At 66.4% G+C, this 57,361-nt stretch carries 47 protein-coding genes and 2 riboswitches (2 of these 49 cut by a window edge); of the genes, 17 read left to right on the top strand and 30 right to left on the bottom strand.

What is annotated here, in order from left to right:
- From groL to ACZ5BH_RS03800, 3 genes are all read right to left on the bottom strand, one after another.
- Positions 1-778 carry the 5' portion of a chaperonin GroEL gene (gene groL / locus ACZ5BH_RS03790; protein WP_464890583.1) on the bottom strand. 863 nt of this gene lie to the left of the window's left edge, so only the first 778 of its 1,641 coding nucleotides appear in the window; the start codon lies at positions 776-778; its stop codon lies beyond the left edge, outside the window.
- Between the two features lie 39 nt (positions 779-817).
- Positions 818-1,108, bottom strand: a complete 291-nt coding sequence (gene groES / locus ACZ5BH_RS03795; protein ID WP_464890584.1) for a co-chaperone GroES — start codon at positions 1,106-1,108, stop codon at positions 818-820.
- A 239-nt stretch (positions 1,109-1,347) separates the two neighbouring features.
- On the bottom strand, positions 1,348-1,806 hold the full coding sequence (locus tag ACZ5BH_RS03800; protein ID WP_464890585.1) for an FxsA family protein: 459 nt from the start codon (positions 1,804-1,806) through the stop codon (positions 1,348-1,350).
- A gap of 75 nt (positions 1,807-1,881) precedes the next feature.
- On the opposite strand from ACZ5BH_RS03800, the gene cutA reads away from it, so the two are divergent.
- Genes cutA through ACZ5BH_RS03815 form a run of 3 tightly spaced genes read left to right on the top strand, consistent with a single transcriptional unit; the run spans position 1,882 to position 5,059 of the window.
- Complete coding sequence (gene cutA / locus ACZ5BH_RS03805; protein WP_464890586.1) at positions 1,882-2,214, top strand: divalent-cation tolerance protein CutA; 333 nt, start codon at positions 1,882-1,884, stop codon at positions 2,212-2,214.
- Positions 2,211-4,502, top strand: coding sequence for a protein-disulfide reductase DsbD (dsbD, locus tag ACZ5BH_RS03810; protein WP_464890587.1), 2,292 nt, complete (start codon positions 2,211-2,213; stop codon positions 4,500-4,502). Before cutA ends, dsbD begins: the two co-directional genes overlap by 4 nt.
- Positions 4,502-5,059 (top strand): peroxiredoxin family protein, encoded by a 558-nt coding sequence (locus tag ACZ5BH_RS03815; RefSeq protein WP_464890588.1) that lies wholly within the window; start codon positions 4,502-4,504, stop codon positions 5,057-5,059. Before dsbD ends, ACZ5BH_RS03815 begins: the two co-directional genes overlap by 1 nt.
- Positions 5,060-5,301: 242 nt before the next feature.
- Here the strand turns inward: ACZ5BH_RS03815 and djlA are convergent, their stop codons facing one another.
- Complete coding sequence (gene djlA / locus ACZ5BH_RS03820; protein WP_464890589.1) at positions 5,302-6,111, bottom strand: co-chaperone DjlA; 810 nt, start codon at positions 6,109-6,111, stop codon at positions 5,302-5,304.
- 220 nt (positions 6,112-6,331) lie between these two features.
- Positions 6,332-8,587, bottom strand: a complete 2,256-nt coding sequence (locus tag ACZ5BH_RS03825) for a heavy metal translocating P-type ATPase (RefSeq protein WP_464890590.1) — start codon at positions 8,585-8,587, stop codon at positions 6,332-6,334.
- 173 nt (positions 8,588-8,760) lie between these two features.
- Between ACZ5BH_RS03825 and ACZ5BH_RS03830 the strand changes: the two genes are divergently transcribed.
- From ACZ5BH_RS03830 to ACZ5BH_RS03840, 3 genes are all read left to right on the top strand, one after another.
- Positions 8,761-9,609: an HDOD domain-containing protein gene (locus tag ACZ5BH_RS03830; RefSeq protein WP_464890591.1), complete on the top strand. Its 849-nt coding sequence runs from the start codon at positions 8,761-8,763 to the stop codon at positions 9,607-9,609.
- Positions 9,610-9,681: 72 nt separating this feature from the next.
- Complete coding sequence (locus tag ACZ5BH_RS03835; protein ID WP_464890592.1) at positions 9,682-10,419, top strand: sulfite exporter TauE/SafE family protein; 738 nt, start codon at positions 9,682-9,684, stop codon at positions 10,417-10,419.
- Positions 10,403-11,371 carry a sigma-54 interaction domain-containing protein gene (locus ACZ5BH_RS03840; protein ID WP_464890593.1) on the top strand — a complete coding sequence of 323 codons (969 nt, stop codon included), beginning with the start codon at positions 10,403-10,405 and terminating at the stop codon, positions 11,369-11,371. Before ACZ5BH_RS03835 ends, ACZ5BH_RS03840 begins: the two co-directional genes overlap by 17 nt.
- A 43-nt stretch (positions 11,372-11,414) precedes the next feature.
- Here ACZ5BH_RS03840 and ACZ5BH_RS03845 read toward each other — a convergent pair whose 3' ends face one another.
- Together ACZ5BH_RS03845 and ACZ5BH_RS03850 are read right to left on the bottom strand one after the other, a co-directional pair.
- The gene (locus tag ACZ5BH_RS03845; RefSeq protein WP_464890594.1) at positions 11,415-12,665 is read right to left on the bottom strand and encodes a hypothetical protein; all 1,251 of its coding nucleotides are present in this window, start codon (positions 12,663-12,665) and stop codon (positions 11,415-11,417) included.
- A gap of 304 nt (positions 12,666-12,969) precedes the next feature.
- Entirely contained in the window at positions 12,970-15,021 is a 2,052-nt protein-coding gene (locus ACZ5BH_RS03850; RefSeq protein ID WP_464890595.1) for a TonB-dependent copper receptor, read from the bottom strand.
- A gap of 244 nt (positions 15,022-15,265) precedes the next feature.
- On the opposite strand from ACZ5BH_RS03850, the gene ACZ5BH_RS03855 reads away from it, so the two are divergent.
- On the top strand, positions 15,266-15,934 hold the full coding sequence (locus ACZ5BH_RS03855) for a TonB family protein (protein WP_464890596.1): 669 nt from the start codon (positions 15,266-15,268) through the stop codon (positions 15,932-15,934).
- Between the two features lie 69 nt (positions 15,935-16,003).
- Here the strand turns inward: ACZ5BH_RS03855 and ACZ5BH_RS03860 are convergent, their stop codons facing one another.
- From ACZ5BH_RS03860 to ACZ5BH_RS03875, 4 genes are all read right to left on the bottom strand, one after another.
- A complete protein-coding gene (locus ACZ5BH_RS03860; protein ID WP_464890597.1) occupies positions 16,004-16,390 on the bottom strand; it encodes a DUF302 domain-containing protein in 387 nt (128 codons plus the stop codon).
- A 34-nt stretch (positions 16,391-16,424) separates the two neighbouring features.
- Positions 16,425-16,886 (bottom strand): c-type cytochrome, encoded by a 462-nt coding sequence (locus tag ACZ5BH_RS03865; protein ID WP_464890598.1) that lies wholly within the window; start codon positions 16,884-16,886, stop codon positions 16,425-16,427.
- A 10-nt stretch (positions 16,887-16,896) separates the two neighbouring features.
- Positions 16,897-17,475: a Tll0287-like domain-containing protein gene (locus ACZ5BH_RS03870; RefSeq protein WP_464890599.1), complete on the bottom strand. Its 579-nt coding sequence runs from the start codon at positions 17,473-17,475 to the stop codon at positions 16,897-16,899.
- A gap of 122 nt (positions 17,476-17,597) precedes the next feature.
- Positions 17,598-18,518, bottom strand: coding sequence for a LysR family transcriptional regulator (locus tag ACZ5BH_RS03875; protein WP_464890600.1), 921 nt, complete (start codon positions 18,516-18,518; stop codon positions 17,598-17,600).
- 185 nt (positions 18,519-18,703) lie between these two features.
- On the opposite strand from ACZ5BH_RS03875, the gene ACZ5BH_RS03880 reads away from it, so the two are divergent.
- Positions 18,704-20,083, top strand: coding sequence for a ribulose-bisphosphate carboxylase (locus ACZ5BH_RS03880; protein WP_464891190.1), 1,380 nt, complete (start codon positions 18,704-18,706; stop codon positions 20,081-20,083).
- A gap of 67 nt (positions 20,084-20,150) precedes the next feature.
- Here ACZ5BH_RS03880 and ACZ5BH_RS03885 read toward each other — a convergent pair whose 3' ends face one another.
- Positions 20,151-20,342 (bottom strand): hypothetical protein, encoded by a 192-nt coding sequence (locus ACZ5BH_RS03885; RefSeq protein ID WP_464890601.1) that lies wholly within the window; start codon positions 20,340-20,342, stop codon positions 20,151-20,153.
- 191 nt (positions 20,343-20,533) lie between these two features.
- Between ACZ5BH_RS03885 and ACZ5BH_RS03890 the strand changes: the two genes are divergently transcribed.
- On the top strand, positions 20,534-21,343 hold the full coding sequence (locus ACZ5BH_RS03890; protein ID WP_464890602.1) for an AAA family ATPase: 810 nt from the start codon (positions 20,534-20,536) through the stop codon (positions 21,341-21,343).
- Between the two features lie 131 nt (positions 21,344-21,474).
- Positions 21,475-23,724, top strand: a complete 2,250-nt coding sequence (locus tag ACZ5BH_RS03895) for a nitric oxide reductase activation protein NorD (RefSeq protein WP_464890603.1) — start codon at positions 21,475-21,477, stop codon at positions 23,722-23,724.
- Between the two features lie 99 nt (positions 23,725-23,823).
- Here ACZ5BH_RS03895 and ACZ5BH_RS03900 read toward each other — a convergent pair whose 3' ends face one another.
- The 10 genes from ACZ5BH_RS03900 to ACZ5BH_RS03945 form a co-directional block, all read right to left on the bottom strand.
- A complete protein-coding gene (locus ACZ5BH_RS03900; RefSeq protein WP_464890604.1) occupies positions 23,824-25,752 on the bottom strand; it encodes a cytochrome b/b6 domain-containing protein in 1,929 nt (642 codons plus the stop codon).
- 135 nt (positions 25,753-25,887) lie between these two features.
- Positions 25,888-27,348 carry a multiheme c-type cytochrome gene (locus ACZ5BH_RS03905; protein WP_464890605.1) on the bottom strand — a complete coding sequence of 487 codons (1,461 nt, stop codon included), beginning with the start codon at positions 27,346-27,348 and terminating at the stop codon, positions 25,888-25,890.
- 226 nt (positions 27,349-27,574) lie between these two features.
- Complete coding sequence (locus ACZ5BH_RS03910; RefSeq protein WP_464890606.1) at positions 27,575-28,309, bottom strand: tetratricopeptide repeat protein; 735 nt, start codon at positions 28,307-28,309, stop codon at positions 27,575-27,577.
- A 191-nt stretch (positions 28,310-28,500) separates the two neighbouring features.
- Positions 28,501-28,764 (bottom strand): hypothetical protein, encoded by a 264-nt coding sequence (locus ACZ5BH_RS03915; protein WP_464890607.1) that lies wholly within the window; start codon positions 28,762-28,764, stop codon positions 28,501-28,503.
- 146 nt (positions 28,765-28,910) lie between these two features.
- Positions 28,911-29,987 (bottom strand): class II fructose-bisphosphate aldolase, encoded by a 1,077-nt coding sequence (fba, locus tag ACZ5BH_RS03920; protein WP_464890608.1) that lies wholly within the window; start codon positions 29,985-29,987, stop codon positions 28,911-28,913.
- 65 nt (positions 29,988-30,052) lie between these two features.
- Positions 30,053-31,516 carry a pyruvate kinase gene (gene pyk, locus ACZ5BH_RS03925; protein WP_464890609.1) on the bottom strand — a complete coding sequence of 488 codons (1,464 nt, stop codon included), beginning with the start codon at positions 31,514-31,516 and terminating at the stop codon, positions 30,053-30,055.
- Between the two features lie 57 nt (positions 31,517-31,573).
- Positions 31,574-32,755, bottom strand: coding sequence for a phosphoglycerate kinase (locus ACZ5BH_RS03930; RefSeq protein ID WP_464890610.1), 1,182 nt, complete (start codon positions 32,753-32,755; stop codon positions 31,574-31,576).
- 140 nt (positions 32,756-32,895) lie between these two features.
- A complete protein-coding gene (gene gap, locus ACZ5BH_RS03935) occupies positions 32,896-33,897 on the bottom strand; it encodes a type I glyceraldehyde-3-phosphate dehydrogenase (RefSeq protein WP_464890611.1) in 1,002 nt (333 codons plus the stop codon).
- 39 nt (positions 33,898-33,936) lie between these two features.
- Positions 33,937-35,931 (bottom strand): transketolase, encoded by a 1,995-nt coding sequence (gene tkt / locus ACZ5BH_RS03940; RefSeq protein WP_464890612.1) that lies wholly within the window; start codon positions 35,929-35,931, stop codon positions 33,937-33,939.
- Between the two features lie 351 nt (positions 35,932-36,282).
- Positions 36,283-36,837, bottom strand: a complete 555-nt coding sequence (locus ACZ5BH_RS03945) for a thioredoxin family protein (protein WP_464890613.1) — start codon at positions 36,835-36,837, stop codon at positions 36,283-36,285.
- Between the two features lie 146 nt (positions 36,838-36,983).
- On the opposite strand from ACZ5BH_RS03945, the gene ACZ5BH_RS03950 reads away from it, so the two are divergent.
- The 6 genes from ACZ5BH_RS03950 to ACZ5BH_RS03975 all read left to right on the top strand — a co-directional run bounded on the left by ACZ5BH_RS03950 (position 36,984) and on the right by ACZ5BH_RS03975 (position 44,374).
- Positions 36,984-37,784, top strand: coding sequence for a phosphate/phosphite/phosphonate ABC transporter substrate-binding protein (locus ACZ5BH_RS03950; protein WP_464890614.1), 801 nt, complete (start codon positions 36,984-36,986; stop codon positions 37,782-37,784).
- 37 nt (positions 37,785-37,821) lie between these two features.
- Positions 37,822-37,901, top strand: a riboswitch (SAM riboswitch).
- 63 nt (positions 37,902-37,964) lie between these two features.
- The gene (gene metK / locus ACZ5BH_RS03955; RefSeq protein WP_464890615.1) at positions 37,965-39,122 is read left to right on the top strand and encodes a methionine adenosyltransferase; all 1,158 of its coding nucleotides are present in this window, start codon (positions 37,965-37,967) and stop codon (positions 39,120-39,122) included.
- 247 nt (positions 39,123-39,369) lie between these two features.
- Positions 39,370-39,451: riboswitch (S-adenosyl-L-homocysteine riboswitch) on the top strand.
- Positions 39,452-39,476: 25 nt separating this feature from the next.
- A complete protein-coding gene (gene ahcY, locus ACZ5BH_RS03960; RefSeq protein WP_464890616.1) occupies positions 39,477-40,898 on the top strand; it encodes an adenosylhomocysteinase in 1,422 nt (473 codons plus the stop codon).
- Between the two features lie 218 nt (positions 40,899-41,116).
- On the top strand, positions 41,117-41,971 hold the full coding sequence (gene metF / locus ACZ5BH_RS03965; protein ID WP_464890617.1) for a methylenetetrahydrofolate reductase [NAD(P)H]: 855 nt from the start codon (positions 41,117-41,119) through the stop codon (positions 41,969-41,971).
- A 247-nt stretch (positions 41,972-42,218) separates the two neighbouring features.
- Positions 42,219-43,565, top strand: a complete 1,347-nt coding sequence (locus ACZ5BH_RS03970) for an adenosylmethionine--8-amino-7-oxononanoate transaminase (protein WP_464890618.1) — start codon at positions 42,219-42,221, stop codon at positions 43,563-43,565.
- Between the two features lie 71 nt (positions 43,566-43,636).
- Positions 43,637-44,374 (top strand): 16S rRNA (uracil(1498)-N(3))-methyltransferase, encoded by a 738-nt coding sequence (locus tag ACZ5BH_RS03975; protein WP_464890619.1) that lies wholly within the window; start codon positions 43,637-43,639, stop codon positions 44,372-44,374.
- 164 nt (positions 44,375-44,538) lie between these two features.
- On the opposite strand, the gene ACZ5BH_RS03980 is transcribed toward ACZ5BH_RS03975, so the two are convergent.
- From ACZ5BH_RS03980 to pilG, 8 genes are all read right to left on the bottom strand, one after another.
- Complete coding sequence (locus tag ACZ5BH_RS03980; RefSeq protein WP_464890620.1) at positions 44,539-45,042, bottom strand: chemotaxis protein CheW; 504 nt, start codon at positions 45,040-45,042, stop codon at positions 44,539-44,541.
- Positions 45,043-45,082: 40 nt separating this feature from the next.
- A complete protein-coding gene (locus tag ACZ5BH_RS03985; protein ID WP_464890621.1) occupies positions 45,083-46,084 on the bottom strand; it encodes a chemotaxis protein CheB in 1,002 nt (333 codons plus the stop codon).
- Positions 46,085-46,142: 58 nt separating this feature from the next.
- Positions 46,143-52,244, bottom strand: coding sequence for a hybrid sensor histidine kinase/response regulator (locus tag ACZ5BH_RS03990; RefSeq protein ID WP_464890622.1), 6,102 nt, complete (start codon positions 52,242-52,244; stop codon positions 46,143-46,145).
- The gene (locus ACZ5BH_RS03995; RefSeq protein ID WP_464890623.1) at positions 52,241-53,077 is read right to left on the bottom strand and encodes a CheR family methyltransferase; all 837 of its coding nucleotides are present in this window, start codon (positions 53,075-53,077) and stop codon (positions 52,241-52,243) included. The genes ACZ5BH_RS03990 and ACZ5BH_RS03995 overlap by 4 nt, the downstream gene beginning before the upstream one ends.
- A gap of 96 nt (positions 53,078-53,173) precedes the next feature.
- Positions 53,174-55,186 (bottom strand): methyl-accepting chemotaxis protein, encoded by a 2,013-nt coding sequence (locus ACZ5BH_RS04000; RefSeq protein WP_464890624.1) that lies wholly within the window; start codon positions 55,184-55,186, stop codon positions 53,174-53,176.
- Between the two features lie 135 nt (positions 55,187-55,321).
- Positions 55,322-55,861: a chemotaxis protein CheW gene (locus ACZ5BH_RS04005; RefSeq protein WP_464890625.1), complete on the bottom strand. Its 540-nt coding sequence runs from the start codon at positions 55,859-55,861 to the stop codon at positions 55,322-55,324.
- Between the two features lie 11 nt (positions 55,862-55,872).
- On the bottom strand, positions 55,873-56,238 hold the full coding sequence (locus ACZ5BH_RS04010; RefSeq protein ID WP_464890626.1) for a response regulator: 366 nt from the start codon (positions 56,236-56,238) through the stop codon (positions 55,873-55,875).
- 45 nt (positions 56,239-56,283) lie between these two features.
- On the bottom strand, positions 56,284-56,679 hold the full coding sequence (pilG, locus tag ACZ5BH_RS04015) for a twitching motility response regulator PilG (RefSeq protein ID WP_464890627.1): 396 nt from the start codon (positions 56,677-56,679) through the stop codon (positions 56,284-56,286).
- A 393-nt stretch (positions 56,680-57,072) separates the two neighbouring features.
- On the opposite strand from pilG, the gene gshA reads away from it, so the two are divergent.
- Positions 57,073-57,361 carry the 5' portion of a glutamate--cysteine ligase gene (gshA, locus tag ACZ5BH_RS04020; RefSeq protein ID WP_464890628.1) on the top strand. It continues 1,007 nt past the right edge of the window, so the window shows 289 of its 1,296 coding nt (coding positions 1-289); its start codon is at positions 57,073-57,075; its stop codon lies off the right edge, out of view.

Consider the following 57,361-nt stretch of genomic DNA (forward strand, 5'->3'; position numbering starts at 1 on the left):
CCAGGGCTTCGCCTTCCACGTCCTCGGCGATGATCAGCAGGGGCTTGCCGGCCTTGGCCACGGCTTCCAGCACAGGCAGCAGATCCCGGATGTTGGAGATCTTCTTGTCATGCAGCAGGATGAAGGGATCTTCCAGCTCGGCGGTCATGTTCTGCTGGTTGTTGACGAAGTAGGGCGAGAGATAGCCACGGTCGAACTGCATGCCCTCGACCACGTCCAGCTCGTTGATGAGGCCGGAGCCTTCTTCCACGGTGATCACGCCTTCCTTGCCCACCTTGCTCATGGCCTCGGCGATGATGTCGCCGATCTCCTTGTCGGAGTTGGCGGAGATGGAGCCCACCTGGGCGATGGCCTTGTCGTCGGCGCAGGGCTTGGAGATCTTCTTCAGCTCCTCGACGGCGGCAGTCACGGCCTTGTCGATGCCGCGCTTGAGATCCATCGGATTCATGCCGGCGGCCACGGCCTTCATGCCCTCGGTGAGGATGGACTGGGCCAGCACGGTGGCGGTGGTGGTGCCGTCACCGGCCACGTCGGAGGTCTGGGAGGAGACTTCCTTGACCATCTGGGCGCCCATGTTCTCGAACTTGTCGGCCAGTTCGATCTCCTTGGCCACGGACACGCCGTCCTTGGTGATGGTGGGCGCGCCGAAGCTCTTGTCGAGCACCACGTTGCGGCCCTTGGGACCCAGGGTCACCTTCACCGCGTTGGCCAGGATGTTGACGCCGGCCAGCATCTTGTGGCGGGCTTCATCGCTGAAACGGACTTCTTTTGCACTCATGTTCGTGATTCCTCTGTATTCCGGTTGAATGGGTTACGTTCAGTCTTCGATGACACCCATGATGTCTTCTTCGCGCATGACCAGGAGCTCCTCGCCATCCACCTTGACCTCGGTGCCGGCATACTTGCCGTACAGCACCTTGTCACCGACCTTGACGTCGAGGGGACGCAGCTCGCCGTTCTCCAGCAGCTTGCCGTTGCCCACGGCAATCACTTCGCCCTGGATCGGCTTCTCCGCGGCGGTGTCGGGGATGACGATGCCACCGGCGGTGGTGTGCTCTTCCTCCATGCGACGAACGATCACGCGATCATGCAAGGGACGGATCTTCATGTTTTGCTTCTCCTGATAGGGTCTTTTCGGTTGGTTTCCATGACGGGCCGGCGTCGCGGGACGCCGGCGGAATCGGGTGCGAGCGCCGTTGTTAGCACTCGGCTTTGGTGAGTGCCAATGATAGCGGCGCTTTTCGCCCTGTCAAGCTGCCGCAGTGAATGGGGAGAGGGGCAACGGATTTCAAGCCCGCTGCGGCCGACAACGGCCAGAAAAAGCGCAAGATGTTGTTTTACAAAAAATTATTTTTCCTCATCGCGGCCGATCACTTCACCTTCGATGGTGCGCGGGCCCTGCTCGCCGGGTGGCGGACCGCCCCGGCCCGGCGGGAAGCCGGCGTTCAGCAGCCCCTTGCGGATCAGCCATTTCGCCATCTGCCGCCGCAGGGGCGGCACGAGCAGCAGGAAGCCGAAGGCGTCGGTGACGAACCCCGGCGTGAGGAGCAGCGCACCGGCCACCAGCAGCATCAGGCCCTCCAGCAGTTCCATGGCCGGCAGGCGACCCTGTTCGAGGCTGGCCTGGACCCGCTGCAGGGTGGTCAGCCCCTGGGCCCGCAGCAGGGCGGCGCCGAGCACGGCGGTGAAGACCACGAAGAACACGGTCCAGCCGGCCCCGATCACCCTGCCCACCTGGATCAGGAACCAGATCTCGACCAGCGGCACGAGCAGGAACAGCAGCAACAGGGCGCGGAAGACGGGCATGGCAGGATGCAGCGGTGGGGAAGGAAGATACCATTATACCTTTTCGCCTACCGGTGGTGCTGCTATCTTTCCCGCATGCCCGCCCCTGCTGCCCAGCTCGTGCTCTCCACCTGCCCGGACCGGGACACGGCCGAGCGGCTGGCCCGGCTGCTGGTGGAGCGCCGCCTGGCCGCCTGCGTCAACATCGTCCCCGGCCTTGTCTCCGTCTACCGCTGGCAGGGCGAGATCCACCGCGATGCCGAATGCCTGCTGCTAATCAAGACCGATACCGAACGTTACCCGGCCCTGGAGACGGCCCTGCGGGCGGCACATCCCTATGAACTTCCGGAGATCGTCGCGGTCACGATCTCCAATGGCTCGACCGACTATCTGCGCTGGATCACCACCGAACTGGAAGCGTCCCCATGACCAATCCCACAAGTATAAGAAGGTTTCTGCTGTTCCTGCTGCTCTCCCTGCCGCTGCTGGCCCAGGCCCGCCATGGCAACGACGAGGAGTTGTTGCCTCCCGATGAGGCCTTTCCCTTCACCGTCCAGGTGGCGGGCGACACCCTGAAGCTGGAATGGAACACCCACCAGGGCTATTACCTCTACAAGGACAAGATCCGGCTCTCCAGCGAGACGCCCGGGGTGCGCATCGCGCCCCCGGACCTGCCGCCCGGCGAAGTGAAGGACGACGAGTTCTTCGGCCGGCTCGAGGTCTATCACAAACCGATCCGGGCCACGGCGAAAATCGTGCACGAGGATCCTTCGGTGCGGGCCTTCACCCTCACCGCCCGCTACCAGGGCTGCGCCGATGTGGGCGTGTGCTACCCCCCCATCACCAAGACCATCATGCTCGACCTGCCGGCCGCGGACAGCGCGAGCGCCGCGGCCCGGCTCGGCGCCCTGAACCGCACGCTCGGCGCCGCGCCGGCCGCGGCCGACCCCAATGAACCGCTGGATCCCGACCAGGCCTTCGTCTTCACCCTCGAGGTGGCCGACGGCAACACCCTCAAGGCCCACTGGTCCATCGCCCCCGACTACTACCTGTACCGGGACAAGATCGCTTTCCGCAGCGCCGATCCGAACGTGCGGATCGGCAATGTGCAATTGCCGCCGGGAGAGAAGAAGCAGGACGAGTTCTTCGGCGAGATCGAGGTCTATCACGGCGAGGTGGACGTGCCGGTGCCGCTGATCCGCAGCCGCGGCGAAGCGCAGGACGTGAGCATCGAAGTCCGCTATCAGGGCTGCGCCGAGAAGCTGGGGATCTGTTATCCCCCCATCAAGAAACAGTTCCTGCTCTCCCTGCCGGCCAGCGGCAAGACCGCGGCCGTCCTGCCACCGGACGAAGCCGCCCCTCTGGCCCCGGAACACCCCATCGCGGTCAGTGAACAGGATCGCATCGCCCAGTCGCTGCAAAGCGGCAAGACCTGGCTGGTGATCCTCTCCTTCTTCGGTTTCGGCCTGCTGCTGGCCTTCACGCCCTGCGTGTTCCCGATGATCCCGATCCTCTCGAGCATCATCGTCGGCCAGGGCGAAGGCATCACCACCCGCCGGGCCTTCACCATGTCGCTGGTCTACGTGCTGGCCATGGCCCTCACCTACACCGCCGCCGGGGTAATCGCCGGCATGGTGGGCGAGAACGTGCAGGCGGCCTTCCAGAATCCGTGGGTGCTGGGTGGCTTCGCCGCCGTGTTCGTGGCCCTGTCGCTGTCCATGTTCGGCTTCTACGATCTGCAGGTGCCGGCGGCCCTGCAGAGCAAGATCACCGAGGTGAGCAACAAGCAGAAGGGCGGCACCCTCACCGGCGTGGCCGTCATGGGCTTCCTCTCGGCCCTCATCGTCGGCCCCTGCGTGGCCGCGCCGCTGGCCGGCGCGCTCATCTACATCAGCCAGACCGGCGACGCGGTGCTCGGCGGCATCGCCCTGTTCGCACTGAGCATGGGCATGGGCGCCCCGCTCATCGCCATCGGCACCTCTGCCGGCAAGCTGCTGCCCAAGGCCGGCCCGTGGATGGACGCCATCAAGGCCGTGTTCGGCGTACTGCTGCTGGCGGTGGCCATCTGGATGCTCGAACGCATCCTGCCGGTGGCCGTGATCATGTTCCTGTGGGGCACCCTGCTCATCGTCTCGGCCGTGTACCTCAAGGCCCTAGATCCGGTGGATCCCCAGGGCAGCGGCTGGCAGAAGCTGTGGAAGGGGCTGGGCGTGATCCTGTTGATCCTCGGCACCTTCGAGATGATCGGCGCCTTTGCCGGCACGAAGGACTACATGCGCCCGCTGCACGGCATTGCCGGCGGCGGCGCCATGGTGGCCGGCCTGCCCGCCCAGCAACAGGAGCTGCACTTCAAGCGCATCAAGAGCGTGGCCGATCTGGAAGGGGAGCTGAAGCAGGCGTCGGCCCAGGGCAAAATGGTGATGCTCGACTTCTACGCCGACTGGTGCATCTACTGCAAGGACTTCGAGAAATACGTGTTCACCGATCCCCGGGTGATCGCGGCCCTGAAGGACGTGGTGCTGCTGCAGGCCGACGTGACCGACAACGACGAGGTGGACAAGGCCCTGCTCAAGCGGGTCAAGGTCACCGCGCCGCCGGCCATCCTGTTCTTCGACACCAAAGGCCGCGAGCTGCGTGAATATCGCCTCGTGGGCGCCATGAACGCCGACGACTTCCTGGCGCACCTGAACAAGGTCCTGCCGGCCGGGCGCAAGTGATGGACAAACGCGCCCTCCTCGGCCTGCTGCTGATCGCCATCGGCGCCGGTGGCGGCATCCTCTACCAGCAATGGCAAAACCGCCAGCCCCCGGCCACGGCCGCCGGTCCGCACGTGGCCCCGGCGGAACGCCCCACCGGCAGTGAACGCCGGCCCGACTTCCGCCTGCCCGACGTGGAAGGGCAGATGCACGCCATCGACGAATGGAACGGCAAGGTGATCGTGCTCAACTTCTGGGCCACCTGGTGCCCGCCCTGCGTGCGCGAAATCCCCGCCCTGCAGCACCTCTATGAAACCTACCGGGATCGTGGCCTGGTGGTGGTGGGCGTGGCCCTCGACACCCCCCAGCAGGTCATCGACTTCATCGATCCCCAGGGCGTCGAATATCCCGTGCTCATCGCCGATCAGGATGGCCCCGCCCTCACCCAGCGCTACGGCAACCGCCTCACCGTCCTGCCCTACACTGTCGTCATCGACCGCCAGGGCAACATCGTCTACCGCCACCGCACGGAGATCACCTTCGAGCAGGCGAAGGAAGTGATCGAGCCGCTGTTGTGATGCTGTTTTTTCGGGCTGCGCTGGAAATTACGCAGAGGACGCAAAGACGCAGAGGGCGCGGAGAGGGTTGCTTTTGTGCTGAAGCGGCACAGAGCGGCAGCCTCATGCGAGGACGTAAATGGCAGGCTGGGCTCGATATGCCCCTTGGTCATTGGCCCGACAGGATCGTCTCTCCCCGCATTGGAAACGAATAACTCCGCGCCCTCTGCGTCTCTGCGCCCTCTGCGTTCCTTCCACCGAATTTACGCGTCCTGCCGCGCCTTGCGGATCAGCTCGTAGGCGGCCTTGATCTCCTGGGTCTTTTCCGTGGCCATCTTGATCATCTCCTCCGGCAACCCCTTCGCCACCAGCTTGTCGGGGTGGTGCTGGTTCATGAGGCGGCGGTATGCCTTCTTGATCTCGGCATCGGAGGCGGACTCGTCCACGCCGAGCAGAGCATAGGCCTCGCGCAGGCGATCGGCGCGGGGCGCGGCTTCGGGGCCCTCGGCGCCGCCGGCGAAGAACTCGCGCTGGGCGCGAACCATGGCCGCCAGTCGCTCGTAAACCGCGCTCGGGAAACCCAGGCCGTCGGCCACCCGGCGCAGCAGGCGATCCTCGTCGGGATGGAGGGTGCCGTCGGCCCAGGCGGCGTGCAGCAGGATTTCCAGGAACATGCGCTGCAGGTTGGTGCGCCGGCGGCTCTCCTGACGGAACTGGGCCACCACCGCGTCCAGATCGAAATCGGGCTGCTTGCCGGCATTGAAGAGATCGATAGCCACCCGTTTCTGGGCCTCGTCCAGCGCCATCTGCTGCATGACGCTGCGGGCCATGGCGATCTCGTCCTCGCTGACCCGGCCGTCGGCCTTGGCCAGCGCCCCCATCACCGAGAACAGGCTGGTGAAGAAGGCCGCCTGCACCCGCTCCTGTCCGCCCGGCGCCCCGAGCCGCTCCAAGCCCGCGCCCTCCAGTCCCCGATCGAACTGGTGCCCGATGGCCGCCCCGAACAGCGCCCCCAGCGGCCCGCCCAGCATGAAGCCGAAGGCACCGCCGACGAGTTTGCCCCACCAGGACATGTCAGGGACGAGGGGCGGGGGACGAGGGACGAGGGAGAATGGCGCGAATCAGCAAATCGGTTTTGGCAAACATGATGTCTTTACCTTGTTCTGGCAAGCGTTTCCGGAAAGATCACCTCTATCTTACCTCGTCCCTCGTCCCGCGTCCCTCGTCACTGTTTCGCGAGCCAGAACCACCAGACGATGAACCCGATGAGCAGCACCCCAATCAGATTGACGATCATGCTTCATTCTCCGGTTGCGAGCGGAACCTCGGGGAGCGAAACCAGCGCAGGCGGTTGGCATTGCTGACCACGGTGACCGAGGAGGCGGCCATGGCGGCGCCGGCGAGGATGGGGCTCAGGAGCATGCCGGTCACCGGGTACAGGGCACCGGCGGCGACGGGGATGCCGATCACGTTGTAGATGAAGGCGCCGAACAGGTTCTGCTTGATGTTGCGCACGGTGGCGCGGGACAGGTCGATGGCGTCGGCCACGCCGTGCAGGGAGCCGCCCATGAGGGTGATGTCGGCACTTTCGATGGCGATGTCGGTGCCGGTGCCGATGGCGATGCCCACATCGGCGCGCGCCAGGGCCGGGGCGTCGTTGATGCCGTCGCCGACCATGGCCACCACTTCGCCGCGGGCCTGCAGTTCGGCCACGGCGCGATCCTTCTCGTCGGGATGAACGTCGGCGATCACCGCGTCGATGCCCACCTGGCGGGCCACGGCCTCGGCGGTGGGCCGGGCATCGCCGGTGAGCATCACCACCTTCAGGCCCAGGCGGTGCAGGCGGGCGATGGCCTCTTTCGAGTCGGGCTTGACGGGATCGGCCACGGCCACGAGGCCGCACAGTTCGCCGTCCACGGCCAGGTACATGGGGGTACGCGCCTCGGCGGCCAGCGCTGCGGCCCGTTCGCGCAGCGGGGTGACGTCCACGCCCCGTGCGGCCATCAGGGCGGCGTTGCCGAAGGCCACCTGCCGTCCCTCGACCTCGCCCGTGACGCCGCGCCCGGCATGGGCGGCGAAGTTTTCCACCGCGGGCACCTCGATGCCGCGGCGCGTGGCCTCGGCGGTGATGGCCGCGGCCAGGGGATGTTCGGAGACGGCCTCGAGCGCCGCGGCGTCGCGCAGCAGGGCGTCCGGATCGCCCGCTTCCCGGGGCAGCAAATCGGTGACCCGGGGACGGCCCTCGGTAACGGTGCCGGTCTTGTCCAGCACCACCGTGTTCAGGCGGCCGATCTGCTGCAGAGCGTCGCCGTTGCGGATCAGGATCCCCATCTCGGCAGCGCGGCCCACCCCGACCATGATGGAGATGGGCGTGGCCAGTCCCAGGGCACAGGGACAGGCAATGATCAGCACGGTCATGGCCGCGGTCACCGCATAACCGAGACCGAGTTGCGGTGCCAGGTTGTACCAGGCCAGGAAGGCCACCACGGCCACGATCATCACGCTGGGCACGAACACCCCGGCCACCTTGTCCACCAGCCGGGCGATGGCCGGCTTGCTGGCCTGGGCCTTGCGCACCATCTCGATGATCTGCGCCAGCACCGTGTCGGCGCCGATCCGGGTGGACTTGAAGAGAAAACTGCCGGGGCCGTTGATGGTGCCGGCCACCACTTCGTCGCCCGGCCCCTTGGCCACCGGCAGGGGCTCGCCGGTGAGCATCGATTCGTCGATGCTGGAGGTCCCTTCGAGAATCACCCCGTCCACCGGAATCCGCTCGCCGGGCCGCACCCGCACGGTCTCGTCCAGCCCCACCTGTTCGATGGGCACGTCCTGCTCCCGGCCGTCGCGCACCACCCGGGCGGTGCGCGGCTGCAGCCCGACCAGCTTGCGGATGGCCTCGGAGGTGCGGCCGCGGGCCCGCAGCTCCATGGCCGAGCCGAAGTTGATGAAGGCAATGATGATGGCCGCCGCCTCGAAATAGGCATGGCGGGCCAGCGAGGGCACCGCCGCCGGCCACAGCAGCACGGCCATGGAGTAGAGCCAGGCCGAGCCGGTGCCCAGGGCGATGAGGGTGTCCATGTTGGCGTCGTGATGGCGGAAGGCCTTCCAGGCGCCGGTGAAGAAATGGCCACCGGCCTGGATCAGCACCGCGAGGGTGGCCAGGCCCACGACCAACCAGAATCCCCGCCCCGTCTCGATGGAAGGCAGCCAGCCCAGCAGGCCGGCCACGAACAGGGGAAAGCCCACCGCGGCGGCCACCGCCGCCTGGCGCAGCAGCCGGCGGGTATGGGCCCGCTCGGCGGCCTCCCGTTCACGCCCGTCGTCGATGCCGCGCAGTTCGGCGGCGTCGTAGCCGGCGTCGCGCACGGCCTTCACCAGCGCCTGCGCCGCCACCTCGCCACGGATCACCGCCGTGTGCTCGGCGAAGTTGACGCTGGCCGAAGCCACGCCCGGCACCGTCTGCAGGGCCTTTTCCACCGAGGCCACGCAGCCGGCACAGCTCATCCCGGCGATGGAGAGCCGGATTTCGTTTTGCACCTTCTGATCCATGTTTCGAGATTTCCCCTGCAGGATGCTGAAAATTCTGGTAATTGTAAAAAATTGTGACGCCGTACCGGTTTCCAGGCTGCACCGCCGCCGCCCGGGGAATATACTGAAAACCCATGGACCACCATGCACTTCCGGAGGTTCCCGCGGCCTCCGCATGAACAGGGAAGAAACCCATGCCCCCAGCCCCCCGCGATCTCGTCCACGAAAACCTGGAACTGATTTCCCTGCCGGAGATCGTGACCCGCATCAACGGCATGATCGAAGACCCGGAGTGCACCGCGGTGGACATCGCCGAGGTCATCGCCGAGGATGCGGCGCTCACCGCCCGCCTGCTGAAGCTGGTCAACAGCCCCTTCTACAACTTCCCCTCGCAGGTGGACACCATCTCCATGGCCATCACCATCGTCGGCACCCGGCAGTTGCGGGATCTGGCCATGGCCGCGGCCATCACCGGCCGCTTCCGCCGGATCCCCGAGGGGCTGCCCGGCCCCGATGCCTTCTGGCATCACAACCTGGCCTGCGCCACCGCGGCCCGCGAGATCGCCAGGGCCTGCCGCCTGCGCCAGCAGGAACAACTGTTCGTGGCCGGCCTCCTGCACGACATCGGCAAGCTGGTGATGTACCTCACCGCGCCGGAGCGGGCCCGCGAGGCATTGCGCCTGGCACGCCAGCCGGGGGCCGAGGCGGCCAGCGTCGAACCCCGCGTGTTCGGCTTCGATCACGCGGAACTCGGCGCCGAACTGCTGCGCCTGTGGCGGCTGCCCGAACCCCTCGTGCAACCGGTCCGCTGGCATCACGCACCGCGCGAGGCGGACGCTTTCCGCCAGGAGGCGGCCGTGCTGCACCTGGCCGAGGCCATCGCCAATACGGTGGCCCCACCCCTCTCGCCCGACGACGACCGGCCCATCGATCTCGAGGTGTGGTCCCTTCTGGGGCTGGATCCGGCGCAGCTCGATGCCCTGATCCGCGAGACCGAAAGCCAGTTCCCGGGCATCGTGGCGGTGATCTACGAGGCCGCCTGATCTCGATCAAGGCCCGCCGGGCGGTCCCCTGGCAGCATGCTAACATGCGCCTTTTGACGATCGGACATTCTCTTGGAGCTGACCCTCTTCAGCGTTTTCGTGGTGGGCCTGTTCAGCACCCTGCACTGCCTCGGCATGTGCGGCGGCATCATCGGCGCCCTGACCTTCAGCCTGCCGCCGGCAGTGCGCACCGATCGCCGGCGCCTCGGCGGCTTCATCGCCGCCTACAACGTGGGACGCCTGTTGAGCTACAGCCTGGCTGGCGCCCTGGCCGGCGGAGTCGGCGAGCAGCTGCTCGACTGGATCAGCCCCGAACACGGGCGCCTCGTCCTGTTGCTGCTGGCCACCGCCTTCATGGTCGGCATCGGCCTCTATCTGGCCGGCTGGTTTCCCCGCTTCGCCGCCATCGAGCGGATCGGTACGCCCCTGTGGCGGCGGCTCGAGCCCGTCGGCCAGCGCCTGCTCCCGGTCACCTCGCTGTGGCAGGCCCTGCTGTTCGGCGCCATCTGGGGCTGGCTGCCCTGCGGGCTGGTCTATTCGGTGCTGTTGTGGGCCATCACCACGGGCAGCGCCACGGGCGGCGCCCTGTTCATGCTGGCCTTCGGCCTCGGCACCTTGCCCGGCGTCATGGCCACGGGCATATTGACCGGCTGGATGACGCGGTTTTCCCGCACCCGTGGCCTGCGTCAGAGCATCGGCCTGCTGCTGATCGCCCTGGCCCTGGCCAGCCTGTGGCTGAACCTCGAACATGCCGGACACCTTCCGGCCCTGAACACACCCGGTACGCCAAACCATGAGCATCGACACTGAGCATTCCCCTCTCGAGCAGATGCTGGGCGAATCCCCGGCATTCCAGGCCGTGCTGCGGGCCGCCGCCATCACCGCGGTCACCGATGCCACCACCCTCATCCAGGGGGAGAGCGGCACCGGCAAGGAACTCCTGGCCCGGGCCATCCACACCCAGAGCCGGCGCACCGATGGCCCCTTCGTCACCATCAACTGCGCCGCCCTGCCGGAGAACCTGGCCGAGTCGGAACTCTTCGGCCATCGCCGGGGCGCCTTCACCGGCGCCACCGCCGATCAGCGCGGGCGCATCCAGGCCGCCCATGGCGGCACCCTGTTCCTCGACGAAGTGGGCGAGCTGCCGCTCGGCATCCAGGCCAAGCTGCTGCGCTTCCTCGAGGGCGGCGAGGTCCAGCCCATCGGCCAGCCCCGGCCGGAGCGGGTCGACGTGCGGGTGGTGGCGGCCACCAACCGGGATCTGTTCGCCGAGGTGCAGGCCGGCCGTTTCCGCGAGGATCTCTTCTACCGCCTCAACGTGGTGCCCCTGCTGCTGCCGCCCCTGCGCGAGCGCGGCCGCGATCTGGAACTGCTGGTGCAACGTCTCACCGCCCGCCTGGCCATGACCCACCACCTCGACGCACCCCGCCACAGCCTCGGCGCCATGGAGGCCCTGCAGCGCTACCGCTGGCCCGGCAACGTGCGCGAGCTGCGCAACGTCTGCGAGCGCATGGTGATCCTGTTCCCGGGGCGCACCATCCAGGCCGAGAACCTGCCGGGGGAAATCCGCCACAGCCGGCCCGGCGTGCAGGAAGGCGACTTCGTCCTGCCCGAGGCCGGCGTGCATCTCGACAGCCTGGAGCGGGATCTCATCCGCCAGGCCCTCGAACGCACCCACGGCAATCAGAGCAAGGCCGCCCGCCTGCTCGGCCTGACCCGCGGCACGCTCATCTACCGGATGAAGAAATACGCCATCGAATGAAGGGCCGCCACCCGCCGGAAGGCGGGCAACGGCCCCGGCAGGCTCAGAAGCGGTATGCCGCCTGCAGAATCAGCTTCTGCACGTCGTTCGACTTGGGGTTGCCCGCATCGTCACTGGCCTTGAAGTCGGCGAACTTGGCCAGCAGGCTGACCTGCTTGCCGAGCTTCTTCGCCACCACCAGATCCAGCTCCGTGCCGTAATCGTTGAAGGTGCTGTCGTCGTCCGGCGTGAACTTGTGGTAACTGGCCACGAACTTCACACCCGCGAAACGAAACACACCGGTCACGTACAGATCCTTGAGCCCTGCTGCCGGCGTGGCCAGGAACTGATCTGCGAAGCCGTTGAACTTGTGGTTGGTGCCGAAGTCGGCCTGTACCGCATACTGGCCGTCGTCGGAGCCGAGGAACTCGTAACCGACCAGCAGCTTCGCAGCGCCGAACTTCATGCCGCCGATGAGGTGCCAGTAACTGGCGCTGCCGTCATTGCCCACGCCCTTGGCATCCTCGCGTTTCTGGGTGGCGTATTCCAGACGGTATTCGAACGGCCCCGGCGTGCCCGAGAGGCTGGCGCCCAGGGTATTGGTGCGCTTCACGGTCACGCCATTGGGCCGATCGAATTCGTAGGAGTAGGCAAAGCCCACCAGCTTCCCGAAGTCGAAGCCGTATGCGGCGTTGAGGAAGTAGCTGCCGTCGAAGTCGTCGCCATCATAGTAGGCATCGCCGTTGTAGGCACCTCCCACGTTGGCGACGTGATAGCGGGAGAAGAGATAGGCCGCATGATAGGCGATGCCACCGGCCTGGCCGTCGATCTTGGCGCTGTTGAAGGTCTGGTGGTTCTGCCGCCAGCCGATGTTGCCCACCCAGCGGGCATTGTCGTACACGATCTCATCCATGCCCACGCCGGCCTCGTAGCCACTCCCCTTGTGAAACAGGAACAGGCGGTTGAAATGGCCGCCCACGGGATCGGCCACCACGGGATACACCGACTTGCCGTTCTGGGTGGAATTGTAACTGTCCGCGCCCAACGCCCCGACCACTTCCAGCTCGGCGCGCAACTGCAGGCCCTGCCAGGCGCCCGTGGTGTACTGGAAGGCCGCGCGCAGGGTCAGCGCCTTGGCCTTTTCGGACAGGTTTTCCTGATCCACATATTCGAAGCGGGGACGCAGCACGCCCTTGAATTCCCCGCCCGTGATGGCCTCGTTGAAACCGAGCGCCTGGGCTGGCGAAGTCACGGTCAACAGCATGCCGGCGACGAGTGATGACAACGGCGTCAAGTAAAACGTCTTGCGTAACATGACAAGATCCTCCTGCAAGATGAAGATGAACCCCCGGAGGGGCAACCCGAAATTGCCGTTTGCTGACACTCCTGACCGCCGTTCCCGGATTTGAGATTCCGGGTTGAGAAAAAACCGTTGTCGTCCAACCTGCAACCAACACGAAGGCCATGCATTGACTTGCATCAACGGCCATCTGGAACCGGTACAAGCCGACGCTGCACACAAAAAAAAAGACCGGCGTTTTCGCCGGTCAGAAAGGGCAAACTGCTTGTCTCATCGTTTTGGTCAACGCGGTACCGGCGCCGGACGATCTCTCCCTGCTTCAGAAGCTGACCGTCAGGCGAACCCAATAGCTGCGGCCGGGCGCATTGACCTGGTTGGCGCCGGGATCGTAGGCGTTGGGCTTGTTGAGGTGTTCGGCATACAGGCGATCGAAGAGATTGTCGATGCCGAACTTGACTTCGGTGCCAGGCGCCGCTTGCCAGCGTCCATAGACGTTCCAGACCGCAAAGCCCGGCGTCTGGCCGGCGTCGAGACCGCTGTCCACGGTGGGATCGTCCTCCACCCGGGTCTGCTTCAGAGTGGCCCGCACCATCACGCCCAGCAGCCAGCGTGCCTGCGCGTAGTCCAGCGAGGCAGTGCCTTCCGGCGCCGGCGTCTGGGCGATGGGACGGTCGTCGGTGGTGTTGGTGGCGTTGACGTAGGCCAGGGTGAAACGGCTGCGCCAGCGGGCCGTCCACTGCCGGGTGGCCTCGGCGTCAAAACCGTAGAGGCGGGCGTCCACGTTGCGGTAGATGGCGGCGTTGTCGCTCTGCAGGATGCCGGCCTGCCCGTGCGCCCGGTCACGCAGGATGTAGTCGCGCACGCTGTCGTAATAGAACGAGACGGACAGCTGTGTCCGCTGGCCCCGCCAGTGGGCGCCCAGATCGATCTGGTGATGGGCCTCCGGGTCCAGATCCGGGTTGCCGATCCAGCGTTTTGCCGGGTTGCTGTTGTTCCCGGCCATGTAACGCTCGCTGGCATCGGCGGTGCGCACGGTGCGGGAGACGCCCCAGAACACCGTGGTCTGCTCGCTCAGATCGTGTTCCATGCGATACAGGGCACCGAGGTTGTCCTCGGTCTGCGTGCGGGCCGTGGTGCCGTAGTACTGGCTGTAGAGGCCGTTCGCACTCAGTGTGCCCATGGCCGCCGGGGCCAGATCCGCCTTGGTGGCCTGTGCCTCGACCCGGTCATAGCGCAGCCCCACGGTGTAGCGGCTGGCCCGTCCCGCCTCGGCACTGTATTCGGCGAACAGGCCGGTCTGATCGATTTGGGTGCCCGGCCACAGATAGGACTGGCTGGCCGTGGGCACGGTGGCCGTCATGCTGCTGTAGCGGGTGGAATCGCGATCCGTGTTCTGCACATCGATACCGAGGGTCAGCGTGCCCTGGCCCATGCCCAGATCGCCCAGCAGGCGCCCGCCGGTGGTGTTCGCATCGGACGTCACGCGCATCCACATCGTGCCGGCCGGACGCAGGCTGTAGTTGTCCATCTCGTGGTAGATGTCGGTGCGATACGCTTCGGCGCGCAGGTTCTCGAAAACGCCGGCACGCGGCATGTCCATGCGCAGCTTGTAGAGATTGCCATCCTCGACGGGGGCATCCATGGGCGCCCCGGCATACAGGGTGTCACGGCCGCGCGTGACATCGGCATCGAAGCGGAACAGGGTGCCGCCCTGCGTGCGCGCCCCCAGGGTCAGGGCGCCGGCGCGGGTCTTGTAACCCGAGTGAACCTCGTTGCCGTCACCATCCTTGTAGGGTTTGGCCTCGCGGGCGGAAACGATGCCGCGCGCGAACGCCCTGTCGCTGCCGGTGGCGAGATCGACGAAGGCATCCCGGGCCTCGCCATTGGAACGGTAACCGCCGCCGGCCTTGCCCTTGAATCGCCGCCCGTCCTCGAAGGCCGGTTCGTCCCGCTCGAACAGCACGGTGCCGCCGCTGCCGCCGCTGCCGTAGAGCAGGCTCTGCACGCCCTTGATCACGGTCACCGAATCGTAGCCGGCGGCATCGGCCCAGGCGGTGGGCGGATCCATGCGGTTGGCGCAACCGCCGTAGACGAAGGCGCCGTCCAGCAGCACGTTGAGCTGGTTGTACTTCTGGCCGCGGATCACCGGATCGATGCCCTTGGCTCCCATGCGGATCCCCGACACGCCCGGCACATCGAGAATCCATTCCCCGCCATCGGCGGGTGCCGGCCGCCAGGTATTCTCCTCCGCAAGGGTGGCCGAAGCGGCATCCACCGGCAGGGCGGCTTCCACCTCGATCACCGGCAGGGCCTCTTCGGCGCCAGCCGGCAGTGCCACACACAACACGGCCCACAGGATTTTCTTGTTCATGCAACGACTCCGGTAGTGAAAATGACAGGTGTCGTTGCATGGCAAGATGCGTGCCGCCATGACAGGCCCGCCTGGCGGGCGTTTTCGTTCGCGGGCCGCGAAAAACCTGTCGCAAATGCGACACCCTGGCGCATCTGCGACAACAGACGATCCAAATCAAGTCATCCCGCTTTCCCGCTTGCCGCGGGGGCGGCCGCTGCCGATACTGTGGCGGTCGAAACTCAGCCGTCCTTGCCGTTTCCGCATGTTGCCTGCATTGCGCATTCAAGCCATCCATCTGGCCGCCCTGGCCTCCGTGCTCGTGCACGCGGCGGTGCTGGTCGACCTCGGCCGCCAGTACACGGTGCTGGGAAAACACCGCGAAACACCGGTGGTCACCTTCCAGGCCGTCATCGCGCCCCCCCGGGCCCGGCCGCCGGCCCCCACGCCGCCCCCGGTGCCGGAAACGGTGACGAAACAACCGGCCGCGCCGCCGGTGCGGCCGCCGCCCCGTCCCGTTCCCGCGCGCCGCGCCGAAACCGAGCCCGAACCTGCGCCCGAACCGCTTCGGCCTGCGCCACCCCCGCCGCCGGCAGTGGCCAGGGCCGAGCCGGAGACCGCCCCGCCCGTGGCGATCGCCGTGGCGTCGGTGGTCCGCCGGCAACAGGATTACACGCAGCAGATCCTGCAGCGGATCGAACAGCACAAACGCTATCCCTCCGCGGCCCGGCGCCGGCGCCTCACCGGCACCGTGACCCTCGCCCTGCGGGTTGCCGCCGATGGCCGGCTCGTGGCCGTCCGCTGTCTCAAGGGCACACCGATCCTGTGCCGGGCGGCGGCCCGGGCGGCCCAGGCCGCCGCGCCCTTCCCGCCCCTGCCGGCAGGCACACGGCATCTGGCCTTCGAATACCGGATGCGCTTCCGGCTGCACTGAACCAACAGCCCAAACGGAAAGGGCCGGGATGAACCCGGCCCTTTCCGTCTGCAAACGTCGAAATGCCGTTCAGGCGAGCGCGTCACACACCCGCTGCAGGCGGGCACGGGCCTCTTTGGCCACCTCGGCCACGCCGGGGTTCTCGGTGAGCTTTTCCATCACGGCCGGGTCGAGGAAGGCCACGGTGACCCGGCCGTCTTCCTCTTCGCGCACCAGCACGTTGCAGGGCAGCAGCAGGCCGATGTCGGCCTCGGCGTCGATGGCCTGGCTGGCGAGCTGGGGGTTGCAGGCGCCCAGGATGAGGTAGGGGCGCATGTCCTTGTCGATTTTCTTCTTCATCACGGCCTTGACGTCGATCTCGGTCAGCACGCCGAAGCCTTCTTCCTTCAGCGCGTCGGTGACCTTCTGCACCGCTTCGTCGTAGCCACAGTCGAGCGTGGTACTGAATCCGTACATGATGTTTTTCCTTCTGGTTGATGGAGGGGGCGAATCAGCCGCCGAACCGCTGCTGCCATTCGGCGCGAATTTCTTCCGGCCAGCGGGACTGGAACCAGTGAATGATGGCTTCGATTTCCGCTTCACTCAGCTTGTCTCCCCAGGCCGGCATGCTGCCGCCAAGCCGGGCGGTGCCATCGCGAATGGTCATTTTCAGCACGTCCAGGGAATGGTGCCAGGCATGGCCGGTGCCGTCGAGCGGCGGGGCGGGGAAACTGCCGTCGGCCCGGCGCTTGCGCCAGTCGGGAGCGCCTTCGGCGTTCTGCCCATGGCACTGGGCGCAGTGCTGGCGGAACAGGCGCTTGCCGCTCTCCAGCACGAGAGTGCCGGGCGTCTCCGTCACCGGCGCCGGGGCAGGCGTCCCTTCTGCCGGCATTTCGGTTTTCTCGCCGCAGGCGGCCAGGGTCAGCAACAGACCGGCGGCGCCGGTCAGAAGGGTCATCCGCTGCATGGTCATGGATTCCTCGTCAGTCCAGGGGCTGGGTAATGGTGAAGGCCCCGCGAATGTCGCCCACCCGGAAGCCCCGCGCCTTGTCCTGGGGGTAGAACTGCGCCAGGGTCTGCGCCACAGCCGGGTCCAGCTTCGCCCCATGGCACTTGAGGCAAATCTTGCCGGTGGGAATGGCCTTCATGTAACGAAACTGCTTCTTGCCATTGACCGCAACAATCTCGGCATGTTCCAGCTTGCGCACGTCTTCGCCTCGGGCCTTGCGGGCCTCGAACGCCTCCAGCACCCGCCGCTCCCAGGCATCCGGCGCGTTGTTCGGGTTGCGGACCTTGAGCGAGGTCCGGCCCACCCGCCAGCCGGTCTGCTGCGACATCTCGCCGGCGATCGCCGGCGCCTTGACCCGGCAGACCTCGATGGCCCGCACCGGCCCGCCGGCCCGCATGGCCTGCTGAAGTTCGCCCTTGAGGCGGCCCATGAACTGCTTGACGACCTTGCGGCTTTCCAGGATGCGCGCCTGTTCCGGGCCCGGCGGGCCGGCCAGGACGGGCGTGATCAGCCCCAGGGCCAGGCCGGCGATCAGGATTTTGCCGTTTTTCATGGTGTTTTCTCCCGTGGATTGGCTTGCGAAAGGATCGGGGATCAGTCTGCCGTTCCTCCCGCCGGCCGGCGGTGACCTTGTCACATTCGTGCCGCACGACATGGGGCGCCGGCAGCGGGAACTCAAGCCCCGGCGGCCGGCACCGCCGGGATGTAGCCGGCGGCTTCGGCGAGCACGAAGTCCCGAAAGGCCTGGGCGACCGGCGAGAGCCGCTTGCCGGGGCGGTGCACCACGTACCAGTGGCGCAGGATCGGAAAGTGCTCCACGTCCAGCACCGCCAGCCGTCCGGCCTCCAGTTCCAGCTCCAGGGTATGAATGGAGACGATGCCCAGCCCGAGACCGGCTTCCACGGCCTGCTTGATGGCCTCGTTGGAAGTCATCTGCATGCCGGTGGTCAGGGCCATGCCGTGCTCCTCGAAAAACCGCTCCATGGCGATGAAGGTGCCCGAGCCGGCCTCGCGCACCACGAAGGTCTCCGAGGCCAGGCGTTCGAAGGGAATGGCCGCCTCCCGCGCCAGGGGATGATCCGGCGGCGCCACCACCACCAGCGGATTGTCCATGAAGGCTTCGGCCACCAGGTTCATCCCCGCCGGCGGGCGCCCCATGATCACCAGATCCTTCTCGTTCTCCTCCAGTTGCCGGACCAGGGTGGCCCGGTTGGTCACGTCGAGGGTGAAGGTGGTGCCCGGATAGCGCCGGGCGAAGGCCGCCAGCAGGCGGGTGGCGAAGGCATTGGCGGTGCTGGCCACCGAGATGTCCAGCCGTCCGCGCTGGACGCCCTTGAGCTGCTCCAGAACCTCCTCGGCCTCGGCGAGCTGGCCGGCGATGCTGCGGCTGTAATGGTACATCTCGTGCCCGGCCTCGGTGAGGAAGATTTTCTTGCCGATCTGCTCGAACAGGGGCAGGCCCACGTTCTCCTCCAGCTGCCGGATCTGCATGGACACGGCAGGCTGGCTCAGGTGCAGCTCCTGGGCGGCCTGGGTGTAGCTCAGGTGCCGGGCCACGGCTTCGAAGACCCGCAACTGACGGAACGTTACATTCATAAGGTAAATCTTATCATTTCAATCAAAACATTTGAATTTCAATTATGGATGCATAACCGTATAGTCCCTGCACTTTTTCGGGGCCCGCCCCCGGTTCCGCCGGAATCCGCCGCCCGAGACCGCACCCGCCGTCCCGCGCCCGGGCCCGGCCTGACGCAGACAGACAGAGGAGAAATCCCATGGCTATGGACCAATCCAGTCGCTACGCTGACCTCAGCCTGAAGGAAGAAGACCTGATCGCAGGCGGCAAGCACATCCTGTGCGCCTACAAGATGAAGCCCAAGGAAGGTTACGGTTACCTGGAAGCCGCGGCCCACTTCGCCGCCGAGTCCTCCACCGGCACCAACGTGGAAGTCTCCACCACCGACGAATTCACCAAGGGGGTGGACGCCCTCGTCTATCACATCGACGAGGCCAACGAAGACATGCGCATCGCCTATCCGATCGAACTGTTCGATCGGAACATCACCGATGGGCGCATGATGATCGTCTCCTTCCTGACCCTGACCATCGGCAACAACCAGGGCATGGGCGACATCGAATACGCCAAGATGATCGACTTCTACATGCCCCGTCGCGCCATCGAGCTGTTCGACGGCCCGGCCAAGGACATCTCCGATCTGTGGCGCATCCTCGGCCGGCCCATCAAGGACGGCGGCTACATCGCCGGCACCATCATCAAGCCCAAGCTGGGCCTGCGCCCCGAGCCCTTCGCCGAGGCGGCCTACCAGTTCTGGCTGGGCGGCGACTTCATCAAGAACGACGAGCCCCAGGGCAACCAGGTCTTCGCCCCCATGAAGAAGGTGATCCCGCTGGTGGTTGACGCCATGAAGCGGGCCCAGGACGAAACCGGCCAGGCCAAGCTGTTCTCGGCCAACATCACCGCCGACGACCACGCCGAGATGATCGCCCGCGGCGAATACATCCTGGAAACCTTCGGCGAGTTCGCCGATCACGTGGCCTTCCTGGTGGACGGCTACGTGGGCGGCCCGGGCATGGTCACCACCGCCCGCCGCTGGTTCCCCAACCAGTACCTGCACTACCACCGGGCCGGCCACGGCGCCGTGACCTCGCCCCAGTCCAAGCGCGGCTACACCGCCTACGTGCTGGCCAAGATGTCCCGCCTGCAGGGCGCCTCGGGCATCCACGTGGGCACCATGGGCTACGGCAAGATGGAAGGCGACAAGGACGACCGCGCCATCGCCTACATCATCGAGCGTGACGAGTACCAGGGCCCCGTGTACAACCAGAAGTGGTACGGCATGAAGCCCACCACGCCGATCATCTCCGGCGGCATGAACGCCCTGCGCCTGCCCGGCTTCTTCGAGAACCTGGGCCACGCCAACGTGATCAACACCGCCGGTGGCGGTTCCTACGGCCACATCGACAGCCCGGCGGCCGGCGCCATCTCCCTGCGCCAGGCCTACGAGTGCTGGAAGGCCGGTGCCGATCCCATCGAGTGGGCCAAGGAGCACAAGGAATTCGCCCGGGCCTTCGAATCCTTCCCGCACGATGCCGATGCCCTCTATCCGGGCTGGCGCGAGAAGCTGGGCGTGCACAAGTAAGACCGCGTTTTCCCGCGGCCGGAAAAGCCCCCGTCACCCTCGTGGCGGGGGCTTTTTCATGCCCGCCTCACACGTTGACCAGGCCTTCCTTGCTCTCTTCCAGCCAGGCGGTGAGCCACTGATCGAGGGTCTCGACCTGCTGCATCTGCAACTCGATGCGGTTCACCTGGCCCTGGGCATCGGTCTGCTGCAGGAATACCCGGTTGTCGTCCACTTCGCCGATTTCGAGGGGGCGCTCCCCCTGGATGATCCCAGACATGGTGCTTTCCTCCTGACAGGCTGTTGTCATCCCTGAGATGGGGGCCAGGGTGGAAATTGCCATCCCCGCCGGCACACAAATCTTTCTCATAAGCAATTCATTATCATAACAATCAAGATAATTGAGTTTTCCTTATAAGAATATCCACGTATCCTCGCTCCATTCGTCAATCCCCCTTCGAGGACGCTGTCATGGCCAACGACACCGATGCCTACCGGATCCGGCAGGAGCCGTTCTACCAGCCCCAGCACAACGAAATCGCCCTCTACGAGGCCGCCTATGCGGCCCGCCTGCCGGTGATGATCAAGGGCCCCACCGGCTGCGGGAAATCCCGCTTCGTGGAATACATGGCCTGGAAGCTGGAGCGGCCCCTCATCACCGTGGCCTGCAACGAAGACATGACCGCCTCCGATCTGGTCGGCCGCTTCCTGCTCGACAGCGAAGGCACCCGCTGGGTGGACGGCCCGCTGACCACCGCCGCCCGGATCGGCGCCATCTGCTACCTGGACGAGGTGGTGGAGGCCCGCCAGGACACCACCGTGGTCATCCACCCCCTCACCGACCACCGCCGCACCCTGCCGCTGGACAAGAAGGGCGAGGTGGTCGAGGCCCATCCCGACTTCCAGCTGGTGATCTCCTACAACCCCGGCTACCAGAGCCTGATGAAGGATCTCAAGCAGTCCACCAAGCAGCGCTTCTCGGGCCTGGACTTCGACTACCCCGAGGCCGACGTGGAAAGCGAGATCGTCAGCAAGGAAACCGGCATCGGCGGCGACACGGCCGCGAAACTGGTGCAAATCGCCCACACCGCCCGCAACCTCAAGGGCCACGGCCTTGATGAAGGGATCTCCACCCGCCTGCTGGTGTACGCCGCCGCCCTGATCAACCACGGCATTGCCCCGCGGGACGCCTGCCGCATGGCCCTGGTGCGCCCCATCACCGACGACGCCGACATCCGCGACACCCTGTTCCATGCCATCGACGCGGTGTTCGGGGAATGACGGAACCTGCCGGGTAGGAGCGGCGCAAGCCGCGATATCGCGGTAGCGAATAGCTGGGGACGGGAAACCGCATCATCGCGGCTCGCGCCGCTCCTACACACGAGAGCCTTTGCGTTGAAACCCCTTGAACCATGAACGAAAGCGAACTCCAGGCCTGGCGTGAACGGCTCACCTGCAACCATCCGCAGGTGGACGACGTGTTCGCCGAGTGCCTGGCCGAAGCCCTGGAACGGCTCGATGCCGACGGCGTGGCCGCCTGGCTGGAAGGCGCCTCGCTGATCTGCATGACCGGCCGGGGCGCCGAACCGGTGCTGGTCTATCTGGAGGAGGCCGCGGAAATCGCCGAGCACCTGGGCGTCGCGGCGCTGGAGCGGATTGCCCGGGCCACCTTCAACATGGCCCGCACGCCCAATGCCAAGGCCCTGGTGCCCTTCCTGCAGTCGCTGCCGGAAGCGGCCCGCCGCCTAGGCAGCCTGGACTCCCTGGAGCACTACATCGCGCTGGTGATGGATCTGCTGGAACGCACCACCGTCTCCATCCACGGCCACCACGCCACCATGCCCAGTCCGGCCCTGCCGGACTTCCTCGAACGGGCCCCGCACCTGCTCAACCAGCTCTCGCTGGAGGGGCTGAAAAACTGGGTCGAATACGGCATCCGCAACTACGCCAGTCACCCCGACCGCCAGCGGGACTACTTCTCCCTGCAATCGGCCGACAGCCGCGCCGTGCTGCAGCGGGAGCGTCACGGTATGCTGTTCGCCGATCACGAGCGCAAGCTCGGCATGTACCTACGCAGCCTGTGGAACGACCACGATCACTTCGTGCCCTACTCCACCGCCTTCGATGAACTGCGCAAGCCGATGCCCTACTACGACCGGCTGGGGATCCGCGTGCCCGACGTGTACGACGACACCGAGGCGGTGAGCGGCCTGGACCGTTACCGCGCCCTGCTCGCCCACATCGCCGCCCACCGGCGCTGGACCCAGGCCATCATCGCCGACAACTACAGCCCCTTCCAGCGCGTGGCCATCGAGGTCTTCGAAGACTCGCGGGTCGAGCACCTGGCCATGCGCCGCTATCCCGGCCTGCGGCGGATCTTCCAGGCCCTGCACCCGGTGCCGGTGGAAGACGCCTGCAATCCGGAAACCGAATCCTGCATCCGCCACCGCCTGGCCATGCTCTCGCGGGCCCTCCTCGACCCGGAACACGGTTACCGCAACGCGCACATCCGCGAATTCGCCGAGCGCTTCCACGCCGCCCTGGCCGAAGGCGAATCCTCCACCGCCGAGATGGCCGAACTGGCCATCCACTTCATCGCCCGCACCCGCCAGCCCAGCGATCTGCAGGCCAACGTCCGCTTCAAGGACACGGAAGTGGAATACCGCGACGACAACCGGCACATGTGGAAATTCATCGAGGAAGGCGACGAGGAAGAAGCCTTCGAGGAACAGCGCAAGCTCGAACCCAACGAAGAGGAACATCCCGGCCTGCCGCCCCGCCACTATCCCGAATGGGACTACCAGACCAAGACCTACCGCCCCGACTGGGTGAGCCTCTACGAGGCCCTGCATCCGAGCGGCGATCCGGCCGTGATCGACGCCGTGCTCAGCAAGCATGCCGCCCTGGCCAAGCGCCTCAAGCGCCTGCTGGACCTGCTCAAGCCCCAGGAAGTGGAACGGATCCGTTACCAGGAAGACGGCACCGAGCTCGATCTGGACGTGGCCATCCGCTCACTCATCGACTACCGCAGCGGCCACACGCCCGATCCCCGCATCAACATGCGCTACCGGCATGCCGGGCGCAACATCGCCGTGACCCTGCTGCTGGATCTCTCCGCCTCCCTCAACGAAGTGCCCCACGGCTGCGAGCAGACCATCCTGCAACTCAGCCAGGAGGCCGTCTCCCTGCTGGCCTGGTCCATCGAACAGCTTGGCGATCCCTTCGCCATCGGCGGCTTCCATTCGGACACCCGCCACAACGTGCGCTACTTCCACTTCAAGGGTTTCACCGAGCACTGGGGGGACGAGGTCAAGGGCCGCCTGGCGGCCATGGACGCCGGCTATTCCACCCGCATGGGCGCCGCCATGCGCCACGCCGGCCACTATCTCAAGCGCCAGAAGGCTGACAAGAAACTGCTGCTGATCCTCACCGACGGGGAGCCCGCCGACATCGACGTGCACGACGAGCGCCTGCTCATCGAGGACGCCCGCAAGGCGGTGCTGGAACTGGACGGCGAGGGCATCTTCACCTGGTGCATCAGCCTCGACACCAAGGCCGACGACTACATCGGCGACATCTTCGGCCAGCAGTACACGGTGATCGACCACGTGGAGCGTCTGCCCGAGAAACTGCCCCTGCTGTTCGCGGCATTGACATCGTGAAGGCAGAGAAAAGGGAAAAGAGACAAGAGGAAAGTTAATGTGGCGCCGAAGGCGCCGCCTCTTTCCTTTACTCTTGTATCTTGTTTCTTTCCTCTGTCGTCAAACCAGTCCCCGTTCGAAGAAACCCGCCAAGACCATGACCAGCAGGCTGATCCCGACCCCGAGCAGGGTGAAGCCGAGAATGTGGTAGATGATGTTGGCCAGCCGTGAAGGCGGCTTGACCAGATGCTTCTCCAGCTCGCCCGAGGCCTCGAGGCGCGCGTATTCCAGCGGCCGTTCTTCCTTGAACTCCTCCAGATCCCAGCTGCCGCTGAACATGACCGTATCCAGCGGAAACTTGGCGGGACGGAAGTGGTTGTTGAAGAAATGCACCACGAACAGGGTGGTCACCGCCAGGAAAGCCTCCACTCCGTGGGCAATGGAGGCGATGTTGAAGGCCCAGCCCGGCAGCCACTGGAGCAGGGTGGGCGAGGCCCACAACAGCACGCCGGAGCTGCCGATCACGAATGCGCCCCAGTACACGGCCCAGTAGTCGAACTTCTCCCAGTAGGTGAAGCGGTCGAAGCGCGGCTGCTCGCCCTTGCCGAAGAACCAGCGGAACTGGGCCTTCATGTCTTCCCAGTCCTTCTTGCGCGGCAGCAGCGAATCGGGACCGAACCAGTCGAAATCCGGATTCCGCCACACCCGGTAGAGCACCGCCACCAGGTGGCCCAGCACGGCGGCGAGGAAGATCACGCCGGCCGTGCGGTGAATGATGCCGAACACGCCGGGACCGCCCACCGCAGCCACCACCCGCATGGCCCAGTCCGTATCGGGATACATCACCGCCATCCCGGTCATCACCAGCGTCATCACCGACAGGGCCAGCGCCCAGTGGTTGAGCCGCCAGTACCAGGCGAAGCGCCGGAAGTGGCGGTCGCTGTGCTTCTTCGGCGGCTTGATGCGGTAGCGGACGGTCACGCCGTCCACCTTCGTCGTGCCCAGTACCCGGGTCTTGTACTCGCGGTAGAACCACAGCATGGAGTGGGTGTAGAAGAAGATCAGCACCAGGATCACGATCCCCACCATGAACTTGCCGGTGATGAACATCAGCGGATAGCGGTCGAAGTCGCTGGTGTTGCCGTGCGCCTTGTAGGAGACGATCTTCGGTCCGGCATTCTCGTGACATTCCCGGCAGGTCGCCAGCCGCCGCGAGGGGCTCACCGGCGAGCGGGGATCGTCGATGCCCACCGTGGCGTGCCCCTCGTGGCAGTCGGCGCAGCGCGGCACCTTTTCGTTGCCATGCCAGGCAAGCTGGCCGTGGGTGGTCATCATGTAACTGGCCACTTCCTTCCGGTGGCAATCACCGCAGTTCCTGGTCACCCGACGGTGGGTCGCCAGGGTTTCCTTGTCGGCGATTTCGTGGGCCGAATGGCAGTCGGCGCAGGTGGCGCTCTCGCCCCGCCACGGCCGGCGCAGGGCCGCGGCATGCAGGGAGTCCGACCAGGCCGCGAGCGCCTTTGCGTGACAGGCCCCGCACATCTGCGGCGAATGCTCGCGGAAGGTGGCGGCCCGCGGATCCTCGGAGGGAAACACGTAGTGGGCCGTGTGACAGGTGGCGCAGTCGGCATTGTCCGCCTGGCCGCCGGCGTGCACCGAGCGGGTATAGCGCTCGGTATTGAGCACGAACGCCGGCGTTTCCTTCTGCCGACGGGCGGCCCGGGTCTGGCGGCCCGTTGCTGCGGCCTGGGTGGCGCGCCGTCTGGCCGTCTCGAGATGACAGTCCACGCAGTCGGGCCGCTTCAGCCCTTCCCGGCCGTGGGGCAATTCCCGGATGTCGTCGTGACAGGTGACGCAGCGCAGCTCGCCATGGGCGCTCTCGCGCAGGGCCTCGACATTCAGCCCCAGGGGGCGCATGCCGCCTTCGCCGTGTTCGCCCAGAGGCACGGCATAGCTCTCGATGCCGTGGCAGTCCAGGCATTCGCTGTCGTCAAACTCCGGCGCGGCGGCGAGCGGCCAGGCCAGGCTCCACAGAAGCAGTGCTAACAAGCGCGAGATCATTCCCGTCTCCGACGATGGGGCGGTGCGAGACCACCGGAAACACCGGGAACGGCGTCAGCCGTCCCCGGGAAAAAGGGCCCCGTCCATGGGGGAAAATGGCATCCAGCCAGGGGAGGTCGTCGTTCAGATCTTCCTGTCGGTCTTGCCGAAGCCGTGATTGTCGTCGTCGTCCGGCGACCAGGTCTTCGGCGGCTTGCCACCCTGGAACCAGCGATGCATCTCGGAGGAGAGGATCTCGTCGAGCACCTTCTGCACCCGGGCGGCGCCCCGCTTGTTGCCGGCCTGCTCAGCCTTGTGGATCAGCTCGCGGACCTGGGGCACCAGCTCGATGTAGAAGCGCCGGGAGACCTCGAACATGCCTTCCCAGTGCACGTAGTCTGGCGCCAGCATGGCCGCGCCGTGGCGGGCCCGGCGGCCTTCATGGTGCCAGAGCAGGAACCAGGTCCATTCCACTTCCTCGTTGAACTTCACCGGATCCAGCAGCTTCTCTTCCTTGAGCACCTTGATGAGCTTCGACCCGGGGATCGCGAACTTGTCGTTGTACAGGTTCACGAAGCTGTCGAGCTGTTCGTAGAAGTTGTCGACGATGTTGCGGCCGTGGCAGGAGCTGCACACGTTCTTCATGTCCTTGCGCCGGGCCAGCCAGGGCTTGACCTTCTTGCCGGCCTTTTTCGCCTTCTCGTCGATCTTGAAGGAGATGGGCGCGCGCAGGTTCCAGGAGATCCGCGCCCCGATGTCGTGGGTCACCGGCAGATCCTTGGTGGCCGACATGTGGCAGGTGGCGCAGGTGGGCGCGGCGCTGTAGTCCTCGCCCGGGATCCACTTGCTCGAATCCATGTTCATCTCGTCGATGTGGGCGCGGAAGGCGATGCCGTGCACCGACTCCTCGTAGATTTCCTTCTGCGGATGATCCGGTCCCAGGTGGCAGCGGCCGCAGTTGTCGGGATGCCGCGCCTGCTCCACGTCGAAGTTGTGGCGCAGGTGGCAGGCCGAACAGGCCCCCTTGGAACCGTCGGGGTTGATGCGGCCGATCCCGGTGTTGGGCCAGCCGGCCGGATTCAGGGAACCGTCCGAGTTCACGCGCACGATGGAGCCGTGGCATCCCGCGCAGCCCATGGTCACCACCGGCGAGCTGCCCTTGAGCACGGGCGCGCCTTCCACCACTTCGGCCAGCACGTTGTCCAGCGAGCCGAGGATGTTCCCGGCCGTGGCATGGTGGCTGGCATCGAACTCCCTGGTTTCCTGCTCGTGGCAGGAACCACAGTCCTTGGGCGAGACGATCACCGAGATCACGAAATCCTTGTGCTTGATGGCATCCTTGTCGGTGGTCTTGGCCTTGTGACACTCGTAACAGCCCACGTTGGCGCGATAGTGCTTGGACTCGCCCCACATCTCGTAGATCCCCGGGGTCTTCTCCCGGTGGCAGGAGACGCATTCGGCGCTCTCCTTGCTCAGGTGCTTGAAGCCCTTGAGGATCGAGACCGGCTTCTCGGCCTTCGGCTTGGCCGCCTGGGCCGGCAGCGCCGCGAGCGCCCCCAGCATCAGCAGCAGGGCAACGCCGCGCCCCACAGACATGCTCTTCATCTTTGCCTCCCGTTTGTTCGTTGTCGAACAGCGGGAGGCAAAGACCGTACCAATTATATTCCTACAAGTTTGCTTGGATTTTTAAGAGAATGATTTTTCTGTAAAATGTCGCCCTATCCCGGAAACGGGACCAGCCCGGCAGGCGGGAAGCGCTCCCCTGGCGTGACAGGTCATGGTGCAGGGCGGACGGCCCCTTCACCAACATGGTGCAGATGCGTGCTGCCGCTCAGGGGCCGGAAACCGCCGGCGGGCAGGCCGCGCCAGCGGCGGGCAGCAGGGTCAGGGCCTCGACGGCCCGGGCAAAACCGTTGCGGCTGGAGGCATCGAACCAGCGCCTTGCCTGGCAGTAGTCGGGCCGGCGCGGCTCGCTGGCATAGAGGGTGGCGAGATTGTACTGGGCGGCGGCATCGCCGTGGCGGGCGGCCTGCAGCCACCAGTAGCGGGCCCGTTCACGGTCTGGCGCCACGCCATTGCGGCCCAGGGCATAGACCAGCCCCAGGTTGTACTGGGAATCCACGTTGCCCTGGCGGGCGGCCTTGCGCCACCAGTAGAGGGCCTGTGTCATGTCCACCGGCACGCCCTCCCCGTTCATCAGCGCCAGTCCCAGATTGTGCTGCGCGTCGCTGTGACCCAGCCGCGCCGCCCGGCGATACCAGATCAGGACCGCCACGGCGCCGGGCGCGCGGCGCTCGTAGAGCAGGGCGAGATGGTAGGCGGCATCGGCATCCCCGGCCCGGGCCGCGGGCAGCCACAGCCGCTCGGCCAGGGCCAGCGCGCCGGCGTCAAACGCCGCCAGGCCCCGACGAAAGGCCTGCCGGGCCGCGGTCGCATGCAGGCCGGCCTGCGCAAGACGCACAGCCGGCACCGGTGATTCCGCCAGCGGCATCGCCGCCGGCACGGTGACAGGCAGGCCCAGGAACAACCCGAAAAGACCCGCCCGGCGGGTGATTTTGCGCAACATGACGATGACCCCGCATTTTGGAGGGATTCCATCGTCTTAGCGGACCGGCACGGGGCGAACTTTAGCCCGGCGCAGGGAGATTCGCGCAACAACGCACCACATGCCTCGGCGCACTTCTTCGCGAACACACCCGACCCTGCATCCTCTCCGTGCCCTCCGTGTTTGTTTCCAGCGGCGCCGGCAAGCGGACTTCAGCCGCGGATGGCCTTTTCCATGCGGGCGATGGCGGCTTCCCATTCGGGGCCGGTGTTGCGGCCCTCGGCCATGTGTTCCATCAGGGCGTAGGCCATGGCGCGGGTATCGGGGGTCATCTCGCGCAGTTTCTGCAGCATGTACATATGCCCGCCGCGGGGCATGTCCAGGGTCTTGGCCAGCGCGAAAAGCAGCAGCGACTGGCCGCTGTGGGGATCGGCCTCGATTTTCGCGATCACGCGTTGCAGGATGTCTTCGGTCATTTTACGCCAGGACAAAGAGGCAAGAGGAAAGAACGAAAGGGATGCCCTCTTGTCTCCTGTCTCTTTCCTTTTTTCTCTCAATGTCAAAAAAAAACGGCGGATACGGGTTTGCCCCGCATCCGCCGCCGTGCGTGTACGCCCTGGCCTCAGGCCGCTTTCGACTTGACCTTCTGGGCCAGCTCGCCGGAGGCGTAGCGGGCGACCATGTCTTCCAGCCGGATGGGCTTGATCTTGTCGGCCATGCCGGCGGAGCCGAAGGCTTCGTAGCGGGCCTTGCAGATTTCCTTCATGGCTTCGGTGGAGGCCTTGAGGAACTTGCGCGGATCGAAGTTGGACGGGTTGTCGGCCAGGTGCTTGCGGATGGCGCCGGTGGAGGCCATGCGCAGGTCGGTGTCGATGTTGACCTTGCGCACGCCGTGCTTGATGCCTTCCTGGATTTCCTCGACCGGCACGCCGTAGGTCTGGCCCATGTCGCCGCCGTAGTTGTTGATGATCTGCAGCCATTCCTGGGGCACCGAGGAGGAGCCGTGCATGACCAGGTGGGTGCTGGGAATGCGCTCGTGGATCTCCTTGATGCGGTCGATGCGCAGGATGTCGCCGGTGGGCTCCTTGGTGAACTTGTAGGCGCCGTGGGAGGTGCCGATGGCGATGGCCAGGGCGTCCACGTCGGTCAGGGCCACGAACTCGGCGGCCTGCTCGGGATCGGTGAGGAGCTGATCCATGTCCAGCTTGCCTTCGGCGCCGTGGCCGTCTTCCTCACCCATTTCGCCGGTTTCCAGGGAGCCCAGGCAGCCCAGCTCGCCTTCCACGGAGACGCCGCCGGCATGGGCCATTTCCACCACCTTGCGGGTCACTTCCACGTTGTACTCGAAGGAGGACGGGGTCTTCATGTCTTCCATCAGGGAGCCGTCCATCATCACCGAGGTGAAGCCGGACTGGATGGAGCGCAGGCACACGCCCGGCGAGGAGCCGTGGTCCTGGTGCATGCAGATCGGAATGTGCGGATACTGCTCGACCGCGGCCTGGATCAGGTGGCGCAGGAAGGGCTCGCCGGCATAGGCGCGGGCCCCGGCGGAACCCTGCATGATGACCGGGCTGTTGGTCTCGTCGGCCGCCTGCATGATGGCGTGCACCTGCTCCATGTTGTTGACGTTGAAGGCCGGCATGCCGTAGCCGTGCTCGGCGGCATGATCCAGCAGTTGACGAAGGGAAATCAGGGCCATTTCGGGACCTCCTTGAACGATGTGATTGATTGGTTTTGTGTCGCTGACAGCGGCCGCGGAGCGGCTCAGTCCACCTGGGACTCGATGTCCTCTTCGGTGTTGAGCAGTTCCCCGACACGGACGATCTTCAGGGCATTCGTGCCGCCCATCACCCCGGTCAGATCGCCCTTGGTGATGATGACCAGATCGCCTTCCCGGACCGCGCCCCGTCGCAGAAGCTCGTCGATGGCTTCCTTGTTGAGGACCGCGTGATCCTTGGTCGTTTCCTCGAAACTGACCGGGTAGACGCCCCGGTAGAGTGTCACCTTTCTACGCGTCTCCACATGACGCGTCAAGGCATAGATGGGTATCCCCGAGCTGATCCGGGACATCCACAGGGTGGTGGAGCCCGACTCGGTGAGCGCCGCGATGGCCTTCACCCCCAGGTGGTTGGCGGTGTACATGGTGGCCATGGCGATGGCCTCGTCGATGCGCTTGAAGACCGTGTCGATCCGGTGGTGGGAGTGGGTGGCCACGCGCTGTTTCTCGGCCTCGAGGCAGACCCGATCCATGGCGCCGATGGCCTTGTCCGGGAACATGCCGGTGGCGGTCTCGGCGGAGAGCATCACCGCGTCGGTGCCGTCGAGCACGGCGTTGGCCACGTCGAAGACCTCGGCCCGGGTGGGGATGGGGCTGGAGATCATGGATTCCATCATCTGGGTGGCGGTGATCACCACCCGGTTCATGTCCCGGGCCTTCTTGATCAGGGACTTCTGCACCGGCGGCAGGGCCGCATCGCCGATTTCCACGCCCAGATCGCCGCGGGCGATCATGATGGCGTCGGACGCCTCGATGATCTCGTCGATGTTCTCGAGGGCGTCGGCGCGCTCGATCTTGGCGATGATCCCGGCATGGCCGCCGGCCTCGGTGAGCAGGCGCCGGGCTTCGTGGATGTCTTCGGCGTTGCGCGGGAAGGACACGGCCAGGTAGTCGGCCTGCATGGTCGCGGCCATGCGTATGTCCTCACGATCCTTGTGGGTGAGGGCCGGTGCCGAGAGGCCGCCGCCCTGGCGGTTGAGGCCCTTGCGATCCGACAGCTCGCCGCCCACCACCACCCGGCAGATGACCTCGGTGCCTTCCACCGAATCCACCCACAGGACGATGCGCCCGTCGTCCAGCAGCAGGGTGTCGCCGCGGCTGACGTCCTCGGGCAGGGACTTGTAGGCCATGCCCACCCGTTCGGCGGTGCCGCCGTCCGGGTCCCAGGCAGTGTCGAGGATGAAGGTGTCGCCCTCCTGGAGAAAGACCTTGCCGTCCCTGAAGCGTTCGATGCGGATCTTGGGGCCCTGCAGATCGCACAGCACGCCCACCTGGCGGCCGTGGGCGCGGGCCCGGTTGCGGACCTTCTCGGCCCGTTCCTGGTGCTCGGCGTGATTGCCGTGGGAGAAGTTGATTCGCACCACGTCCACGCCGGCCTCGATCATGCGATCCATGATCTTGGGATCGTCGGTAGCGGGACCCAGCGTGGCGATGATTTTGGTTCTGCGCATAGTCTTGTCGGGTTTCCGGAAAGGGCCGGGGCGCCAGGGCGCCCCGGCTGCGGCGAATCAGCCGGCCGCGCGCTGCTCCAGGATTTCCACCGCGGGCAGCTTCTTGCCTTCCAGGAACTCGAGGAAGGCGCCGCCGCCGGTGGAGATGTAGGAGATCCGGTCGGCCACGCCGTACTTGTCGATGGCCGCCAGGGTGTCGCCGCCGCCGGCGATGGAGAAGGCCGGGCTTTCGGCGATGGCCATCGCCAGGGCCTTGGTGCCGCCGGCGAACTGGTCGAACTCGAACACGCCCACGGGACCGTTCCAGACGATGGTGCCGGCCTTCTTCAGCAGCTCGGCGTACTGGGCGGCGGTTTCGGGACCCACGTCGAAGATCATGTCGTCGTCGGCCACCTCGTCCACCTTCTTGGTCTCGGCCGCGGCGTTCTCGGAAAACTCCTTGCCGGTGACCACGTCCACCGGAATGGGAATGTCGGCGCCCTTGGCCTTGGCGTCGGCCATCAGGCGCTTGGCTTCCTCGACCAGATCCGGCTCGTAGAGGGACTTGCCCACGTTGTAGCCCATGGCGGCGATGAAGGTGTTGGCGATGCCGCCGCCGACGATGAGCTGATCGACCACCTTGGAGAGGGAGTCGAGCACGGTGAGCTTGGTGGACACCTTGGAACCGCCGACGATCGCCACCATGGGCCGATCCGGGTTCTCCAGGGCCTTGCCCAGCGCTTCCAGCTCGCCCACCAGCAGCGGGCCGGCGCAGGCCACGGGGGCGTACTTGGCCACGCCGTGGGTGGAGGCCTGGGCGCGGTGGGCGGTGCCGAAGGCGTCCATCACGTACACGTCGCACAGGGCGGCATACTTCTTCGACAGTTCGTCGTCGTTCTTCTTCTCGCCCTTGTTGAAGCGCACGTTCTCGAGCACCACCACTTCACCGTCTTCCAGCTCGGGCGGGTTTTCGAGATAGTCGGTGACGAGGCGCACCGGCTTGCCCAGCAATTCGGAGAGGTGATCGGCCACCGGCTTGAGGGAGAACTCCTCGGCCGGCTCGCCCTCGGTGGGCCGCCCCAGGTGGGACATGAGCATCACCTTGGCGCCCGCCTTCATGGCGTGTTCGATGGTGGGCAGGGAGGCGCGAATGCGCTTGTCGGAGGTGACCTTGCCGTCCTTCACGGGCACGTTGAGGTCTTCGCGGATCAGCACGCGCTTGCCGGCCAGATCCAGGTCGGTCATCTTGATTACGGACATGTGGACTGCTCCTGAGTCAAAAGAACTTGGATGAAGGTGGGCCCTCAGCCAAGTACTCTTTTCGAGAGGAAAGTGAAAAGCGACAAGAGCAAAGGGATGGTGGCGGGCCTTCGGCCCGCCACCACACCTTCCCTTTTCTCTTAACCTGCCACGTGCTGGGCGAAGCGCAGCATGTTGCAGGTGTAGCCGTACTCGTTGTCGTACCAGGACACGACCTTGACGAAGGTGTCGTCCAGGGCGATGCCGGCGCCGGCGTCGAAGATGGACGAGTAACCCACGCCGCGGAAGTCGGTGGAGACCACCTTCTCGTCGGTGTAGGCCAGGGTCTTGCTGATGTCGCCCGACTCGGAGGCCTTCTTCATGGCGGCGCAGATGTCGTCATAGCTGGCCGGCTTCTCCAGCTCCACGGTCAGGTCCACCACGGAGACGTCGGAGGTGGGCACGCGGAAGGCCATGCCGGTGAGCTTGCCGTTCAGTTCGGGCAGCACCACGCCCACGGCCTTGGCGGCGCCGGTGGAGGAGGGAATGATGTTCTCCAGGATGCCGCGGCCGCCGCGCCAGTCCTTCATGGAGGGACCGTCGACGGTCTTCTGGGTGGCGGTGGCGGCGTGCACGGTGGACATCAGGCCGCGCTTGATGCCCCAGTTGTCGTGCAGCACCTTGGCCACCGGGGCCAGGCAGTTGGTGGTGCAGGAGGCGGCGGAGACGATGGCCTGGCCGGCATAGCTGTCGTGGTTCACGCCGTAGACGAACATGGGGGTGCCGTCCTTGGAAGGCGCGGACATGACCACCTTCTTGGCGCCGGCGTCGATATGCTTCTGGCAGGTCTCCTCGGTGAGGAAGAAGCCGGTGCACTCGAGCACCAGATCCACGTCGATGTCGCCCCACTTGAGGTCGGCCGGATCGCGCTCGGCGGTCAGGCGGATGGTCTTGCCGTCCACAACCAGGTTGCCGCCCTCGGCCTTCACGTCACCGGCGAAACGGCCGTGCACCGAGTCGTACTTGAGCATGTAGGCCAGGTAGTCGGCGTCCAGCAGGTCGTTGATGCCGACCACTTCCAGCTCCGGGAACTCCTTGTGGATGGCGCGGAAGGCCATGCGGCCGATGCGGCCGAATCCGTTGATACCAACTTTGATGGTCATGTCGTTGATCTCCAGTCAGTCAAAAAATGGGGTCGTAAATCAAAGTACCGACTTGACGGCCTTGACCACGTTCTCCGCGGTCAGACCGAAGTGCTTGAACAGTTCGCCGGCCGGGGCGGATTCGCCGAAGCGATCCACGCCGATGATGCGGCCCTTGGCTCCCACGTACTTGTACCAGTAGTCGGGCACTCCGGCCTCCACGGCCACCCGGGCGGTGACGTCGGACGGCAGCACCGATTCCTTGTAGTCGTCGTCCTGCTGCTCGAAGACCTCGGCGCAGGGCATGGAGACCACGCGGATCTTCCTGCCTTCCTCGGTGAGGGTCTTGGCGGCCTCCATGGCCAGGCCCACTTCGGAGCCGGTGGCGATGATGATGGCCTCGGGGGTGCCGTCGCAGTCCTGCAGCACGTAGCCGCCATGGGCGATTTCGGTGAGCTGATCGTCGGAACGCACCTGGTGGGGCAGGCCCTGGCGGGAGAAGATCAGGCAGGTGGGGCCGGCCATGTACTCGATGGCCGCCTTCCAGGCCACGGCGCTCTCGACCGCGTCACAGGGCCGCCAGACCTGCATCTTCGGGATCATGCGCAGGGTGGCGATCTGCTCCACCGGCTGGTGGGTGGGGCCGTCCTCGCCCAGGCCGATGGAGTCGTGGGTGTAGACGAAGATGCTGCGGATCCCCATCAGGGCGGCCATGCGCAGGGCGTTGCGGGCGTACTCGGAGAACATCAGGAAGGTGCCGCCGAACGGGATGAAGCCGCCGTGCAGGGCCACGCCGTTCATGATCGCGGACATGCCGAACTCGCGCACGCCGTAGGAGATGTAGTTGCCGTCGGCCACCGTGTCGGTGATCTGCTTCGCCTCCGGCCAGGCGGTGAGGTTGGACGGAGTCAGGTCGGCGGAGCCGCCCAGGAACTCGGGCAGGGCCTTGGCGTAGGCGGTGATGGCATTCTGGGAGGCCTTGCGCGAGGCGATGGACTCGCCCTTCTCGTCGGTGGCCTTGATGTAGTCGTCGGCCACCTTCTGCCAGTCGGCGGGCAGCTCGCCCTTCATGCGGCGTTCGAACTCGGCGGCCAGTTCCGGGAATTCCTGCTTGTAGGCAGCGAACTTCTCGGCCCAGTGGGCTTCGGCCTGCTTGCCCTTCTCGCGCGCATCCCAGCCCTGGTAGATCTCGTCCGGAATCTCGAACGGCGCGTAGGGCCAGTTCAGGTTCTCGCGGGTGGCCTTGATCTCGTCGTCGCCCAGCGGCGCGCCGTGGCAGTCGTGGCTGCCGCAGAGGTTGGGGGCGCCGTAACCGATCACGGTCTTGCAGCAGATCAGGGTGGGCTTGTCGTTGACCGACTTGGCCTCGCGGATGGCCTTGTCGATGGCCTCGGCGTCGTGGCCGTCCACGTCGCGGATCACGTGCCAGCCGTAGGCCTCGAAACGCTTGGGCGTGTCTTCGGTGAACCAGTGCTCGGTGTGGCCGTCGATGGTGATGCCGTTGTCGTCCCAGAAGGCGATCAGCTTGCCCAGCCCCCAGGTGCCGGCCAGGGCGCAGGACTCGTGGGAGATGCCTTCCATCATGCAGCCGTCACCGAGGAACACGTAGGTGTAGTGATCGACGATGTTGTGGCCGGGGCGGTTGAACTGGGCGGCCAGGGTCCGCTCGGCCAGGGCCATGCCCACGGCGTTGGTGATGCCCTGCCCCAGCGGGCCGGTGGTGGTCTCCACGCCCGGGGTGTAGCCGTATTCGGGATGGCCCGGGGTCTTGGAGTGGAGCTGGCGGAACTGCTTGAGATCCTCGATGGAGAGATCGTAGCCGGTCAGGTGCAGCAGGGAGTAGATGAGCATGGAGCCGTGACCATTGGAGAGCACGAAGCGGTCGCGATCCCACCACTCGGGGTTGGTCGGGTTGTGCTTCAGGTGATCGTTCCAGAGGACTTCGGCGATGTCCGCCATGCCCATCGGTGCGCCGGGATGCCCGGAATTGGCCTTTTGCACCGCATCCATGCTCAGCGCACGGATGGCATTGGCGAGATCTTTACGAGATGGCATAACGTTCCCCTCAGTGCTTGAAAAAGAAATCTGGTGTGTCGTTCGGCGTGCGGATCCGGTGCCACGGGATCGCCGCAGACGGCCGCGCCGGGCGCGGCCGTCGATGTTCGTTCGTTCCGGAGACTTTCCTCCCTCGCGGATTCAGCTCGGCACCGGGATGCGGGTCGTGCGGTCGGCGGCAAGGGCGACCGGATTGTGATTGGCTTCGCAATCTCCCGGGGTCAACGAGCCCGGGATTTTCCCACTTCTACCGGGCGCGGGCAATAGGCGCCGGGGCCAGCCCCCTGTTCGGAATATGCCTTTATAAATGCCTTTTATCGGAAAAGGGGGCGCTGACGGGGCGATCCCCCCTCATTCCTTCCATTTGATCGAACAGCCCATGCTGGGGATCTGATCCTGGGGGCCCCGGCCGGTCTCGGCCACCTGCACCATCGCCTCGAACAGCTCGCGGCGGGCGTCGGGCGGCGCCGTCTCCTTGCGCGAGGCATCCAGCCGGCCCCGGTACTGGAGCTTGAGATCGGCGTTGTAGCCGAAGAAGTCGGGGGTGCACACGGCCCCATAGGCCTTGGCCACTTCCTGGGTCTCGTCGAACAGATAGGGGAAGGGGAAGTCGTATTCCTCGGCCACCTTCTTCATGTTTTCGAAGGAATCCTCCTCGTACAGGGCGGGATCGTTGGCCATGATGGCCACGCTCTTCACCCCGTGCTCGAGCAGCTCGCGGGTGTCGCGCACCAGGCGCTCGCGGATGGCCTTCACGTAGGGGCAGTGGTTGCAGATGAACATCACCAGGGTGCCCTTCTCGCCCCGGCAGTCGTCCAGGGTCCAGATCCGGCCGTCCACGCCCGGCAGGGCGAAGTCCACGGCCGGCTTGCCGAATTCGCAAACAGGGGTCTCGAGGCTGACCATTGGCGTTCTCTCCTGATTCTTGTGGTTTTTCAATGAGTTGCGCACCCACGCCGGGGTGCCGGTGGGCCATTATCCGTCAAAGCTCGCCATTTCGCGAGACTGGCATATACTTTTTCCTACCAAATTTTTTATGGGGAATGCCTTCCATGATGCGTCTCGTCCGCCTGCTGTTCCCGTTGCTCACCGCGATCCTCGCCGGCACCCCGCCCGCGGCGGCCGCCACCTGGCAACTGGCCATCCAGCCCATCCTGCCCCGGGATCGCACCCTGGAGGCCTACGCCCCGCTGGCCGAATACCTCGGCCGCGCCACCGGCCAGACCATCCGCATCCGCGCCAGCCACAATTTCGTGGACTACTGGGAATCCATGCGCCAGCCGCCGGGCTTCGACCTGGTGCTCGACGCCGCCCACTTCACCGACTTCCGCAACCAGCGCATGGGCTACCGGGTGCTGGCCAAGCTGCCCGACACGGTGACCTATTCCCTGGTCACCCGCGAAGAGACCCTGCTCTTCGAGCCGGCCGAACTGGTCGGCAAGCGCATCGCCACCGTCCCCCCGCCCAGCCTCGGTGGCCTGCGGCTCAACGCCATGTTTCCCAACCCCCTGCGCCAGCCGGTGATGGTCGCCTCCAGCAATGCCCAGCAGGCCCTCGAGCGGCTGAAGGCCGGCAAGGCTCTCGCGGCGCTGGTGCCCACCCCCCTGATCCGCGGCGACACCAGCCTCAACGTGATCACCACCACCGATCCGGTGCCGCACATGGCGCTGTCGGTCTCGCCCCGGGTGCCTGCCGCCCTGCGCAGCCGGCTGCGTCAGGCGCTCCTGCAGGCCGGCAGGACGCCCGCCGGCAAGGCCATGCTCCAGGCCCTGAAACTGCCCGGTTTCGTGCCGGCCGACAACGCCCTCTACACCGGCTATGCCCGCCTGCTGGAGGGAACCTGGGGATACTGAGGCTTTGACATTCCCCCCTCCCCTGCCTACAATCCCAAACCGATTCAGCGCCGATTTGACGATCAGATTGCGGGCGCTATAGAAATGCGGCTAAAGCGAGGCAGGAAAACCCGGATTCCCGAACCCGCCTGAGCCGATGCCCAGGCGGGTTTTTTCGTTTGCGAGGAGCAAAAACACACCATGAGCCACTTCCTGTTCACCTCCGAATCGGTTTCCGAAGGCCATCCCGACAAGATGGCCGATCAGATCTCCGACGCCGTGCTCGACGCCATCATCCGCCAGGATCCTCACGCCCGGGTGGCCTGCGAAACCCTGGTCAAGACCGGCATGGTGGTGCTGGCCGGCGAGATCACCACCACCGCCCAGGTGGAATACGAAAAACTGGTGCGCGACACGGTCAACGGCATCGGCTACACCCATTCGGACATCGGCTTCGACGGCCACACCTGCGCGGTGCTCAACGCCCTCGGCCAGCAGTCGCCCGACATCAACCAGGGCGTGGATCGCCAGACCCGCGAGGAACAGGGCGCCGGCGACCAGGGCCTGATGTTCGGCTACGCCAGCAACGAAACCGAAGTGCTGATGCCCGCCCCCATCACCTATGCCCACCGCCTGGTGCGCCGTCAGGCCGAGGTGCGCAAGAACGGCATCCTCCCCTGGCTGCGCCCCGACGCCAAGAGCCAGATCACCTTCCGTTACGAGAACCACAAGCCGGTAGGCATCGAGGCCATCGTGCTCTCCACCCAGCACGCGCCGGAAGTGGAACAGAAGGTGCTGCACGAGGCGGTGATGGACGAAATCATCAAGCCGGTGATCCCCGCCGAATGGCTAGACGGGAACACCCGCTACCACATCAACCCCACCGGCCGCTTCGTGATCGGCGGCCCCATGGGCGACTGCGGCCTGACCGGGCGCAAGATCATCGTCGACACCTATGGGGGCATGGCCCGCCACGGCGGCGGCGCCTTCTCCGGCAAGGATCCCTCCAAGGTGGATCGCTCGGCCGCCTACGCCGCCCGCTACGTGGCCAAGAACATCGTCGCCGCCGGCCTGGCCGAACGCTGCGAAATCCAGGTCTCCTACGCCATCGGCGTGGCCGAGCCCACCTCCATCACCGTGCAGACCTTCGGCACCCACCGAATCGACGAGGAGCGGATCAGCCGGCTGGTGCGCGAGCACTTCGACCTGCGGCCCTGGGGCATCATCACCATGCTGGATCTGCTCGAGCCCCACTACCAGCCCACCGCCGCCTACGGCCACCTGGGCCGCGACGATCTCGACCTGCCCTGGGAGCGCACCGACAAGGCCGAACTGCTGAAGGAGGCGGCCGGGATTTGACATCCGTTTTCAACGCAAAGGCGCGAAGGGGATTTTTGCTGGTGTAGGAGCGGCGCAAGCCGCGAACCATGCAGGGCCGAGTGGCGAGGGCCGAGGGCCGAGGAAAAACGGGGTTGATTGGCTTCGATAACCTCGGCCCTCGCCACTCGTCCCTCGGCCCCGTTCATCGCGGCTCGCGCCGCTCCTACAGAAACGATAAACCCCTCTGCGTTGAAATTTCACGCAACTGGTTTACACTCGAACGGCCTCACCCGAGGGGCGCTGCAGCGGGGTTCTCCCGTCAGGCTCGGGTCGGGGTTCGCAACTGGCAACAACGGCGCTCATTCCACCTGCAATCACTGAGGAGAATGAACCGTGAACGCTGTATCCCCGACTGACTTCACCGACTACAAGGTCGCCGACATCAACCTGGCCGACTGGGGCCGCAAGGAAATCGCCATCGCCGAGACCGAGATGCCCGGCCTGATGGCCATCCGCGAGGAGTTCGCCGAGCAGCAGCCCCTCAAGGGCGCCCGGATCACCGGCAGCCTGCACATGACCATCCAGACCGCGGTGCTCATCGAGACCCTGGTGGCCCTGGGCGCCGAGGTGCGCTGGGCCTCGTGCAACATCTACTCCACCCAGGATCACGCCGCCGCGGCCATCGCCGCCGCCGGCATCCCCGTGTTCGCCTGGAAGGGCGAGACCATCGAGGAATACTGGTGGTGCACCGAGCAGGCCCTCACCTGGCCCGACGGCCAGCAGCCCAACATGATCCTCGACGACGGCGGCGACGCCACGTTGCTGATCCACAAGGGCGTGGAATTCGAGAAGGCCGGCAAGGTGCCCGATGCCTGCCCCGGCGACAACGAGGAATGGGTGGCCATCCTCGACCTGCTGCGCCGCACCCTCGAGTCCAACCCCGGCAAGTGGACCGCCATGGCCGAATCCATCCGCGGCGTGACCGAGGAGACCACCACCGGCGTGCACCGCCTCTACCAGATGCAGGAGAAGGGCGAGCTGCTGTTCCCGGCCATGAACGTCAACGATTCGGTGACCAAGAGCAAGTTCGACAACCTCTACGGCTGCCGCGAATCGCTGCTTGACGGCATCAAGCGCGCCACCGACGTGATGATCGCCGGCAAGATCTGCGTGGTGCTCGGCTACGGCGACGTGGGCAAGGGCTGCGCCCAGGCCTTCCGCGGCATGGGCGCCACCGTCTGGATCACCGAGATCGATCCCATCTGCGCCCTGCAGGCGGCGATGGAAGGCTACCGGGTGGTGACCATGGACGAGGCCGCCAGCCAGGGCGACATCTTCGTCACCGCCACCGGCAACGTGAACGTGATCGACCACCACCACATGGCGGCCATGAAGAACGAGGCCATCGTCTGCAACATCGGCCACTTCGACTCGGAGATCAACATCGCGTCGCTCGAGAAGTACGAATGGGTGGAGATCAAGCCGCAGGTGGATCACGTGATCTTCCCCGACGGCAAGCGGATCATCATCCTCGCCAAGGGCCGCCTGGTGAACCTCGGCTGCGCCACCGGCCATCCGAGCTTCGTCATGTCCGCCTCCTTCACCAACCAGGTGATCGCCCAGATGGAGCTGTACCAGCACGCCGAGAACTACGAGAACAAGGTCTACATCCTGCCCAAGAAGCTGGACGAAAAGGTCGCCCGCCTGCACCTCGGCAAGCTCGGCGCCCACCTCACCCAGCTCTCGCCGGAACAGGCCGAGTACATCGGCGTGCCGGTGGAGGGGCCGTACAAGCCCGAACATTACAGGTACTAGGGACGAGTGGCGAGTGGCGAGAAACGGCGGTTCCTTGACCTCGCCAGACACGTGTAGGAGCGGCGCAAGCCGCGATGCGGCGGTAGCGGGTAGCCGGGTGGAACCATATAAGGTTTTTCTCGCTACCAGCTACCCGCCACCACCTACCGCATGGTCGCGGCTTGCGCCGCTCCTACACCCTTCCCAACCTTTGCGTCAACCCCGAACCCCGGACCACCATGGAAACCCAACGAAAACACCCCCAGCAGTTCAGCTTCGAGTTCTTCCCGCCCAAGACCGAGGAAGGCAAGGCGAAGCTGGAGCAGACCCTGGCCGCGCTCGGGGCGCTGAAACCGGCCTACTTTTCCGTGACCTTCGGCGCCGGCGGCAGCACCCAGGAGGGTACCTTCGAGACGGTGAGGATGATCATGGCCGCCGGGTTCGCCGCGGCGCCGCATCTGTCGTGCATCGGCTCCACCCGCGAGAACATCCGCGCCATTCTCGAGCAGTACCGGGCGGCCGGCGTGCGGCGCATCGTGGCCCTGCGCGGCGACATGCCCTCGGGCATGCGCGAGGCCGGCGAGTTCCACTACGCCAACGAACTGGTGGCCTTCATCCGCGAGACCACCGGCGATCACTTCCACATCGAAGTGGCCGCCTATCCCGAGTTCCATCCCCAGGCCCCGGGCGCGCGGGCCGACATGGCCAACTTCGCCCGCAAGATGGCCGCCGGCGCCAACAGCGCCATCACCCAGTACTTCTTCAACCCCGACGCCTACTTCCGCTTCGTGGACGACGTGGAAAAACTGGGCGTGACCGCGCCCATCGTGCCCGGCATCATGCCCATCACCAACTACACGCAACTGGCCCGTTTCTCCGACATGTGCGGCGCCGAAATCCCCCGCTGGATCCGCAAGCGCCTCGAGGACTACGGCGACGACCGCGAGGCCATCCGCGCCTTCGGCGAGGACGTGGTCACCGATCTCTGCCACCAGCTCCTGGAGGCCGGCGCGCCGGGGCTGCACTTCTACACCATGAACCAGGCGGGGCCGACGTTGTCCATCTGGAAGAATCTGGGGCTGCCTGAGGGGTGATCCTTTTCGGGTCCTCTGCAAGGAACACGGAGGACACGGAGGCACGAAGATTGTTTTTGCAGGAGCGGCGCGAGCCGCGAATCATGCAGGGACGAGTGACGAGGGACGAGGGCCGAGGAAAAACGCGGTTGGTTGGCTTCGACAGCCTCGGCCCTCGCGACTCGGCCCTCGGCCCTGTTCATCGCGGCTCGCGCCGCTCCTACATGGCAATATCTCCCTTTTCTCTTTCATCCTGTATCCTGTTTCCATGAACAACGCCGATCTCATCCAGCGCGATCTCCGCCACCTCTGGCACCCCTGCACCCAGATGAAGGATCACGAATGGCTGCCGCTGGTGCCCATCCGCCGCGGGGAAGGGGTGTGGCTGGAGGATTTCGAGGGGAGGCGCTATCTCGATGCCATCTCCTCCTGGTGGGTGAACCTGTTCGGGCACTGCAATCCGCGCATCGGCGAGCGCGTCAAGCAGCAGCTCGACACCCTGGAGCACGTGATTCTGGCCGGCTTCACCCATGAGCCCGTGGTGGCGCTCTCCGAACGCCTGGCGGCCATCACGCCCGGCGATCTGCGCCACTGCTTCTATGCCGACAACGGCTCCTCGGCGGTGGAAGTGGCCCTGAAGATGAGCTTCCACTACTGGCAGAACCGGGGGAAGACGCAAAAACGCCGCTTCGTGAACCTGGCCAACAGCTATCACGGCGAGACCCTGGGCGCCCTGGCGGCGGGCGACGTGGCCCTGTACAAGGAGACCTACGGCCCGCTGCTGATGGAGATGCTCACCGTCCCCTCCCCCGACTGTCATGCGCGGGCGCCGGAGGTCTCCTGCGAGGAACACTCCCGGCGGATGTTCGCGCCCATGCGCGAGATGCTGGCACGCCATGGCGACGAGATCTGCGCGGTGATCGTGGAGCCGCTGGTGCAGTGCGCCGGTTACATGCGCATGTATCACCCGGTGTACCTGACGCTGCTGCGCGAGGCCTGCGACGAATTCGGCGTGCACCTGATCGCCGACGAGATCGCCGTGGGCTTCGGCCGCACCGGTACCCTGTTCGCCTGCGAGCAGGCCGGCATCGCGCCCGACTTCCTGTGCCTATCCAAGGGCCTCACCGGCGGCTATCTGCCCCTCTCGGTCACCCTCACCCACGACGAGATCTACGCCGCCTTCTACGACGACTACGCCACCCTGCGGGCCTTCCTCCACTCCCACAGCTACACCGGCAACCCGCTGGGCTGCAGCGCCGCCCTGGCCACCCTCGACATCTTTGCCGAGGACGACGTGATCGGCGACAACCGCCAGAAGGCCGCGCGCATGGCCGAACGGGCCGCGCCGCTGGCCGATCACCCCCACGTGGGCGAAGTGCGCCAGACCGGCATGATCCTGGCCATCGAGATGGTCAGGGACAAGGCGGCCCGCGAACCGTATCCCTGGCAGGAACGCCGCGGCCTCGCCGTCTACCGCCACGGCCTCGAACGGGGCGTGCTGCTGCGGCCGCTGGGCAACGTGATCTATTTCATGCCGCCGTACGTCATCACCGACGAGGAAATCGATCTCATGGTGGAAGTGGCGGCGGAAGGGATCGAAATCGCCACCGCCTGACGGCGGCAGAAGAAAGACCAGAGGCAAACGCGCGCTTTCCTCTTGCCGCTTTCCTCTTGTATCTTGAGCCAATGCCCACACCCCGCCTCCATCTTCCCGTTGCCCTCGCCGCCGGCGAAACCGTCACCCTGGACGACAACGCCCGCCGGCATGCGGTGCAGGTGTTGCGTCTGCGCGAGGGAGACCGGATCGTGCTGTTCAACGGCCGGGGCGGGGAGTGCGAGGCGCAGATCGTCGCCTGCAGCCGGCGCGAGGTGACGGCCCGCCTCCTGCGCTGCACGGCCACGGAGCGCGAATCCCCGCTGGCCGTGCATCTGGGGCTCGGCATCGCGCGGGGCGAGCGCATGGACTTCGCCCTGCAGAAGGCCACCGAGCTGGGCGTGGCGGCCGTCACGCCGCTGTTCACCGAGCGGGTGGTGGTGCGGCTCGACGACAAGCGCGCGGCGAAACGCCTTGCGCACTGGCAGGGCGTGATCGTCGCCGCCTGCGAACAGTGCGGCCGCAACCGGCTGCCCGTGCTGCATGCGCCGCAGCCGCTGGCGACCTGGCTCGCCGGGCGCGACGAGACCCGGCGCCTGTTCCTCGATCCGCAGGCCACCCAGGCCCTGGGCGGGCTGCCCGCCCCTGCGGGCCCGCTGGCCCTGGCCATCGGGCCGGAGGGCGGCTTCACCGGCGACGAACGCCGGGCCATCGCCGCGGCGGACTTCACCGGCGTGCGCCTGGGCCCGCGGATCCTGCGCACCGAGACCGCCGTTCTCGCCGCGCTGGCGGCGGTGCAGGTGTTGTGGGGGGATCTCGGTGGCGGGTAGCGGGGTAATCTCGCAAGCCGGTGCAAGTCCCGTAGGCCGGCTCAAGCGCAGCGGAGCCGGCATTGTGGGTGTAACACGTTTTCGCCGGCTCCGCTGCGCTTGAGCCGGCCTACGGGACGGGGTCGCGGCTTGCGCCACTCCTACGGGGGAGGGTCGCAAACCCGCTACCCCTTCTGCAGACGGTCGATGCGGGCTTCGAGTTCGTCGAGGTCGGGGATGAGGAGGGTGCGGTCGTTGATGCGCAGTTCGGCGGCGGTGCAGGGGCGGCGGCTGCGGGCCTCCTGCTTGCCAAGGGTGGTGGGCTGCACCAGTTGCAGGCGCGGGATGCCCTGCAGGACCACGGCGACATAGGGCACGCGGGGATTGCGGTTGAGGGTGTTGAGGACGGCGATGCGGGCGCCGCCGAGGGCGGTGTATTCGCCGTCGCTGAGGCGTTCGAAGGAGACCAGCGGCACCTGGTGATCGCGCCACAGGAACTTGCCCAGCAGCCAGTCGGGGGCGTCGGCGATGGGCTCGGCGTCCTGGTAGCCGATGACCTCGGCCACGGCGGCGTTGGGCAGCAGCAGGTATTCGCCCTGCACGGGCATCAGCAGGCAGTGCACGGCGTCGATCCGCTTGCCGGGCAGGGCGCTCTGGCGCGGGGTCGGCGTGGCTGTGGTTTCGCTCATGGTCTCCTCGGCGCACGTGGCGCGTATGCTTGTCAGGCTGTCAGTTCTGATAGCGGCGGATCAGTTGCCCTGCCAGCTGGCGTGGCGTGCCGGCATAACCGCTGAGGCCGGCCTCGCGCACCTTGTCCGGCATGTTGCTGATCACGCAGCTCTCGGCGCTCTGGGTCCAGACCTCGCCGCCGGCGGCGGCCACGGCGGCGGTGCCCTGCAGGCCATCGTCGCACATGCCGCTGAAGACGATGGCATGGCAGCGCGCGCCGTAGCGGCCCGCCAGATCGGCCATGACCGTGTCGATGGACGGGCTGTAGGGGCCGCTTGCCTCCATCGGCAGCAGTTCCACCGCGCCGATCGGGTTGATGCGCAGGCGCTCGCGGGTCGGCACCACCAGGGCCTCGCCGTGGCGCAACACGTGCCCCACCCGGGCGGGAGCCACCCGCAGGGGCGTGACCCGATCCAGCTGCCCGGCGAGCAACCGGTTGAAATGATCGCCCATGTGCTGGGCGATCACGAAGGCCACCGGCAGATCCGCGGGCAGGGCGCCGAGAAACTGCTTGAGGGCATCGGGCCCGCCCAGCGAGGCGCCGAGCACCCACACTTCGCGCGCCGGCTGCTGACGCAGATCGAACTGGCCGCTGGGCTCCGGCGCCGGTTGCCAGCCCAGATCCACGTCCAGCTCTTCCCACTCCAACCGCCCGGTGATCTCGGCGATCTTCCCCAGCAGCTTGCCGTACCACTTGGCGAGCACGGCCGGCTCGTTGAAGGTGAGGCCGCTGGCGTCGTTGAAGATGATCGGCACGTCCGACTCTTCCAGCAGGCGCTCGAGCAGAGCGTGATCCTGCATGTGTTCGTCCACGTCCAGCAGCAGCACGTCGGCCCGCCGGCTGCCAAGCTTGTTCAGCAACACCGGCGACAGGGGCTCGTTGAACACCACGCGCAGGCCCTGGCGCTCCAGCACCTGCTGCAGGTGCTGCCGGTGCCGCAGGGAGTTGGACACGATGGCCAACTGCACGCAGCCCAGCTCGCTGGTTCCTTCCCCCGTCATGTCTCCAGTGTAATCAAGGGGGCGTCCGCCGGCCATCCGGCGGCGCGCCGCCGCTGCATCATGCACCGGTCAGCGTGCGGATGTTCTCCAGCAGTTCCCCCTCGTTGAAGGGCTTGCCCAGGTAGGCGTTGACGCCGATGTCCATGGCCCGCTGCCGGTGCTTGTCGGCGGTGCGGGAGGTGATCATGATGATGGGCACGTCCTTCAGGCGTTCGTTGTTGCGCACGTTGGTGGCCAGCTCGTAGCCGTCCATGCGCGGCATCTCCACGTCGAGCAGGATCACATCCGGCACCACTTCCTGCAACTGGGAGAGGGCGTCCACCCCGTCCTTGGCGGTGAGCACTTCGTAATCGTGGCGCGCCAGCAGGCGGCTGGTGACCTTGCGCACGGTGATGGAGTCGTCCACCACCATGACCGTGGGCCTGACCGCCTCCGTCTCGGCCGGCGCGGCCACCGTCACCAGTTCCTCGGCGCCGCTGGCGGCCATCAGGCGGATCAGCACGCCCAGATCGAGGATCAGCACCACCTCGCCCTCGCCGGTGATGGTGGCGCCGCTGATCCCGCGCAGGGTGGAGAGCTGCGGCCCCACCGGCTTGACCACCACCTCGCGCGAGCCGATCAGGCTGTCCACCTGGATGGCGGCGCGGAACTCGCCGGAGCGCACCAGCAGCAGCGGCACCCGCTGGCCTTCCGGCGGCGGGATCTGGGGGCCGAGGCCGATCATCTGGCTGAGACTCATCAGCGGATAGTCCTCGTCCACCCAGTGATAGGCCGGGTGTTCCTGCTCGCCGAGGGCCGCGAACTCGTCGGCGCGGATGCGCTCCACCGCGGCCACCGAGAGCAGCGGCACGGCGAAGGTCTCCTCGCCCACCCGCACCATCAGGGCGCGGGTGATGGACAGGGTCATGGGCATGCTGATGGTGAAGGTGGTGCCCTGGCCCGGTTCCGATTCGATGTCGATGAGGCCGCCGAGCTGCTTGACCTCGGTGTTGACCACGTCCATGCCCACGCCGCGGCCGGCCACCTGGCTGACGCTCTCGGCGGTGGAGAAACCCGGCTCCATGATCATGTTCAGCAGCACGTCGCGGGGCACGGTAACGCCCGGCTCGAGCAGGCCCCGTTCGATGGCCTTGCGCTGCACGGCGTCGAGATCGATGCCGGCGCCGTCGTCGCGGATCCGCAGAATCATGTCGGAACCTTCGCGGCTGAAGCTCAGCTCGATGGTGCCGGTCTCGGGCTTGCCGGCGATGCGCCGCTGGGCCGGGCTTTCGATGCCGTGGGCGATGGCGTTGCGCAGCATGTGTTCGATGGGCGGGATGATCCGCTCCAGCACCGAGCGATCCAGCTCGCCTTCCATGCCCTCGAGCCTGAGCTGCACCTGCTTGCCCAGCTCGGCGGCGGTCTGGCGCACGATGCGCCGCAGGCGCGGCGCCTGGCCGGAGAAGGGCACCATGCGGGTGCGCATCAGGCCTTCCTGCAGTTCGGTGTTGACCCGCGACTGCTGCAGGAGCAGGGTTTCCGATTCCTGGGTGAGGTTGGCCAGGATCGCCCGCAGGGAGTCGAGGTCGGCCAGCGATTCCATCATGCCCCGGGAGAGCTGCTGCATGTGGGTGAAGCGGTCGAACTCCAGGGGGTCGAACTCGTCGTAGTCGCGGCTCAGGGTCTCTTCCTGGCGGTACTGGATCTGGGCCTCGGTCTCGATCTCGAAGGCCCGCAACTGCTGGCGCAGGCGGGCGACGGTCTCGTCCAGCTCGCGCAGGTTGTAGCGGAAGGCGTTGGTCTGCTGCTCCAGGCGCGAGCGGTAGATGCTCACCTCGCCGGCGAAGTTGACCAGGTTGTCGAGCAGTTCGGCGCGCACCCGCACCTGTTCCTGGGGCGCCAGGCGGGCCGACTGGCGCCGTTCGGGCGGCTCGGCTTCCGGCGCCGGCGCGGCCGGCGGGGCCGGTTCGGGTTCGGGTTCGGGCTCGGGCTCGGGCGCCGGCGGGGCGCTCTCGGCGACGGGCTTGAGGGTCACCACGTTGTCGGCCGGGGGCGGGCTGGCCTCGGCTTCTGCCGGCGCCTCGGCCGCTTCGTCGCCGGCATCGACCGACTCGACGCGCTCCCCGCTCTCGGGCTCGGGGATCTCTTCGGCGATTTCCAGCATCACCGTGTCATCTTCCGCCGCTGGCGGCGCCGCCAGCTCGATGACCTCGGTCGGCGCCTCTTCGACTTCCTCTGCCGGTTCGGTCAGATCGAGATTGGCAGGCTCGCGCGCCTCGTCTGCGTCGGCTGCAGGAGACGTCTCCGCGGTTTCGGCCGGCGGCGCGGCTTCGCTGGTGTTCTCGGGTTCGGCCGGGACAGTCGGGGTTTCCGCGCCACGGCCCAGCAGGGCGTCCACTTCGGCCAGCAGATCGGTGGCCGGCGCCAGGTGCCGGGCGGCCTTGAGATCCTCGAGCAGGCCCACCAGGCGATCCTGGGCCTTCTGCAGCAGATCGAACAGGGCCGGCGAGGGCGCGAGCTGGTCGTCGACCACCGCGGTCAGCAGCGATTCGATGGCGTGGCCGAGATCGCCGATCTCCACCACGCCGGCCATGCGCGCGCCGCCCTTGAGGGTGTGCAGCTGGCGTTGCAGGGCTTCCACCGCCGCCCGGTCGTCGGGCGCCTCGACCCAGCCGGCCAGGGTGTTGTCGCTCTGTTCGAGGATCTCTTCGCCTTCCTCAATGAAGATTTCCAGCAGTTCCTCGTCGTAGTCCCGCGGCGGGGGCGCCTCGGCCACCGGCGGCGGCGCCGCGGGCTGCGGCATCTCCACGCTGGCGCCCGACAACTCCGCCTGCAGACGCTCGCGCAGAGCCGCCAGCCGCTCGCGCAGGGGGCCGTTGTCGTCGATTCGCGCGCCGGGGGTGTCGAGGATGGCGGTGGTGCGGGCCACGTAGTCGACCACGTCCTGCAGCAGGCTGGCGCCTTCGCTCTCCAGGGGCCGCTCGGCCGCCTGCAGATCGTGGATGTAGTGTTCGAACTCCCCGCACAGGGTCGAGAGGGCCTCGACGCCGGTGGTGCGGGAGCTGCCGGTGAGGGTGTGCATGGCCCGCAGCAGGCCGTCGGTGGCGGCGCGCTCCTTGCCCGCATCCCAGCCGCGCAGGTACTCGCGCAGGCTCTCGAGGTGGGTTTCCACCTCCTTGCGGTAGATGTCGAGCAGCACGGGATCCACGTCGGGCAGCGGCGTGGGCGGGGTTTCCGCCACCGCAGGTTCGTCCGCCGCTTCCGGCGTCTCGGCCGCCCCGGCCTCGGCTTCCGCTTCGGCCGCCGGCGCTTCGGCCTGCGCTTCCAGCTCGACCGGCTTGCCCTGGGCCAGATCGTCGGCGTGGCCCATCAGGGCGAACACCGGCTGGCGCGGCGAGCCGCCCTGCTGGAACAGCTCGAACAGCTCCGGCAGGGTCTGGCGGGCCCGCTCCAGCAGTTCGAACAGCACCGGGGTGGCCTCGATGGTGCCGTCGATCACCCGGTTGAGCATGTTCTCGAAGGCCCAGGCGAACTCGCCCACGTCCTTCGCCCCCACCAGGCGGCCCGAGCCCTTGAGGGTGTGGAAGGCGCGGCGCAGATCCTTGAGGGCGTCCTGATCCTGCGGGTTCTCCCGCCACGTCGGCAGCAGGCGGCTGATGTTCTGGTATTCCTCTTCCGCCTCTTCGAGGAAGATTTCGATGATCTCCTCGTCGATGTCGTCGGGCGGTTCCGGGGCCGCGGCGGGGGCCGGGGCCGGTGCTTGCGCTGCCGGCGGCGCCTCGGTGTCCGGCCGGGCCTCGGGCGCGGCTTCCGTCGGGACTTCGTCCTCTTCGAGGATCTCGATGCCGGCGTCGTCGGCCGGGCCCGCCTCGCCGTAACTCTCGGCCAGATCCTGCATCACGGCGTCGGCGTCGCCGACCGGCGGCTGGGCCAGGTCGGGGGCGGTGATCTCCTGGGAGGAGGCTTCCAGGGCGTCGTCGAAGCCTTCGATGGTCAGGGTCAGGGTGTCGTCGTCGGCGCTCGGCACCTCGGCGACCGGCTGTTCGTCTTCCTCCGGCAAGTGGGTGGCCACCTCGGCCAGGGGCACGTCGTTGAGGGTGATGGAGAGGGAGTCGTCTTCGTCGGCGGCCGGTTCCTCGAGGGTGAAGTCGGCGCCGCTGATCTGGGTGAGGCCCGACTGTTCCAGATCGGCCAGCGAGATGTCGTGCAGGGTTGGCTCCTCGCCGGCCAGATCCACGCTCGGGGCCTCGGGGTCCAGCTCCACCGACAGATCCTCCAGCGAGAGATCGTCCAGGGTCAGCTCAAGGGAGGGTTCCTCATCGGTGACGGTCTCGGGGGTGACCAGGTTGCGCAGGGTCTCTTCTTCCGGCGCATCCAGGTTGACGAGCGTGTCGTCCTCCTCTGCCGTCTCGACGCCCACCGACAGGTCGAGGGTGGGCTGGGTCAGATCCGGCTGGGTGAGATCCTGGTGGGTGGCATCCTCGTCCACCCCGCGCAGGGCGTCGAGCCGCCGCAGGCTGTTCTCGGAGATGTCGAGAATGGTCTCGGGATGGCCCCATTTGCCGGCCAGGGATTCCAGATAGTATTCGATGCTGGAGATGGCGTCGGCCAGCACGTCGAGGGATTCGTCGCTGGGCGGACGGCGGTTGGGCAGCAGTTCCTCGCGCACGTAGTCGCGGCAGCGCTTGATGAGGCCGGCGGCCCGTTGCAGATCGAGCATCTCCAGGCTGCCGCGGATCCGGTCCAGGGCGTCGGGAATGGCCTGCAGCCCCTCCACGGTGACGGTGTTGCGGCTGAAGTCGTTGAGGGCGTCCTTGATGTGGCCGAATTCGCCGGCGGCCTGCTCGATGACGGTCTTGAGCAGTTGCTGGTGTTCGGCCTCGCGCAGCTTGCGCTCGGCTTCGCCCGCCTCGCCCGCTTCCACCTCCTCGCTGACCTCGCGGGCCACGCTGGCCTCCTTGAGCGAGTTCTCGAGGCTGAGCATGGCGGTGGCCACGCCCATCAGGGCCTCTTCGGAGAGCGGCTCGCGGCCCTCGGCCATGGCGCCGAGCGCCTCGAGCTGATCCTGCAGCAGGCGGCGCTGCAGACCCAGGCCGATCATGCCCAGGGTGTCGGCCATCTGGTCGAGGGTGTCGATGAGCGGCCTGAGCCCTTCCGGATCCCGCTCCTCCTGGCGCATGAGCACGTCCAGGGTGTCCTTGACCCGGGCCAGATCCTCGAGCAGCACGGCCGAGACCGTGCCCAGCAGCTCGGCGTTGGGACCGGCCAGATCGGCACGCGCGTGCTCCAGGGTGCGGGCGTCGGGCAGGATGTCGTCGAGGCGGAAGGCGTCCTTCAGCTCCCGGGTGCGCGCGTCCTGCGACTGGGAGGTGGCCACGTAGTAGAGCAGGTTCTTGAGCAGTTCGTGGGGCGGCTCGCCGGCCAGGGCCATGTCGCCGCCGTCGATGATCCGCTTGATCTGCCGGTCGAGCTGGCCGAGCAGCAGCTTCACCGACACCGAGCTGTCGAGCCCGCCGTTGCGCAGCGATTCCACCAGCCCGCCGGCCACCCACAGCAGGCGGTTGATCTCCGCCTCGCCGGCCGCCGCGCGCAGGCGCTCGATGACCTCGCCGATCCGCTTGAGGCTGGCCTGGCTGTCGCGGTCCCGGAACCAGCCGAGCAGGCCCAGGTGGTAGTGGTGGCGCAGCTTCTTCGCCAGGCCCTGCAGATCGGCGGCAAGATCCGCCGGCGGCGGCGCCTGCACGCTGAGATCGGGGGTGAACAGGGCGTTCTCCGAGAGCAGGGCCTCGCCCCGCGCCGCGCGCAGATCGTTGAGCAGCGGCATCAGCACCATGGGCATGTCGTGATGCCCGGTGAGCAGGTGTTCGAGATAGTCGGGCAACTGCAGGATGCCGCGGATCAGCACCTCGTAGGCGTCTTCGCGGTTGCCGATCTGGTTCTCCAGCAGGGCCTGGACCACCGCTTCCATCTCCTCGGCGGCCATGGAGGCGCCGTACAGCTCCACCATTTGCAGGGTGCCGCGCACCTGGTGCAGGTAGTTCAGGCAGAACTGCAGGCGCGATTCGTCCTCCGGCGCCTCCACGTAGGCTTCGAGGGCCTTGCGCGCCTGCTCCAGGGTTTCGTCGATTTCCGACTTCACCCAGGAGAGGGTGTTGATGTCCAGTTCGTTGCCCGTTTTCATGTCTCACTCCGGGGCGCCGACCGGCGATACACGAGCGTGCCGGGATGGTCGACGATGGCGGTTTCGGGATGGCTCCAGTCGGTGATCTCGCCGGCGCCCAGCACCAGCAGGCCGCCGGGGCGCAGACGCCCGATCAGTTCGTCGAGGATGCGCAGCCGCTGGGGCTTCTTGAAATAGATGAGGACGTTCTGGCAGTAGATGACGTCCAGCTCGCGCAGGGGCGAGGCCTGAAGGTGCAGCAGGTTCAGGCGGGTGAAGCAGACCCGCTGGCGCAGGGCCTCCTTGACCTGATAGCGCTGCCCATCGAGCCGCTGGAAATAGCGGCCGACGAAGGCCTCGGGCAGGTTGACCAGCCGGTTGGCCGGGTAGATGCCCTCGCGGCCGGTGGCCAGGGCCGCGGCGCTGATGTCGGTGGCGGTGATGGCCGGATAGGCCCGGATGCCCCGGGCCAGCAGGGCGTCGTCGATGAGCATGGCCAGGGAGTAGGGCTCCTCGCCGGTGGCGCAGCCCACCGACCAGATCCGCAACTGGTGCGGCGCATCGGCCGCCGGCAGGCGCTCGAGCCAGGTTTCGCGCAGCATCTGCAGGGCGCGGGGATCGCGCCAGAAACGGGTTTCGTGCACCGTGAGCCGGTCGATCAGGATCTCCCACTCCACCATGCCGCGGCGGCCGTCGAGCACGTAGCGGAAATAATCGCGGTAGCGGGCGTAGCCCAGTTCGCGCATGCGGATGCTGAGGTTGGAGAGCAGGAAGCTCTTGCGCTTCTCGGGCAGGCTGATCCCGGTGCGCCGCTCCAGCAGCTCGCTCCACTGCCGGAACTCGTAGGCGTCCATGGGCGCCAGCGCCTTGCGCGCCCAGGTCGCCTGCGATCTGTCCTGCGCTGCCACCGTCATCGGCCGCCCCGGTTATGGTCGCCTGCCGCCGCCTGCTCAGGGCAGGCGGAAACCGGCGACAGAGTTGCGCAGTTCGTTGGCCAGCTCGGCGAGGTTGCCGATGGAGGCCGCCGTTTCGTTGGTGCCCGCCGAGGTCTGGGTGGTGATCTCCTGGATCACGTTCATGGTATCGGAGATGTTGGTGGCGGCATTGGCCTGCTGGCGGGCCGAATCGGAAATCCGCTGAATCAGCTCGGCCAGGTGCTTGGACACGGTTTCGATGGCCTCGAGGGCCTGACCGGCGTCGTGGGCCAGTTGCGCCCCGGCCACCACTTCGGCGGTACTCTTCTCCATGGAGGCCACGGCCTCGGAGGTGTCGGACTGAATGGCCTTCACCAGAGCCTCGATCTGGCGGGTGGCGTCACCGGAGCGTTCCGCCAGGCGCTGCACTTCGTCGGCCACCACCGCGAAGCCGCGGCCCGCCTCGCCGGCCATGGCCGCCTGGATGGCGGCGTTGAGGGCCAGGATGTTGGTCTGCTCGGCGATGTCGTTGATCAGCTCCACGATGTCGCCGATCTCCTGGGAGGATTCGCCGAGCCGCTTGATGCGCTTGGAGGTCTCCTGGATGTGCTCGCGGATGTTGTCCATGCCGTGGATGGTCTTCTGCACCGCTTCGGCGCCCTGCACGGCGATGTCCACCGAGCGCTGCGCCTCTTCGGCCAGCTCGGCGGCGTTGTTGGAGACCTCTTCGATGGACACCGCCATCTCGTTGATCGCGGTACTGGCATCGGTGATCTGCTGGGCCTGGTGATCGGAGGCCTCGGCCAGGTGCATGGCGGTGGCCTGGGTCTGCTGGGCGGCCGAGGAGACCTGCTGGGTGGTGTCGTTGATCGCCGACACCAGGTTGCGCAGGGCGTCGATGGCGTAGTTGATGGAGTCGGCGATGGCGCCGGTGATGTCCTCGGTCACCGTGGCCTGTACGGTGAGGTCACCGTCGGCCAGGTCGCCCATCTCGTCCAGCAGACGCAGGATGGCCTCCTGGTTGGCGGCGTTGGTCTCTTCCGTCTGGCGCCGCTGTTCCTCGATCTCGGCCAGTCGGCGCTTGGAGTCCTTCTGCCAGGCGTAGGCCAGCAACACCACCAGGACCAGGGCGATGCCTGCGAACAGGTACACCAGCCAGGGCTCGATGCGCTGGCCGATCTGGGCCTGGTAGGCGGCGTTCACCGCGTCGATGTGCTGCGGCAGCTCGTTACTGAGCTTGAGGATGTCGTCGGCCGCCGCCGACACCTCGAACATGCCCGGCGACTTCTCGAGAATGCCGCTCACCTGCTTGCGGATCTGGGCGAACAGCTTGCGCACCTCCAGCAGCTTGGCCCGGGAGGTGGGATCGGACACCTTGCGGATGCCCATGGCCTTGTTGCCCTTGAGCATGTCTTCCACCACCCGGCCGAACAGGGCCGCGTCACGCCCGAAGCGGTCGGCGGCGGTGATCGCTTCCTCGCCGCCTTCCAGCACCCGGTTCACGTTGGTGGAGATACGCTGGGTGAGCATGAGCTGGCGGGTGGCGATGTAGACCTGGTCCGCCGGCGCCTGCTGCTCGGTCATGGCGGCCACCACCTCGTCGGAGAGGGCCAGCAGGGTGGGGATCTGTTCGTTGATGGTGGCGATGTAGTCCCGCATGGTGGAAACCACCTCGCGGCGCTGGAGGATGGTGTCCACGTCCTTGCGCAGGCGGGCCCAGGCGGTCTTCAGTTTCTCCAGGTGGCTGCGCCCCGCCGCCGGCATCAATTGTTCCTGGCGCTTGAGAATCTGTTCGAACCGGTCACGCTCCTGCTGCAGCCGCGGGAACACATCCAGATGGCCGCGGGCCGCGAGCTGGGCGTCCTTGGCGATCTGCTGGGCCAGTACGCGCTGGGCACCGATGTCCGAGATGAACTGGCGGTCCTGGGCGTCGAACCGGGCCACCCGCCCGTACATGACACCCATGGCGATCACCGAGACCACCAGGAGGACCATCATGTAGACCATGGTCCGGTTGCCTGCGCCACCTGCTTTCGTTTCGCGCTTCATTGTCCTGCTCCTGCCATCGCAATCGTATTGTAAGAATAATGATGAATCGCCGGCCCCTGACGGGCCGTTCCTCACCCCGACGAATCGTGGCCGGCGCCCGGGCCAGGCCGTGGCGCCGGCGTTTCCGGGACGGTTTCAGGCCTGCGCCGCCACCTCCCGGAAGCGGGGATTCGCCACCAGCCGTTCCAGGCTGAAGACGCCCCAGTCCTGCTCGCCCTGCCGGTAGGCGCCCTCGACGAATTCCTGCACCACCGGCTCGAGGCTGGCGGCATCGGGCAGTTTCTCCTCGTCGAAGAAATGCCGCAGCCCCAGCACCTCGTCCACCAGCAGGCCGGTGTGCAGATCGCCCTGCTGGATCACCAGCACCCGGCTGCGCCGGGTCAGTTCGCTCTGCTCGCCGGTCACGAAGCCCTTGAGATCCATGATTGGCAGCAGGCTGCCGCGCACGTTGGCGATGCCCCGCACCCAGGGCAGGGCGCTGGGCACCCGGGTGAGCGGCGGGTATTCGAGGATCTCCGTGATGGCCCCCATGGGCGCGACGAAATGATGCGGGCCGAAGCGGAAGCCGATGCCGGACCAGCTTCGCCGCACCTCGATCTGCTGGGGCAGGCCCAGCGCCTTTTCCCGGCTGCGGCTTTCGATGTGCCGCAGCAGTTCATAGGGCGTTTCGGCCATGACGGCGTTCATCAGCCGCCCAGCACGGCATTGATCTTGTTCATCAGCTCCGTTTCTTCCACCGGCTTGGTGATGTAATCCTTCGCGCCCTGGCGCATGCCCCACACCCGGTCGGTCTCCTGATCCTTGGTGGTGACGATGATCACGGGGATGTTCTGGGTCTGGGGATCCTTGGTCAGGGTGCGGGTGGCCTGGAAGCCGTTCATGCCGGGCATGACCACGTCCATGAGGATCACTTCCGGCTGGGTCTCGCGGGCGCGGGCGATGCCGGCCTCGGCATTGTCGACCGCGTCCACTTCATGTCCATTCTTCTGCAACATGCCCGACAGCACATGGATTTCGGTCGGGGAGTCGTCGACGATCAGAATACGGGCCATGGGTTCGTGTTCTCCTGATGGTTGCGCAGGGAGGAAACCTGCCCGTCACGCCTCTTGCCGGGCCTGGACCAGCTCACGGATGGCGCCGAGCAGTTCTTCTTTGGTAAAGGGTTTGGTCAAATACTGTTCCGAACCGACGATGCGGCCGCGGGCCCGATCGAACAGCCCATCCTTGCTGGAAAGCATCACCACCGGCGTGGTCTTGAAGACCTTGTTGTTCTTGATCAGGGCGGTGGTCTGATAGCCGTCGAGCCGCGGCATCATGATATCCACAAAAATGATGTCCGGTCGATGGTCGGCGATCTTCGCCAGGGCCTCGAATCCGTCGGAGGCGGTGATCACCTCGCAGCCCACCTTCTTCAGCAACGTTTCGGCCGTGCGGCGGATGGTCTTGCTGTCGTCGATGACCATCACCTTGAGACCCTGATACAAGTCTTCCATCGGTTTCTCTGCCAGCACCATGCAACTACCTGTTTTGTATGAGATTTATCAGGAAAATCCGCGAACGGGGCCGAAGATCGTTCCTGCAATTTCAGGAGGCTAACCGGGCATTCTTCATACGTTAACTTAAATTTTCACGATAAGTCCATATTTTATAGAATATTTTATGAAGAATTGCCATAAAAGCGGGTCATCGATCATAGCCTATTCCCGTGACCGGTTAACAGCCATAGGTAGCGATTCGGTCAATCGGGGGCAAACTTTAGGTTTCGCGCCTAATCAAAAGGTTATACTTTTCCGAAGCCAAGGCCATTTTATGGCAAGATCGGCGTATCCGGCCCACAATGCCGTTGCGGCAGACAGATCCCGCTTCCCCCAGCCACGAGAGCGCTCATGAGTGTCGAACACCTGCATGCCGTCCCCCATCTGACCACGGCCCTCTCCGGCCCCCTGCACGACATCGAATCCCACCTGCTGGCCAACCAGGCCGCCATCGAGGCCTGGTTCCGCAGCGAGTGGCTCAAGACCCCGGCGCCGTTCTACGCCTCGGTGGACATGCGCAATGCCGGCTTCAAGGTGGCCCCGGTGGACACCAACCTGTTTCCGGCCGGCTTCAACAACCTCAATCCGGCCTTCCTGCCGCTGTGCATCCAGGCCGTGCAGTCGGCGCTGGAGCGGCTCG

It is taken from the genome of Thioprofundum lithotrophicum, from assembly GCF_055387065.1.

Coding starts and splice junctions, on each gene's coding strand:
- ACZ5BH_RS03845 (WP_464890594.1), bottom strand. CDS start 12,665: ATGTTACGCAAGACGTTTTACTTGACGCCGTTGTCATCACTCGTCGCC.
- pilG (WP_464890627.1), bottom strand. CDS start 56,679: ATGGAAGACTTGTATCAGGGTCTCAAGGTGATGGTCATCGACGACAGC.
- ACZ5BH_RS03865 (WP_464890598.1), bottom strand. CDS start 16,886: ATGACCATGCAGCGGATGACCCTTCTGACCGGCGCCGCCGGTCTGTTG.
- ACZ5BH_RS03885 (WP_464890601.1), bottom strand. CDS start 20,342: ATGTCTGGGATCATCCAGGGGGAGCGCCCCCTCGAAATCGGCGAAGTG.
- cutA (WP_464890586.1), top strand. CDS start 1,882: ATGCCCGCCCCTGCTGCCCAGCTCGTGCTCTCCACCTGCCCGGACCGG.
- ACZ5BH_RS03915 (WP_464890607.1), bottom strand. CDS start 28,764: ATGACCGAAGACATCCTGCAACGCGTGATCGCGAAAATCGAGGCCGAT.
- groES (WP_464890584.1), bottom strand. CDS start 1,108: ATGAAGATCCGTCCCTTGCATGATCGCGTGATCGTTCGTCGCATGGAG.
- ACZ5BH_RS03830 (WP_464890591.1), top strand. CDS start 8,761: ATGCCCCCAGCCCCCCGCGATCTCGTCCACGAAAACCTGGAACTGATT.
- ACZ5BH_RS03890 (WP_464890602.1), top strand. CDS start 20,534: ATGGCCAACGACACCGATGCCTACCGGATCCGGCAGGAGCCGTTCTAC.
- pyk (WP_464890609.1), bottom strand. CDS start 31,516: ATGCGCAGAACCAAAATCATCGCCACGCTGGGTCCCGCTACCGACGAT.
- djlA (WP_464890589.1), bottom strand. CDS start 6,111: ATGTCCTGGTGGGGCAAACTCGTCGGCGGTGCCTTCGGCTTCATGCTG.
- ACZ5BH_RS03825 (WP_464890590.1), bottom strand. CDS start 8,587: ATGGATCAGAAGGTGCAAAACGAAATCCGGCTCTCCATCGCCGGGATG.
- tkt (WP_464890612.1), bottom strand. CDS start 35,931: ATGCCATCTCGTAAAGATCTCGCCAATGCCATCCGTGCGCTGAGCATG.
- gap (WP_464890611.1), bottom strand. CDS start 33,897: ATGACCATCAAAGTTGGTATCAACGGATTCGGCCGCATCGGCCGCATG.
- ACZ5BH_RS03990 (WP_464890622.1), bottom strand. CDS start 52,244: ATGAAAACGGGCAACGAACTGGACATCAACACCCTCTCCTGGGTGAAG.
- ACZ5BH_RS03895 (WP_464890603.1), top strand. CDS start 21,475: ATGAACGAAAGCGAACTCCAGGCCTGGCGTGAACGGCTCACCTGCAAC.
- ACZ5BH_RS03995 (WP_464890623.1), bottom strand. CDS start 53,077: ATGGACGCCTACGAGTTCCGGCAGTGGAGCGAGCTGCTGGAGCGGCGC.
- ACZ5BH_RS03910 (WP_464890606.1), bottom strand. CDS start 28,309: ATGTTGCGCAAAATCACCCGCCGGGCGGGTCTTTTCGGGTTGTTCCTG.
- ACZ5BH_RS03870 (WP_464890599.1), bottom strand. CDS start 17,475: ATGAAAAACGGCAAAATCCTGATCGCCGGCCTGGCCCTGGGGCTGATC.
- metF (WP_464890617.1), top strand. CDS start 41,117: ATGGAAACCCAACGAAAACACCCCCAGCAGTTCAGCTTCGAGTTCTTC.
- ACZ5BH_RS04010 (WP_464890626.1), bottom strand. CDS start 56,238: ATGGCCCGTATTCTGATCGTCGACGACTCCCCGACCGAAATCCATGTG.
- ACZ5BH_RS03850 (WP_464890595.1), bottom strand. CDS start 15,021: ATGAACAAGAAAATCCTGTGGGCCGTGTTGTGTGTGGCACTGCCGGCT.
- ACZ5BH_RS03875 (WP_464890600.1), bottom strand. CDS start 18,518: ATGAATGTAACGTTCCGTCAGTTGCGGGTCTTCGAAGCCGTGGCCCGG.
- dsbD (WP_464890587.1), top strand. CDS start 2,211: ATGACCAATCCCACAAGTATAAGAAGGTTTCTGCTGTTCCTGCTGCTC.
- ACZ5BH_RS03930 (WP_464890610.1), bottom strand. CDS start 32,755: ATGTCCGTAATCAAGATGACCGACCTGGATCTGGCCGGCAAGCGCGTG.
- ACZ5BH_RS03950 (WP_464890614.1), top strand. CDS start 36,984: ATGATGCGTCTCGTCCGCCTGCTGTTCCCGTTGCTCACCGCGATCCTC.
- metK (WP_464890615.1), top strand. CDS start 37,965: ATGAGCCACTTCCTGTTCACCTCCGAATCGGTTTCCGAAGGCCATCCC.
- ACZ5BH_RS03970 (WP_464890618.1), top strand. CDS start 42,219: ATGAACAACGCCGATCTCATCCAGCGCGATCTCCGCCACCTCTGGCAC.
- ACZ5BH_RS03905 (WP_464890605.1), bottom strand. CDS start 27,348: ATGAAGAGCATGTCTGTGGGGCGCGGCGTTGCCCTGCTGCTGATGCTG.
- ACZ5BH_RS03880 (WP_464891190.1), top strand. CDS start 18,704: ATGGACCAATCCAGTCGCTACGCTGACCTCAGCCTGAAGGAAGAAGAC.
- ACZ5BH_RS03945 (WP_464890613.1), bottom strand. CDS start 36,837: ATGGTCAGCCTCGAGACCCCTGTTTGCGAATTCGGCAAGCCGGCCGTG.
- ACZ5BH_RS04000 (WP_464890624.1), bottom strand. CDS start 55,186: ATGAAGCGCGAAACGAAAGCAGGTGGCGCAGGCAACCGGACCATGGTC.
- ACZ5BH_RS03860 (WP_464890597.1), bottom strand. CDS start 16,390: ATGTACGGATTCAGTACCACGCTCGACTGTGGCTACGACGAAGCGGTG.
- ACZ5BH_RS03855 (WP_464890596.1), top strand. CDS start 15,266: ATGTTGCCTGCATTGCGCATTCAAGCCATCCATCTGGCCGCCCTGGCC.
- ACZ5BH_RS03815 (WP_464890588.1), top strand. CDS start 4,502: ATGGACAAACGCGCCCTCCTCGGCCTGCTGCTGATCGCCATCGGCGCC.
- ACZ5BH_RS03840 (WP_464890593.1), top strand. CDS start 10,403: ATGAGCATCGACACTGAGCATTCCCCTCTCGAGCAGATGCTGGGCGAA.
- ACZ5BH_RS04005 (WP_464890625.1), bottom strand. CDS start 55,861: ATGGCCGAAACGCCCTATGAACTGCTGCGGCACATCGAAAGCCGCAGC.
- fba (WP_464890608.1), bottom strand. CDS start 29,987: ATGGCCCTGATTTCCCTTCGTCAACTGCTGGATCATGCCGCCGAGCAC.
- ACZ5BH_RS03800 (WP_464890585.1), bottom strand. CDS start 1,806: ATGCCCGTCTTCCGCGCCCTGTTGCTGCTGTTCCTGCTCGTGCCGCTG.
- ACZ5BH_RS03985 (WP_464890621.1), bottom strand. CDS start 46,084: ATGACGGGGGAAGGAACCAGCGAGCTGGGCTGCGTGCAGTTGGCCATC.
- ACZ5BH_RS03980 (WP_464890620.1), bottom strand. CDS start 45,042: ATGAGCGAAACCACAGCCACGCCGACCCCGCGCCAGAGCGCCCTGCCC.
- ACZ5BH_RS03975 (WP_464890619.1), top strand. CDS start 43,637: ATGCCCACACCCCGCCTCCATCTTCCCGTTGCCCTCGCCGCCGGCGAA.